This window comes from Citromicrobium sp. JLT1363, assembly GCF_000186705.1.
GTDB lineage: Bacteria > Pseudomonadota > Alphaproteobacteria > Sphingomonadales > Sphingomonadaceae > Alteriqipengyuania.
In genome coordinates this window covers 1-56,276 of record NZ_AEUE01000004.1, presented here as the reverse complement: position 1 = coordinate 56,276, position 56,276 = coordinate 1, and the positions used below count along the sequence as shown (strand labels likewise).

At 65.1% G+C, this 56,276-nt stretch carries 52 protein-coding genes (1 of these 52 running past the window's edge); 23 read left to right on the top strand and 29 right to left on the bottom strand.

Annotated features, from left to right (window positions below):
• Positions 1–1,401, bottom strand: partial view of an arginine--tRNA ligase gene (gene argS, locus ADAD_RS0107115; RefSeq protein WP_010411721.1) — the 5' portion only. It extends 360 nt beyond the left edge of the window; 1,401 of the gene's 1,761 nt are visible here — the first part of the coding sequence; the start codon lies at positions 1,399–1,401; its stop codon lies off the left edge, out of view.
• Positions 1,402–1,470: 69 nt separating this feature from the next.
• Entirely contained in the window at positions 1,471–2,121 is a 651-nt protein-coding gene (locus ADAD_RS0107110) for a hypothetical protein (RefSeq protein WP_010411719.1), read from the bottom strand.
• An 85-nt stretch (positions 2,122–2,206) separates the two neighbouring features.
• Between ADAD_RS0107110 and ispH the strand changes: the two genes are divergently transcribed.
• From ispH to rnhA, 3 genes are read left to right on the top strand one after another with little or no spacing between them, the layout of a single operon-like run.
• Positions 2,207–3,193: a 4-hydroxy-3-methylbut-2-enyl diphosphate reductase gene (gene ispH, locus ADAD_RS0107105; protein WP_010411716.1), complete on the top strand. Its 987-nt coding sequence runs from the start codon at positions 2,207–2,209 to the stop codon at positions 3,191–3,193.
• Positions 3,194–3,213: 20 nt separating this feature from the next.
• Positions 3,214–4,185, top strand: a complete 972-nt coding sequence (gene thrB, locus ADAD_RS0107100; protein ID WP_010411715.1) for a homoserine kinase — start codon at positions 3,214–3,216, stop codon at positions 4,183–4,185.
• A gap of 11 nt (positions 4,186–4,196) precedes the next feature.
• Positions 4,197–4,631 (top strand): ribonuclease HI, encoded by a 435-nt coding sequence (rnhA, locus tag ADAD_RS0107095; RefSeq protein ID WP_010411714.1) that lies wholly within the window; start codon positions 4,197–4,199, stop codon positions 4,629–4,631.
• A 10-nt stretch (positions 4,632–4,641) separates the two neighbouring features.
• Here rnhA and ADAD_RS16625 read toward each other — a convergent pair whose 3' ends face one another.
• The 3 genes from ADAD_RS16625 to ADAD_RS0107080 form a co-directional block, all read right to left on the bottom strand.
• Positions 4,642–4,818, bottom strand: a complete 177-nt coding sequence (locus tag ADAD_RS16625) for a YegP family protein (RefSeq protein ID WP_010411712.1) — start codon at positions 4,816–4,818, stop codon at positions 4,642–4,644.
• 74 nt (positions 4,819–4,892) lie between these two features.
• Positions 4,893–5,990, bottom strand: a complete 1,098-nt coding sequence (locus tag ADAD_RS0107085; protein ID WP_010411710.1) for an NAD(P)/FAD-dependent oxidoreductase — start codon at positions 5,988–5,990, stop codon at positions 4,893–4,895.
• A 9-nt stretch (positions 5,991–5,999) separates the two neighbouring features.
• On the bottom strand, positions 6,000–6,983 hold the full coding sequence (locus ADAD_RS0107080; RefSeq protein WP_029139972.1) for an alpha/beta fold hydrolase: 984 nt from the start codon (positions 6,981–6,983) through the stop codon (positions 6,000–6,002).
• A 98-nt stretch (positions 6,984–7,081) separates the two neighbouring features.
• Between ADAD_RS0107080 and ADAD_RS0107075 the strand changes: the two genes are divergently transcribed.
• The 7 genes from ADAD_RS0107075 to ADAD_RS0107045 all read left to right on the top strand — a co-directional run bounded on the left by ADAD_RS0107075 (position 7,082) and on the right by ADAD_RS0107045 (position 14,458).
• Positions 7,082–7,573 carry an A24 family peptidase gene (locus tag ADAD_RS0107075; protein ID WP_010411707.1) on the top strand — a complete coding sequence of 164 codons (492 nt, stop codon included), beginning with the start codon at positions 7,082–7,084 and terminating at the stop codon, positions 7,571–7,573.
• Between the two features lie 101 nt (positions 7,574–7,674).
• Entirely contained in the window at positions 7,675–8,769 is a 1,095-nt protein-coding gene (gene cpaB, locus ADAD_RS0107070) for a Flp pilus assembly protein CpaB (protein ID WP_010411705.1), read from the top strand.
• Positions 8,770–8,771: 2 nt separating this feature from the next.
• Positions 8,772–10,397: a type II and III secretion system protein family protein gene (locus ADAD_RS0107065; RefSeq protein WP_010411703.1), complete on the top strand. Its 1,626-nt coding sequence runs from the start codon at positions 8,772–8,774 to the stop codon at positions 10,395–10,397.
• A gap of 14 nt (positions 10,398–10,411) precedes the next feature.
• Positions 10,412–11,041: a CpaD family pilus assembly protein gene (locus ADAD_RS0107060; protein ID WP_010411700.1), complete on the top strand. Its 630-nt coding sequence runs from the start codon at positions 10,412–10,414 to the stop codon at positions 11,039–11,041.
• Positions 11,042–11,066: 25 nt separating this feature from the next.
• The gene (locus ADAD_RS0107055) at positions 11,067–12,386 is read left to right on the top strand and encodes a pilus assembly protein CpaE (RefSeq protein ID WP_050803719.1); all 1,320 of its coding nucleotides are present in this window, start codon (positions 11,067–11,069) and stop codon (positions 12,384–12,386) included.
• A gap of 72 nt (positions 12,387–12,458) precedes the next feature.
• On the top strand, positions 12,459–13,430 hold the full coding sequence (locus ADAD_RS0107050; protein WP_010411693.1) for a type II secretion system F family protein: 972 nt from the start codon (positions 12,459–12,461) through the stop codon (positions 13,428–13,430).
• Entirely contained in the window at positions 13,430–14,458 is a 1,029-nt protein-coding gene (locus tag ADAD_RS0107045; protein ID WP_010411691.1) for a type II secretion system F family protein, read from the top strand. The genes ADAD_RS0107050 and ADAD_RS0107045 overlap by 1 nt, the downstream gene beginning before the upstream one ends.
• Positions 14,459–14,515: 57 nt before the next feature.
• Here ADAD_RS0107045 and mtnP read toward each other — a convergent pair whose 3' ends face one another.
• From mtnP to ADAD_RS0107015, 6 genes are all read right to left on the bottom strand, one after another.
• Positions 14,516–15,388: an S-methyl-5'-thioadenosine phosphorylase gene (mtnP, locus tag ADAD_RS0107040; protein WP_033193256.1), complete on the bottom strand. Its 873-nt coding sequence runs from the start codon at positions 15,386–15,388 to the stop codon at positions 14,516–14,518.
• The gene (locus ADAD_RS0107035) at positions 15,385–16,257 is read right to left on the bottom strand and encodes a crotonase/enoyl-CoA hydratase family protein (RefSeq protein ID WP_010411684.1); all 873 of its coding nucleotides are present in this window, start codon (positions 16,255–16,257) and stop codon (positions 15,385–15,387) included. Before ADAD_RS0107035 ends, mtnP begins: the two co-directional genes overlap by 4 nt.
• 249 nt (positions 16,258–16,506) lie before the next feature.
• Positions 16,507–17,316, bottom strand: coding sequence for a hypothetical protein (locus ADAD_RS0107030; RefSeq protein ID WP_010411681.1), 810 nt, complete (start codon positions 17,314–17,316; stop codon positions 16,507–16,509).
• A gap of 85 nt (positions 17,317–17,401) precedes the next feature.
• On the bottom strand, positions 17,402–18,457 hold the full coding sequence (locus tag ADAD_RS0107025; RefSeq protein ID WP_010411676.1) for an amidoligase family protein: 1,056 nt from the start codon (positions 18,455–18,457) through the stop codon (positions 17,402–17,404).
• A gap of 71 nt (positions 18,458–18,528) precedes the next feature.
• A complete protein-coding gene (locus tag ADAD_RS0107020; protein ID WP_010411673.1) occupies positions 18,529–19,314 on the bottom strand; it encodes an SDR family NAD(P)-dependent oxidoreductase in 786 nt (261 codons plus the stop codon).
• 127 nt (positions 19,315–19,441) lie between these two features.
• Positions 19,442–20,614 (bottom strand): acetyl-CoA C-acetyltransferase, encoded by a 1,173-nt coding sequence (locus ADAD_RS0107015; RefSeq protein WP_010411669.1) that lies wholly within the window; start codon positions 20,612–20,614, stop codon positions 19,442–19,444.
• A gap of 508 nt (positions 20,615–21,122) precedes the next feature.
• Here ADAD_RS0107015 and ADAD_RS15695 point away from each other — a divergent pair.
• Positions 21,123–24,227 (top strand): TonB-dependent receptor domain-containing protein, encoded by a 3,105-nt coding sequence (locus ADAD_RS15695; RefSeq protein ID WP_010411665.1) that lies wholly within the window; start codon positions 21,123–21,125, stop codon positions 24,225–24,227.
• 169 nt (positions 24,228–24,396) lie between these two features.
• On the opposite strand, the gene clpB is transcribed toward ADAD_RS15695, so the two are convergent.
• Together clpB and ADAD_RS0107000 are read right to left on the bottom strand one after the other, a co-directional pair.
• Positions 24,397–26,976: an ATP-dependent chaperone ClpB gene (gene clpB, locus ADAD_RS0107005; protein WP_010411664.1), complete on the bottom strand. Its 2,580-nt coding sequence runs from the start codon at positions 26,974–26,976 to the stop codon at positions 24,397–24,399.
• A gap of 73 nt (positions 26,977–27,049) precedes the next feature.
• The gene (locus ADAD_RS0107000; RefSeq protein WP_010411662.1) at positions 27,050–28,108 is read right to left on the bottom strand and encodes a glycosyltransferase; all 1,059 of its coding nucleotides are present in this window, start codon (positions 28,106–28,108) and stop codon (positions 27,050–27,052) included.
• A 192-nt stretch (positions 28,109–28,300) separates the two neighbouring features.
• On the opposite strand from ADAD_RS0107000, the gene ADAD_RS0106995 reads away from it, so the two are divergent.
• The 4 genes from ADAD_RS0106995 (at position 28,301) to ADAD_RS0106980 (ending at position 34,721) form a co-directional block, all read left to right on the top strand.
• A complete protein-coding gene (locus ADAD_RS0106995; protein ID WP_010411658.1) occupies positions 28,301–29,236 on the top strand; it encodes a hypothetical protein in 936 nt (311 codons plus the stop codon).
• Entirely contained in the window at positions 29,233–31,452 is a 2,220-nt protein-coding gene (locus ADAD_RS0106990; RefSeq protein ID WP_010411656.1) for an acylase, read from the top strand. Before ADAD_RS0106995 ends, ADAD_RS0106990 begins: the two co-directional genes overlap by 4 nt.
• A gap of 50 nt (positions 31,453–31,502) precedes the next feature.
• On the top strand, positions 31,503–34,343 hold the full coding sequence (locus ADAD_RS0106985) for a M16 family metallopeptidase (RefSeq protein ID WP_010411655.1): 2,841 nt from the start codon (positions 31,503–31,505) through the stop codon (positions 34,341–34,343).
• A 72-nt stretch (positions 34,344–34,415) separates the two neighbouring features.
• On the top strand, positions 34,416–34,721 hold the full coding sequence (locus ADAD_RS0106980; RefSeq protein ID WP_010411654.1) for a hypothetical protein: 306 nt from the start codon (positions 34,416–34,418) through the stop codon (positions 34,719–34,721).
• A gap of 84 nt (positions 34,722–34,805) precedes the next feature.
• Here the strand turns inward: ADAD_RS0106980 and ADAD_RS0106975 are convergent, their stop codons facing one another.
• The gene (locus ADAD_RS0106975; RefSeq protein ID WP_010411649.1) at positions 34,806–35,840 is read right to left on the bottom strand and encodes a hypothetical protein; all 1,035 of its coding nucleotides are present in this window, start codon (positions 35,838–35,840) and stop codon (positions 34,806–34,808) included.
• Complete coding sequence (locus ADAD_RS15690) at positions 35,837–36,427, bottom strand: hypothetical protein (protein ID WP_139020382.1); 591 nt, start codon at positions 36,425–36,427, stop codon at positions 35,837–35,839. The genes ADAD_RS0106975 and ADAD_RS15690 overlap by 4 nt, the downstream gene beginning before the upstream one ends.
• Before the next feature lie 225 nt (positions 36,428–36,652).
• Between ADAD_RS15690 and ADAD_RS0106965 the strand changes: the two genes are divergently transcribed.
• Positions 36,653–37,426, top strand: a complete 774-nt coding sequence (locus ADAD_RS0106965; protein ID WP_010411644.1) for a hypothetical protein — start codon at positions 36,653–36,655, stop codon at positions 37,424–37,426.
• Here ADAD_RS0106965 and ADAD_RS0106960 read toward each other — a convergent pair.
• From ADAD_RS0106960 to rpsU, 10 genes are all read right to left on the bottom strand, one after another.
• On the bottom strand, positions 37,416–37,871 hold the full coding sequence (locus ADAD_RS0106960; RefSeq protein ID WP_010411640.1) for a tRNA (cytidine(34)-2'-O)-methyltransferase: 456 nt from the start codon (positions 37,869–37,871) through the stop codon (positions 37,416–37,418). The two genes, ADAD_RS0106965 and ADAD_RS0106960, sit on opposite strands and share 11 nt — an antisense overlap.
• A gap of 7 nt (positions 37,872–37,878) precedes the next feature.
• Positions 37,879–38,949, bottom strand: coding sequence for an FG-GAP repeat domain-containing protein (locus ADAD_RS0106955; RefSeq protein ID WP_158005186.1), 1,071 nt, complete (start codon positions 38,947–38,949; stop codon positions 37,879–37,881).
• Positions 38,950–39,070: 121 nt separating this feature from the next.
• Positions 39,071–39,784, bottom strand: a complete 714-nt coding sequence (locus ADAD_RS0106950) for a GDSL-type esterase/lipase family protein (RefSeq protein ID WP_033193255.1) — start codon at positions 39,782–39,784, stop codon at positions 39,071–39,073.
• A gap of 53 nt (positions 39,785–39,837) precedes the next feature.
• Positions 39,838–41,334, bottom strand: coding sequence for an Asp-tRNA(Asn)/Glu-tRNA(Gln) amidotransferase subunit GatB (gatB, locus tag ADAD_RS0106945; protein WP_010411631.1), 1,497 nt, complete (start codon positions 41,332–41,334; stop codon positions 39,838–39,840).
• Positions 41,327–41,668 (bottom strand): colicin immunity protein, encoded by a 342-nt coding sequence (locus tag ADAD_RS15685; protein ID WP_139020381.1) that lies wholly within the window; start codon positions 41,666–41,668, stop codon positions 41,327–41,329. The genes gatB and ADAD_RS15685 overlap by 8 nt, the downstream gene beginning before the upstream one ends.
• The gene (gene gatA / locus ADAD_RS0106935) at positions 41,665–43,146 is read right to left on the bottom strand and encodes an Asp-tRNA(Asn)/Glu-tRNA(Gln) amidotransferase subunit GatA (RefSeq protein ID WP_010411625.1); all 1,482 of its coding nucleotides are present in this window, start codon (positions 43,144–43,146) and stop codon (positions 41,665–41,667) included. Before gatA ends, ADAD_RS15685 begins: the two co-directional genes overlap by 4 nt.
• Before the next feature lie 122 nt (positions 43,147–43,268).
• Complete coding sequence (gene gatC / locus ADAD_RS0106930) at positions 43,269–43,571, bottom strand: Asp-tRNA(Asn)/Glu-tRNA(Gln) amidotransferase subunit GatC (RefSeq protein ID WP_010411622.1); 303 nt, start codon at positions 43,569–43,571, stop codon at positions 43,269–43,271.
• Positions 43,572–43,615: 44 nt separating this feature from the next.
• Positions 43,616–45,358, bottom strand: coding sequence for a DUF4153 domain-containing protein (locus ADAD_RS0106925; protein ID WP_010411620.1), 1,743 nt, complete (start codon positions 45,356–45,358; stop codon positions 43,616–43,618).
• Between the two features lie 38 nt (positions 45,359–45,396).
• Positions 45,397–45,987 (bottom strand): FKBP-type peptidyl-prolyl cis-trans isomerase, encoded by a 591-nt coding sequence (locus ADAD_RS0106920; protein WP_010411617.1) that lies wholly within the window; start codon positions 45,985–45,987, stop codon positions 45,397–45,399.
• Positions 45,988–46,130: 143 nt separating this feature from the next.
• The gene (rpsU, locus tag ADAD_RS0106915) at positions 46,131–46,334 is read right to left on the bottom strand and encodes a 30S ribosomal protein S21 (RefSeq protein WP_010239009.1); all 204 of its coding nucleotides are present in this window, start codon (positions 46,332–46,334) and stop codon (positions 46,131–46,133) included.
• Positions 46,335–46,586: 252 nt separating this feature from the next.
• Between rpsU and crcB the strand changes: the two genes are divergently transcribed.
• From crcB to ADAD_RS0106885, 6 genes are read left to right on the top strand one after another with little or no spacing between them, the layout of a single operon-like run.
• On the top strand, positions 46,587–46,997 hold the full coding sequence (crcB, locus tag ADAD_RS0106910; protein ID WP_010411614.1) for a fluoride efflux transporter CrcB: 411 nt from the start codon (positions 46,587–46,589) through the stop codon (positions 46,995–46,997).
• Positions 46,998–47,000: 3 nt separating this feature from the next.
• The gene (locus tag ADAD_RS0106905) at positions 47,001–48,197 is read left to right on the top strand and encodes an RluA family pseudouridine synthase (protein WP_010411611.1); all 1,197 of its coding nucleotides are present in this window, start codon (positions 47,001–47,003) and stop codon (positions 48,195–48,197) included.
• Positions 48,197–48,796, top strand: coding sequence for an FMN-binding negative transcriptional regulator (locus tag ADAD_RS0106900; protein ID WP_010411609.1), 600 nt, complete (start codon positions 48,197–48,199; stop codon positions 48,794–48,796). The genes ADAD_RS0106905 and ADAD_RS0106900 overlap by 1 nt, the downstream gene beginning before the upstream one ends.
• Complete coding sequence (locus ADAD_RS0106895; RefSeq protein ID WP_010411606.1) at positions 48,793–49,452, top strand: HAD-IA family hydrolase; 660 nt, start codon at positions 48,793–48,795, stop codon at positions 49,450–49,452. The genes ADAD_RS0106900 and ADAD_RS0106895 overlap by 4 nt, the downstream gene beginning before the upstream one ends.
• On the top strand, positions 49,442–49,675 hold the full coding sequence (locus tag ADAD_RS0106890) for a hypothetical protein (RefSeq protein ID WP_010411603.1): 234 nt from the start codon (positions 49,442–49,444) through the stop codon (positions 49,673–49,675). The genes ADAD_RS0106895 and ADAD_RS0106890 overlap by 11 nt, the downstream gene beginning before the upstream one ends.
• A complete protein-coding gene (locus ADAD_RS0106885) occupies positions 49,672–50,373 on the top strand; it encodes an ATP12 family protein (RefSeq protein ID WP_010411598.1) in 702 nt (233 codons plus the stop codon). Before ADAD_RS0106890 ends, ADAD_RS0106885 begins: the two co-directional genes overlap by 4 nt.
• On the opposite strand, the gene ADAD_RS0106880 is transcribed toward ADAD_RS0106885, so the two are convergent.
• Genes ADAD_RS0106880 through ADAD_RS0106865 form a run of 4 tightly spaced genes read right to left on the bottom strand, consistent with a single transcriptional unit; the run spans position 50,370 to position 54,055 of the window.
• The gene (locus ADAD_RS0106880; RefSeq protein ID WP_010411595.1) at positions 50,370–50,975 is read right to left on the bottom strand and encodes an ABC-type transport auxiliary lipoprotein family protein; all 606 of its coding nucleotides are present in this window, start codon (positions 50,973–50,975) and stop codon (positions 50,370–50,372) included. The genes ADAD_RS0106885 and ADAD_RS0106880 overlap by 4 nt on opposite strands.
• A 5-nt stretch (positions 50,976–50,980) precedes the next feature.
• Entirely contained in the window at positions 50,981–52,021 is a 1,041-nt protein-coding gene (locus tag ADAD_RS0106875; protein WP_010411592.1) for an MlaD family protein, read from the bottom strand.
• A gap of 10 nt (positions 52,022–52,031) precedes the next feature.
• Positions 52,032–52,946 carry an ABC transporter ATP-binding protein gene (locus tag ADAD_RS15680; RefSeq protein ID WP_010411589.1) on the bottom strand — a complete coding sequence of 305 codons (915 nt, stop codon included), beginning with the start codon at positions 52,944–52,946 and terminating at the stop codon, positions 52,032–52,034.
• The gene (locus tag ADAD_RS0106865) at positions 52,943–54,055 is read right to left on the bottom strand and encodes an ABC transporter permease (RefSeq protein ID WP_010411586.1); all 1,113 of its coding nucleotides are present in this window, start codon (positions 54,053–54,055) and stop codon (positions 52,943–52,945) included. The genes ADAD_RS15680 and ADAD_RS0106865 overlap by 4 nt, the downstream gene beginning before the upstream one ends.
• Before the next feature lie 82 nt (positions 54,056–54,137).
• Between ADAD_RS0106865 and ADAD_RS0106860 the strand changes: the two genes are divergently transcribed.
• Positions 54,138–56,276 (top strand): valine--tRNA ligase (locus ADAD_RS0106860; RefSeq protein WP_029139965.1); only part of this gene is annotated, 2,139 nt, incomplete at its 3' end.

Here is a 56,276-nt window from a genome sequence, read left to right as displayed (position 1 = left end):
ATGCGCGTATTGCACGTAGAAGACCGGGTTATCCTTCGATGCCTCGACCACCTTGGCGAAGTCGAAGTCCATCTGCGCCTCGGGCTTGCGGGTCAGCATGGTGAAGCGCACGACATCCTTGCCGACTTCGTCCACCACATCCGCCAGCGTCACGAAATTGCCCGAACGCTTGGACATCTTCACCGGCTCGCCGTCGCGCATCAGCTGGACCATCTGGACCAGCTTGACGTCGAATGGGATCGGCTTGCCCTGCCCTTGCGAGAGCGCGGCGACAGCGGCCTTGATCCGCTTGACCGTGCCCGCATGGTCGGCACCCCAGATGTCGATCAGCGCATCGGCATTCTCGGCCTTCTGCATGTGATAGGCGAGATCGGCGCCGAAATAGGTCCAGCTGCCGTCCGACTTCCTGATCGGGCGATCCTGATCGTCGCCGAACTGGGTGGAACGGAACAGCGGCAGCTCGACCGGCTCCCAGTCGTCGGGCGTCTTGCCCTTGGGCTTCTCCAGCTCGCCATCATAGACGAGGCCCTGTTCGCGCAGCCATTTCTCAGCCTCGGCGGGCTTTCCGGCGGCCTGCAGCTCGGCCTCCGAGGCAAACACGTCGTGCGCGATGCCGAGCTTGGCGAGATCGGCGCGGATCAGGTCCATCATCGCCGCGACCGCGCGGGGGCGGAACAGCGCCAGCCATTCGCTCTCCGGCGCAGCGGCATATTTATCCCCGAATTCCTCGGCCAGCGCCTTGCCGACCGGGATCAGATATTCGCCGGGATAGAGCCCTTCTGGAATCTCGCCCACGCTTTCGCCCAGCGCCTCGCGGTACCGCACGTGGGCCGAGCGCGCGAGCACATCGACCTGCCCGCCCGCATCGTTGACGTAATATTCGCGCGTGACCTGATGGCCCGTCGCATCGAGCAGGCTCGCCAGCGCATCGCCCACCACCGCGCCGCGGCAGTGGCCCATGTGCATCGGGCCGGTGGGGTTGGCGGAGACATACTCCACGTTCACCCGGCTGCCCGCGCCCATCGCGGAGCGTCCGTAACCCTCACCCAGCGCGCCGATCGCGCGCACTTCGTCGACCCAGGCGCGATCCGCGATGCGCAGGTTGATGAAGCCCGGGCCCGCGATTTCGGCGGCCTCGATATCGGGCTCCCGATTGAGATGCTCGACGATCTGCTCCGCCAGCGCGCGCGGATTGGTCTTCGCGGGCTTGGCGAGCACCATCGCCGCGTTCGTCGCGATATCGCCGTGTGAGGGATCGCGCGGGGGCTCCACGGCGACATTGGCGCGCGAAACGCCGGGCGGAAGCGCGCCCTCCATCTCGAGCGCGGAGAGCACGGCATCGATCCGCTCGGCATAGGCGGCGTAGATCGTCTGGGTATCGGGGGTTTTCGTCTGGGCCATGGCGCGCCCGCTTAACCGGTTTGGCGGCGCGAGCAAGGCTTCGCGCCCGCCCACACCCCATTCGTGCGATCAGCGGGTGGCGTTGTAGGCCAGCTGCTCTTCGGACAGCTGGAAGCCGACCAGCAGTTCGAAGCTCGCGGCCTGCACCGCCGCACGCACCTGCGGGTCCGCCAGCGGATCGAGCGCGGCGTCTGCGTCGCCCGCCGTGCGCTTGCGGGTAATCCGGTCGCGCACGTCCTCGGGAAGGGTCGCATCGGCGCGGTTGATGAAGGCACCCGCCTGCCCCTGGCCCACGGCGCGGTCCTGACCGTCGGCAAAGGTCACGCTGACCGTCCCGACGCGCTTGGTGACGACGGAGCTGCCACCGCGCAGCACGACCGCGAAATAGGGCAGTTCGACCGTGCGGGCGCCGCGCGTATCGGCGCGGCTTGCATAAACATCGAACGTGGCGTTGGTGTAGATGCGATCGCCCTGCTCGTCGCAGGTCGTGCGAACATTGGTGATGTTCGCCTCTATATCCAGATCGCTGGCAAGACGGCTGTTCGGAGACCGGAAGGTAGTAATATCGCCGGTATAGTCCGGTACGCCGACAGCGGGGCACAGGCTGCGCAGGGCCGTCACACCCACCCCCTGGTTCACCACGAGGTCCCCCTCGCTGGAACAGGCAGCAAGGGTCAGCCCGGCAGCGGCAGGCAGGAGGAAGCGGGCGGCAGAATGCATCTTCGGTCTTTCCCTGATCGGTCTTCTCGTCAAACTCGCTCCGGCCACCTAGCGGCGCGGGAGCATAATGGCTAGATAGAGGCGCATGAACGCCGCCTTTCCCGCCACGCATCCGGCCACCGACGCAAAGTCGGATCGCCCGGGCCTGACCATCCTGATCGCCGCGCCCCGGGGTTTTTGCGCCGGTGTGGACCGTGCGATCGAGATCGTGGAGCGCGCTCTCGAGAAATACGGCAAGCCGGTCTATGTCAGGCACGAGATCGTGCACAACCGCTTCGTGGTGGACAGCCTGAAGGAAAAGGGCGCCATTTTCGTCGAAGAGCTGGACGAGGTGCCCGACGATGCGCCGGTCGTCTTCAGCGCCCATGGCGTACCCAAATCCGTGCCCGCCGAGGCGGAACGGCGCAAGCTGATGTATGTCGATGCCACGTGCCCGCTGGTCAGCAAGGTGCACCGCCAGGCGGAGCGCCAGCTGGAAAAGGACCGCCACATCATCTTCATCGGCCATGAAGGCCACCCGGAGGTGATCGGCACCATGGGCCAGGTGCCCGAGGGCCGCATGACCCTGGTGGAAACGGTGGAGGATGTGGCAACTCTGCCCTTCACCGAGGATGACGAGCTGTCCTTCCTCACCCAGACCACGCTTTCGGTCGACGATACGCATCACATCATCGAGGCGCTGGAAGCCCGCTATCCGCAGATCGTCGGGCCGAAGGCGGAAGACATCTGCTACGCAACCTCCAACCGGCAGGCCGCGGTCAAGGAACTCGCCCCCGGCAGCGATCTGGTGCTGGTGATCGGCGCGCCCAATTCGTCCAACTCGCTGCGGCTGGTCGAGGTGGCAGAGCGCTGCGGCACCACCGCGAAACTGATCCAGCGCGCCAGCGAGATACAGCCTGAATGGCTGGAAGGAGTCGGCACGGTCGGGCTGACGGCCGGGGCTTCGGCGCCTGAGATGCTGGTACGCGAAGTCGTCGACAAGCTGGCCGAGTGGCGGACGATTGACGAGCGCCCGATCCTCGTCACCGAAGAGAAGATGACCTTCAAGCTGCCGCGCCAGCTGGCCGACTAGGCCCGCCGGAGGACCCGGCCATGGCGGTCTATACCCACCTCAGCTCCTCCGAGATCACGGAGATCCTGTCTGCCTACGACGTGGGCAGCCTGCGTTCGGCCAAGGGCATTGCGGAAGGCGTTTCCAACAGCAACTGGCTGGTGGAAACCGTGCAGGATACCGCCGCGCGGCATTTCATCCTGACCGTGTTCGAAGCGCGCACCGAGGCGGAGGAACTGCCCTTCTTCCTCTCCCTGCTCGATCACCTTTCAGCACGCGGCCAGCCGGTGCCGCGCACGATCCACACGCGCGACGATGCGCGGATGATTACCATTCGCGGAAAGCCGGCGGCGCTGATCGAATTTTTACCGGGGATTTCCATCGACGAGCCCTCGCCGATCGAGGCCGGAGCTGTCGGGTCCGCGCTGGCGGGCCTGCACCGCGCGACCGGCGATTTCCCGGGCACACGGCGGTCCTCGCTGCCGCTGCGGACCTGTATGGATATGCTTCGCGCCCATGCGGACCGGTTCGACGAAATCGACCCCGAGCTATCGCGCCTGCTGCCCGATTGCGGAGCCAGCCTGCTGCGCGACTGGCCCTCTGGCCTGCCCGAAGGCATCATCCACGCCGATCTGTTTCCCGATAACGTGCTGTTCGTGAATGGCGCGGTGACGGGGCTGATCGATTTCTATTTCGCCTGCACCGGAATGCTTGCCTTCGATCTGGCGGTGACGCACGCCGCGTGGAGCTTCACCGCGAAAGATAATGCCTTCCGCCCGCAGATCGGTACGGCGCTGATGCAGGGTTACGAAGCATCGCGCGCGCTCTCGCCAGCCGAGCGACAGGCGCTGCCGATCCTTGCACAGGCCGCGTGCCTGCGGTTCGTCGCCACCCGCGTGGAAGACTGGTTCGCCACGCCCGCGGACGGACTGGTGCGCCGCAAGGACCCGATGCAATTCGTGCGCAGGCTTGCATTCTACCGGGAGCAGGGCGAAGCCGCGTTCCGGACCTAGATGGGCATTTCATGAGCGACGTACAGATTTTTACCGACGGGGCCTGCAAGGGCAATCCCGGCCCGGGCGGCTGGGGTGTTCTGCTGCGCAGGGGCGATACCGAGAAGGAATTGTCGGGCGCCGAAGGCAATACCACCAATAACCGGATGGAGATGACCGCCGCGATAGAGGGGCTGTCGGCGCTGAAACGCACCTGCGCGGTCGATCTCTATACCGACAGCAAGTACCTGATCGACGGTATCACCAAGTGGCTGCCCGGCTGGCAGAAACGCGGCTGGAAAACCGCGAGCAAGAAGCCCGTGAAAAACGAGGATCTGTGGCGCCGGCTGGCCGATCTGAACGCCCGCCACCGGGTAACCTGGCACTGGGTGAAGGGCCATTCGGGGCACGCCGAGAACGAGCGGGCAGACCAGCTCGCCAGCGACGCGGCCGACAGCATCCGCTAGCTACCCAAGGCTAGCTGTTGTCGACAACCTCGGCCGAAGGACCATTCGACTTGATCGAATCGATCGCATTCTGCGCACTGGCCTTGCTGGAATAGCCCTCGGTCGAAAACATGATCTCGGAATTGTACTTGAAGCGGACCCGATACTCGTCGGCCTTGTCACGGTAGATTTCGAAAGTGTGAGCCATCGCGCTTGTCCCCTTTGTTGCAATTGGCGGGTTGGAATCGGACAGCCCGGCTTAACAAATGCTAGCGCTCCCCTCTAGCCGAAACGCGCAGGCGAAAACCGCCCCGCATCGAGCGCAAGCGTCATCTCGTCGCGCTGAGCATCGCGCAGCACCTGCCCGGCAAGCCGCGCGGCAGCGGGCGCGGTCTGTATGCCGAAGCCGCCCTGCCCGGCGAACCAGAAGAAACCGGGTGCGCGGGCATCCCACCCGATCACCGGCTTGCGATCGGGCGCAAAGCTTCTCAGGCCTGCCCAGGTCCGTTCCAGCTTGACCGGTTCGGCGTCGAGCACCCGTGCGAAGATATCGAGCGCTTGCGCCACCGCCAGTTCCTCGGGCGCGGCGTCGGATGGCGGAACGGGCGTTTCATCGTGCGGGCTGAACCACATCGCGTTTGCGCTTTCCGGCTTGAAATAGAACGCGCCCGAAATGTCGAGCGTCAGCGGCCCGGTGCGCGGCAGGGGCGGATCGGCACGGACCTGCAGCATGGTGCGCTGGAGCGGCTGGATGGAGAGTGGGCGCGCCCCGGCAAGCTTCGCAACTTCGTCCGCCCAGGCCCCCGACGCATTGGCAAGCGCACCCACGCGCCATTCGCGGCCGTCTGCAGAGCGCAGCCGCCAACCGCCTCCCTCACGCTCGATGCTCTCGATCCGTGCGCGCGTGACCAGTTCCACACCGGCGGCGCTGGCGGCCTTCAGGTAATGCTGGTGGAGCCCGGCGACATCGATGTCCGCACAATGCGGCTGCCAGATCGCCTCGCTCCATTCCGCGTGAAGGCTGGGCACATGGGCCTGCGCCGCGGCTGAGGGCAAGCGCTCGAACCGCGCGCCGCTATCCGCGAACCGTGCCTCGAACGCATCGAGTTTCGCGCGGTCTTCGCTGCGCCCGATATAAAGCGCCCCGCGCGGGCTCAGGAAACCGCCATCGCGCAGGTAAGCCTCCGACGCGCGGCTCAGCGGCACGATTTCGGGACCGCCGTAGCATTCCTCCCAGAAAGCCGCAGAACGCCCGGTGGTATGATAACCCGGCATCTCCTCCGCTTCGAGGAGGAGGACACGCAGGTGACCGCCCACCTCGGCCGCAAGGCTCGCGCCTGCCATCCCGGCACCGATAATCGCTAGGTCGAAATTCGCCATTGCTGCAAGCTAGGTGCTTCGCGGCGCTTTGCGATCGAGGAAGTCGGCAATTCCGTCCATCGCGCGGGTGCGCACGCGGTCTTCTTCGCGGAAAATCTCGTGATGCGCTTCATCGCCGAATTGCAGCACCTCGCCATAGGGAAGCCGTTGGCCTGCACGCTCGATAGCGTCCCATGCCACCAGCTGATCGTTGGTGGTGCCGAACAGCAGCACCGGCGTCTCGACCGCCTCCAGCGCGCCCTTCGCCTCGATTATGCGCATCGATTCAATGGCGGCGGCGACCCAGCCCCAGCTGGCCGGACCCATGGCCACCTCGGGCCGTTCGTCGCGCCACCACAGCTCGTCCTCGTAGCGGTCGGGATCGTGCGTCAGCAGCGCGCCGCGATCTTCGGGCAGGGCGCCGGGCTTCTCGCTCGATTTCCAGGCGGGACGGCGCGGATCGCCCAACCGTGCGATACCCTTGGAAAGCGGTCCGAGCAGCCACAGCGGCCCCGGTGTGCCCACCAGGCCGAGCATCGGTGCCGAAAGCACCACCGCATCGGGATCGACCCGCTTTTCCACCAGCGCGCGCAGGACCAGATGCCCACCCATCGAATGGCCGATCAGGACATGCGGCCCCGGCGTTTCGGCCCGCCACGTGTTCCACAGGGTCGACAGATCGCGGGTCCAGATACCGAAATCCTCGATGTGGCCGGTATGCGGATCGCGCCCCAGCCGCTGCGAGGTGCCCTGCCCGCGCCAGTCGCTCGCCGTGACATGCCAGCCCTCACGCGACCATTGGTCCAGCGTTTCGAGGTACTTCTCGTAATGGTCGCCGCGCCCCGGAAGAAACAGGATCGACCCGCGCGGCCGCTCCTCCACGCCATCGCCTTTCCCCTCGGGCTGCCAGTCGATCCGCCTCAGCCTGGTGCCATCCGCTGCCTCCCAATGCCGCTCAACCGCAGCGGCGGGGATGGCGCGGCGATCGAACTGGGCGGCGGTATCCACTGGCATAGTCTGTCACTCCGGCGATCACAGTGGCTTGGTTACTTTTTGGTAAGCGCGAGCGCGTAGCAGGGGACCTCGAAGAGTAAAACCGGGGCCCAATCAATATGATCGATTACCTGCAATATGCACTGCTGATCGGGCTGGCAATCGCGCTGCTGATCGCGGCCATTACCGACATCAGGGCCCGCCGGATCGACAACTGGCTGACCGGCGCCGTGGCGCTGGGGGCGCCGCTGTTCTGGTGGGCAAGCGGCCTGTCCGTGTGGCCCGGCATTGCGCTTCAGTTCGGTGTCGCGCTGATCGCCTTCGCGATTCTGGCCGTCCTGTTCGCCATGCGGGCGATGGGGGGGGGCGACGTGAAGCTGCTGACCGCGCTCGCCCTGTGGATCGAGCCTGTTCTGTTCATGCAGCTGATCGTGCTGATGGCCCTGCTGGGCGGCGTGCTGACCCTGGTTCTGGGCTCGTGGCACATCATGCGGCGGCGCAAGGATCGGCTCGCCATTCCCTATGGCGTGGCGATCTCCGCCGCTGGCCTGTGGGTGCTGGCCGCGCACTACTTCCCTGCCGCAGGCGATGCCATCGGGCTCGCAGCGTGAACGGTCTGGGTGAACTCCATTTTAACCAATGATGCCATATCAGCGGCAACCATGCTGGCCGAAGGACGGCTTGCGAGCGATTTCTGGGGGACTGTTTAGTCATGGATAGGAAGAAGCTGGTTCTGTTGCTGGCTGCATTGGTCATTGCGGCAGGAACGGCCTTTATCGCCCGCAGCATGTTTGTCGGCTCCTCCGCACCGCAGGCTTCCGCCGCCGCCGCGCCCGCCGAGCCTACCGGCCCGCGCGTGCTGGTCGCCAACCGCAGCCTGCCCGTCGGCACGATCATCACCCAGGATGCGATCGCCTATCAGGCCTGGCCGACAGAGCTGGTGCAGGACGCCTATTTCATCGACGGAGAAGCGGACGTAGCCCAGCTTCTGGGCACCGTCGTGCGCTATCCCATCACCGCCGGAGAGCCGGTGACCCAGGGCGGCCTCGTCGCCCCGGGCGACCGCGGCTTTCTGGCCGCCGCGCTCGGCCCCGGCATGCGGGCCGTCACCGTGCCGGTCAACGCCAATACCGCCGTCGCCGGGTTCGTTTTCCCGGGCGACCGGATCGACCTGATGATGACCCACGATGCGGGCGGCCTGAAGGCCACCGAAACGATTTTGCGCAACCTGCGCGTGCTCGCCACCGATCAGTCGACCTCGCAGGCGACCGTCGACGGGCAGACCGCCGTGCGCACCTTCAGCACGGTCACGCTGGAAGTGACGCCCAAGATCGCCGAGAAGATCGCGGTCGCCCAGACGGTCGGCACGCTCAGCCTTTCGCTGCGTTCCATCGCGGACAACGCGAGCGACCTGGAACGTGCGCTGGCTTCCGGCGAAATCGCCATTCCCGACAATGCCACGCCCGAGGAGGAAGAGCGTCTGCTCGCCCGCGCGCGTGCCATGCCGAGCGACACCGTATCTTCCTACGTCACGGGCGCGGATGTTTCCCGCTTTGCGACCCGCACACGGCAGTCGCAGCAGCCCCCGCAGCAAAGCCAGCCCCAGCAGAGCGGCGACAACGCCCCGCCGGTACGGCTGCCGCCGGGCGTGTCCCTGCAGCCCGATGGGAGCGTGAAGATCGAAGCCGCGCAGTCCGGCCCCACCGTCCGCGTGATGCGGGGCCAGGACAGCACCAGCGTTGCCGCCGGCAAGACGGGGGGCGTGCGCACGGACACGGCACGCACAACCCAGATCGGGCGGGACTGAGCATGAAAAAGGCCAATATGATGAACGCCAAAGACAGTAACGCCACGCCAGGACGGAGCGTTCGCGCGCACCGCCGGCTGCGCCCGATGCTGCTCGGCGCCGCACTTCTGGGCACGCCGCTCGCCACGATACCCACGATGGCCGATGCACAATCCGTGGTTCGGCCCACGCAGGACATCGTCCTGTCGATCGGCAAGGGCGAACTCATCAACGTGCCCGGCTCGATGAGCGATGTGTTCATCGCGAACGACGCGATTGCGGACATTCAGATCAAATCGCAGCGCCAGCTCTACCTATTCGGCAAGTCCGGCGGGGAAACCACGGTCTACGCCAGCAATTCGGCTGGCGACGTGATCTGGGCGGCCAACATCCGCGTGGGATCGAACATCGGCAGCATCGACCAGATGCTGGCGCTTGCCATGCCGCAGGCGAAGGTTTCGGTTGCCACGATGGGCAGCAACACCGTGCTGCTGACCGGCACGGTCGCCAATCCGGAGGATGCATCAGAGGCAGAGCGCCTCGTGCAGGCCTTCCTGGGCGAGGAAACCAATGTGATCGCGCGGCTCACCACGGCGACCCCGCTGCAGGTCAACCTGCAGGTGCGCTTTGCCGAGGTCAGCCGCTCGCTCGTCCGTGCAATCGGCAGCAACATCTCCACCATCGACGGCAGCAATGGCTTCCAGTTCGGTGTCGGCACCGGTCGTCAGGTTGCAAGCAATGAATACGCCGTTGGTGGCCCGCTCGCCGTGGGCAACGGCGCGAGCGAAGTCGTGCGCGTGCTGCCCGACGGCACCGAGGTTCCCGGTCCGGCCGTCGGCACCGTGGGCAATGGAACCACGCTCGGTGCGTTCGGCAACCTGTTCGGCCTGAATATCCTGGGCGCGCTCGACCTTGCCGAGACAAACGGCCTCGTCACCACGCTTTCGGAGTTCAATCTCGCCGCGCTTTCGGGCGAAACCGCCGATTTCCTCGCCGGTGGCGAGTTTCCGGTCCCCATCAGCCAGGGCCTTGGCGCCACTTCGGTCGAATATCGCAATTACGGCGTGAAGCTGATCTACACGCCCACCGTGCTGGCCGACGGACGGATTTCGATCCGCGTCGCGCCGGAAGTGTCGGAATTGTCCTCGCAGGGGGCCGTCACGCTGAACGGTTTCCAGATTCCCGCCGTCACGGTCCGCAAGGCATCCACGACGCTGGAGCTGGGTTCGGGCCAGAGCTTCATGATCGCCGGCTTGATGACCAACAACGCCCAGAACTCGATCGACAAGGCCCCTGGCCTCGGCGACGTGCCGATCCTGGGCAACCTGTTCCGCTCGAGCAATTTCCGCAAGGGCGAGACCGAACTGGTCATCGTCATCACCCCATACCTGGTGAAGCCGGTCAACGGGAACGACATTCGCCTGCCGACCGACGGGTACAACAGCCCCAACGTCCTCAGCCAACAGTTCGGCTTCCAGGAAAATGCACGCGGCGACGGGCCCGACCGCCCCGTGCCCCGCGCCAGCGATCGCCAGTCCGCCGGACCGGCCATCTCGCAGGGCGATCAGGAGCGCACGCGCAGGGCTGGCAAGCCCGGCCGCAAGCAGCGCAGCGCCTCCGCCGCCCCCGGCTTCAGCATCAACAAGTGAGGGATCACCCCGCCATGACCAAGACGAAACGCATTCTTGCCGGTCTGTGTGCAAGCGCCCTCGCAGTATCGCTCGGCGCGTGCAGCGGCGAGATGAACCAGAGCCTCTACAGCACCAAGCAGCCGGTGGTGGAGCGCACGCACTATACGCTCGATCTTGCAGGGGGCCCCGGTGGTCTGCCCATTTCCGAACAGCGCAGGCTGGCGGGCTGGTTCGAAGCGCTCGACCTGGGATACGGCGACCGCGTCGCCATCGAGGAGGACACCGCCAGCGCCGCCACGATCGACAATGTCGGCGCCATCGTAGAACGCTACGGCATCATGCTGAGCGATCTGGCGCCGGTGACGGAAGGCTTCATCGAACCGGGCCGGACGCGCGTTATCGTCACCCGCTCGGTCGCAAGCGTACCCGGTTGCCCCGACTGGAGCGATACGTCCGACGCCAACTTCGCCAATGCGACCAGCCGCAATTACGGCTGCGCGACCAACAGTAATGTCGCCGCCATGGTCGCCAACCCGGAAGATCTGATCCGCGGCCAGGAAAGCACGGGCAACCCGGTCATCACCAGCTCCAACCGCGCGATCGACGCATATCGTGAAGGCAACCTTCCCGAAATCGCCACCGCCGGCGGTGGGCCGAACTAGGCGCGACAGGAAACGAGGACACACGATGAACGCACCTTGGAATTCCAGCATGCCGGGCAATCGCGATCCCTTCGCCGCATTCATCTGCGACGATAACGCGCTCGATACGCTGCGCCCGGTCGTGGCCGAGCTCGGCTGGGCGCCGGAAAAATGCGCCAAGGGTGGCCTGCGCAACGCGATCCAGAGCCTCTCCGTCTCTGCCAGCCCCAATATCCTGGTGGTCGACCTGTCCGAGTGCAGCGACCCCCTGACCGAGATCAACGGCCTTGCCGAAGTCTGCGAACCCGGCACGGTGGTGATTGCCGTGGGCCAGGTGAACGACGTACGGCTCTATCGCGATCTGCTTGCCAGCGGCATTCACGACTATCTGCTCAAACCGCTGGCTTCGGGCCAGTTGCGCGATGCGCTGAACGAAGCGCAGGCCGTGTTCTCCACGCCCAAGACGGCCGACGCGGCGACGGCGAAGCGCCATGTCTCCACCGCGGTCGTCGGCACGCGCGGCGGGGCCGGTGCCTCGACCGTGGCGACCTCGCTCGCATGGATTTTCAGCGACGAACACAAGCTGCCGACCGCGCTGCTCGATCTGGACGTGCATTTCGGTACCGGCGCGCTGACGCTGGATCTCGAACCGGGCCGCGGGCTGACCGACGCGATCGACAATCCCAGCCGGATCGACGGCCTGTTCATCGAACGCGCGATGATCCGCGCGAACGACAATCTGGCGGTCCTTTCCGCCGAAGCCCCGATCAGCGCGCCGCTGATGACCGACGGTGCCGCCTTCGTGCAGCTGGAAGAGGAATTCCGGCAGGCCTTCGAAGTGACGGTAATCGATCTGCCGCGCAACATGCTGATCAATTTCCCGCAGCTGCTCGCGGATGTGAACATCGTGACGCTGGTGTGCGAATTCACGCTCGCCTCCGCGCGCGATGCGATCCGCATCCTCAGCTGGCTCAAGACCTACGCGCCCCATGCCCAGCCGCTGCTGGTGGCCAACAAGGCGAAGAGCGGCCTGGCGGAAATCAGCCGCGCCGATTTCGAAGCCTCGGTCGAACGCAAGGTTGATTTCGTGCTGCCCGAGGATGCCAAGGCGGCCACCAATGCCGCCAAGCTCGGCCAAGCTTTCGTGGAAGCCAACAAGTCCAGCAAGGTGACGGCACAGCTGCGCAAGGTGGTGGAACACATCGGTTCGGCGGGTGACGAAGAGCTGGTGAACGAAGAGGAATCGAGCAAGAAATCCCTGCTCGGCTCGCTCGATCTCAAGGGCCTGCTGACACCTTCGAAGAAAGAGAAGTCGCGCAGCGAAAAGAAGCCCAAGACCAAGGGGGCAGCGAAAGCCGACGCATAGGGCCAACGGGCACGCGCCGATCCATGGACGGCGCTGCGCCCGGTTCCGCGCATCGGTGAAAAGAACGCACAGATGGACTTCATCCAGCTCCTCCCCCTTCTGATCGGCATGGCTGCGGCCGTGGGCCTCGTGATGGCCGCCTTCATCGGCCCGTCGACCCGCAAGCAGGTACAACGCCGGCTCAGCGGCGTGCGCTACCGCCACTCGGAAAGTTCCGAGGCGAAGGTCGAATCGCAGATGAAGAAGGCGATGGCCGCGCGCAAACCCAAGGTCCACAAGGTGGCCGGATCGGGTTCGCGTACCGAAGCGCTGGCCATCCGGCTGCAGCGTACCGGCCGCAGCTGGACGGTCTCGCAGTACATCTATGTCAGCCTCGGCCTGTCGATCGTTCTCGGGCTGATTCTCTATCTTCAGACCGGCGTGCCGTTGCTCTCGCTGGTCGGCGGGCTGTTCATCGGTGCGGGCCTGCCGCATCTGGTGGTGAACTTCTTCATCAAGCGCCGCACCACGCAATTCATCACGAAATTCCCCGACGCGATCGACCTGCTTGTCCGCGGGCTGCGCTCCGGCCTGCCGGTTACCGAGACGCTGGCCGTGGTCGCCCAGGAAATTTCCGGGCCCGTGGGGATCGAGTTCAAGGGCATCATCGAACGGATCAAGATCGGCCGATCGATGGAAGATGCCATGCAGGTCAGTGCCGACCGGCTCAACGTGCCCGAATTCAACTTCTTCACGATCACGCTGGCGATCCAGCGCGAGACCGGCGGCAACCTGGCCGAAACGCTGTCGAACCTGTCCGACGTGCTTCGCAAGCGCTCGCAGATGAAGCTCAAGATCAAGGCCATGAGCTCGGAATCGAAGGCCTCTGCCTATATCGTCGGTTCCCTGCCCTTCCTCGTCTTTGCGATGATCTGGTGGATCAACCCGAACTATCTCGGCGCGTTCTTCGTCGATGAACGCCTGATGGTGATCGGCCTTGGCGGGCTCGTGTGGATGGGCCTGGGCGTGTTCATCATGGCCAAGATGGTGAGCTTCGAGATCTGATGGACTTCGCGCCCGCCCTCCCTGTCGGCCTGCTGGCCGGATCGCCTTCCGGCCCCACCCTGCTGGGCGTCGACGTGATCCTGGTGGCGACCGTCCTGGCCGGTGTCGCCGCGATGGCGGTGATGCTTGCGATCTATGCCGCGATCACCGTGCGCGATCCCATGGCCAAGCGCGTGAAGGCGCTGAACGCCCGGCGCGACGAGCTGAAGGCGGGCATCGTCAAGGAGCATGGCCGCAAGCGCAAGAGCCTGGTGCGGCGGACCGAGAAGACCGACAAGGTCAAGGACACGCTCAACAATTTCAACGTCCTGCAGCCCAGCCAGGTGGCGCAGGTGCAGCAGAAGCTGGCCCATGCCGGCATCCGCAACAAGGAATACGCGGTCTACGTCATCCTGGCGCGCGCCATCGCGCCGGTCGTGCTGGGCCTCATCGCGTTCTACGTGCTCTACCTTTCGGGCATCTACGAGGACATGGGTTCGTTCAAGAAGCTCGGCGCGCTCTCTGTCGTGGTGTTCCTGGGCTACAAGGGGCCCGAACTCTACATCGGCAACAAGGCCAAGAAGCGCACCGATGCGATCCGCAAGGGCCTGCCCGACGCGCTCGACCTGCTGGTGATCTGCGCCGAGGCCGGCCTGACGGTGGACGCCGCGTTCAACCGCGTGGCCAAGGAACTGGGCCGCGCCTATCCCGAACTGGGCGACGAATTCCTGCTGACGGCCATCGAACTGTCATTCCTGAACGAGCGCAAGAAGGCGTTCGACAACCTCGCCTACCGCGTCGATCTGGAAGCCATCCAGGGCGTCGTCACCACGATGATCCAGACCGAACGCTACGGCACTCCGCTGGCATCGGCGCTGCGCGTCCTCTCGGCCGAATTCCGTAACGAGCGGATGATGCGTGCCGAGGAGAAGGCCGCACGCCTGCCCGCGATCATGACCGTGCCGCTGATCCTGTTCATCCTGCCCACGCTGTTCATCGTCATTCTGGGCCCGGCAGGCTGTTCCATCGCGGACGCATTCAGCAACTGAGTGCGGGTTCGCCTGGCGCGAACCCCACCCTTTCCGCCCGCTCGGGAGGTCTAAGCTCTACCCAAGCACCCGCCCGGCGACCGCATCCAGCTTCGCCATCAGCGCCTTGTCGCGCATTTCGGGTGCGGTGATGATCGCGTGTTCCAGCGCGGTGTCGACGGGACTGGCCCCGCGCGTTTCGGGCAGCGTCGCCACCAGTTCGTCCAGCATGGCGCGCGCGCGGTCCGCATTGCCCTTCAGGACGCTGAGAATGTCGAACGCCTCGACACCCGCTTCCTCGTCGCGCCAGCTGTCGTAGTCGGTCACCATGCCCAGCATCGCGTAAGGCAGCTCGGCTTCGCGGGCGAGGCGTGCTTCGGGCATGCCCGTCATCCCGATTACGTCGCCGCCCCAGCCGCGATACATGCGGCTTTCCGCGCGGGTGGAGAACTGGGGCCCTTCCATGGCGATGTAGGTGCCGCCGCGATGCACGGTCGATCCGCTCGCCTCGGCAGCGCCCGCCACCAGTGCCATCAGACGCGGGCAGACCGGGTCCGCCAGAGAGACATGCGCCACCAGCCCTTCCCCGAAGAAGCTGTGCGCGCGCCCGCTGGTCCGGTCGATGAACTGGTCCACCGCCACGAAGTGCGTCGGCGCCATCTCCTCGCGCAGGGAGCCGATGGCGCTGATGGCGACCAGATCGGTCACGCCGCAGCGCTTCATCACGTCGATATTGGCGCGGTAGTTGACCGTATCGGGCGACTTCGCATGCCCCGCCCCGTGGCGTGCCATGAAGGTGAGGCGCACGTTGCCGACCGTGCCCGTCGTCACCGGTCCGGAAGGATCGCCGAAGGGCGAGGAAACCTCGATCTGCTGCTGGTCTTCCAGCTCGATACCCTCGTACAACCCCGATCCGCCGAGGACGCCGATATGCCAACCATTACCGTTCATTTGTATTCGGGCTCCTGCCACCAGGGATAGAAATCGGGCATGTCGGTGGTGACATGGCCGGGAAAATCGGGCGCGCGCTTCTCAAGGAAGCTGGCGATGCCTTCCTTGGCATCCTGTCCGCGCGAAAGGCGATAGATCGCACGGCTGTCGATCCGGTGCGCCATCATCGGGTGTTCGGCGGCAGACAGCCGCCACAGCATCGCGCGGGTCATGGCAACCGAGAGCGCGGAGGTGTTTTCGGCAATCTCGTGCGCCAGGCCGCGCGCTGCATCCATCAGCTCGCCCTGAGGATGGACCGAGCGGACCAGCCCCGCCGCCAGCGCCTCGTCCGCACCGAAGATGCGCCCCGTCATGCACCATTCGAGCGCGGTCTGCATGCCGACGAGGCGCGGGAGGAACCAGCTCGACGCGGCTTCGGGGGTGATCCCCCGGCGCGCAAAGACGAAGCCGAAGCGCGCATTCTCGCTTGCCAGTCGCATGTCGAACGGCAGCTGCATGGTCGCGCCAACACCGACGGCGACGCCGTTGCACGCGCCGATCAGCGGCTTCTTGGAGTTGAACAGCCGCATCACCAGCCGGCCGCCACCATCGCGCACGACGGGATCGGAGAGGTCGTCCACCTCCTCGTCCGCAGAGAAAGGACCCTTTCCGCTATCGGGCGTCAGATCGGCCCCGGCGCAGAACGCCCGCTCCCCCTCGCCCGTCACGATCACTGCGCGCACCGCATCGTCCGCATCGGTGAGGTCGATCGCCTCGATCAGCTCGTCGCGCATCGCGTTGGTGAAGGCGTTCATCTTCTCCGGACGATGCAGCGTGATCGTGGCGATTGCGCCGTCGATATCGAGCTTGATCTGGGTGAAGTCAGGCATGCCGTTATCCTCCTGCCTGACACACCTGACACAGTGTCCTGGTGCAGAAAACCGCCTTGGGCCTCGCAGTGCCCGGATCGACATGTTTTCGGAAAGTTGCGGTGGCCATCTGCGAGGTGCGATAGAGCACCGCCGCCGCGGTAGGAAAGACCGAAGTGATGCAGTCCAAGCAGGCAATATCAGGCGTAAACGGCCGGTCGCCGCATTCCTGCGACCACCGGCCCTGAAAGCTGTCGAATTTTCAGGCGATCAATGCGTTTCGTGGCCCAGCGCCGCCGCAATCACGTCGATCCGCCCCCAGGTCGCCAGGTCGCCGGCAGCCGCCTTCGCACTGGCAACATCCATGCCCCAAGCAGCGGCGAGCACTTGCGCATTGCTGTAACCATAGGGCAGGTCGGCCCAATCGCAGCTGGCACCGCGTTCGCGGCTTTCGTTCAGCACCAGCGGAATGTTCGCAACCAGACCCGCACCGATCTTGTTGCCGATCTCGATCTTGCCCTGATAGGTGTCGGTTCCATAGAGTTCGCCGATCATCTTGGCATCGCAATAGGAATAGCCCGAGGCCCAGAAGCGATCGAGTGCGGTCTGCTCCATGTCGGGGTCGTGGCCGTCGCTTTCCCCGCCACCCAGTACGCCATAGACCTCGCCGCTATTGCCCATGGTGAACATGCGCGCGGCACGAGCCTTCGCGTCCCACGGCTCAACGCCCCACAGCTCACCCAGCTGTTCCGCGTCGTTGTACGAAAGGCCGGTATCCGCCCATTCGCACGCGAAGCCCCGGTTGCGGCTGGTCTGAAGCAGCGGGCCGAGATTTTCCGCATACCCGCCAAGGATCTTCATCCCGATCTGGATCTTGCCCTCGTAAGGGTCCATCCCCCACACCGCGCCGACCAGCTTGGCATCGCAATAGGTATAGGCGGAATTGCCGAAAGCGCGCACATAGTCGCTTTCCGATTGCGCCACGACCGGCTGATAGGCAATCAGCCCCGCCGCCGAGGTGGTCAGCATCAGGGCCAGCGCCACGCGCAGGCCGCGGCGGCGTTTATCCGGGTGTCTCATCGAATCCCTCCCAAAGGTTTTGCGACCCTTCAGGCACGACCCGGCCACACCCTATCACACTGCGCGGCATATACGCGCGAGGGTCTCACATCGGGGTAAGCTGCGGGATCACCTGTGACAGATCGGCACCGGCGGGCGGTATCGGCGGCGCATCGGGATCGAGGCAGAAACGCAGCACCGCTTCGCATCCCCGCGCCCAGCGCATGATCTGCGCGGCATCCAGCGTGGCGGGAAAGATGCGGAATTCGACCGTATCCTTGTCCTCGGGCGCGTTGACCAGATTGGCGAGATTGATGTCGCACCATTTCCTGAGACCCGCTTTGGCGAGCTGCCCGCGCGCAGCTTCCCAGTCGAGCGACTGGAACGCAAAACTGCCGGTCAGCTCGCCCAGACCAGGGGGCCAGCCGCCGGTACGCACGCATGCCGGGTTGCTCCGGGCAAAGGCGCGCAGGGCCGCGTGGTGCGCGGTGCAGAAGGCGATCAGGCGCGCGACCGCCCTTGCGCTGCGCATCGGTGCGGCATCGAAATGCAGGTGCGTCGCCCCCTCGTGCGGGATGGTGAAACCCAGCGCCCGCGCATCGCCGAGCAGATCGTCCAGCACCGCCAGATGATCCGCTTCGATCGGCGCGGTGACGATTTCGCACGGGCGTTCCCGCTCGCCGGGCAGCGGGGCACCGATGGCAATGGACGAGCCGTTCCTGTCGATCACCCGCACCATGCCGCCATCGTGACGCTCTGGTTCTGTCCCGAAGAGCGCTGCGAACGGCGTGAGCACCCGCTCCAGCGGCGCCTGCGCATCGCAATGCCTTGCGGCGAGCCGCAGCAGGCGCGCATCGTCGGCCACCAGCCGGTACCAGCCGGGTTGCGGGGCATGGCGCTTGTCGAGATCGCGCTGCAGCGTCAGGTCGTCGACGAAGCTGGCGACCCAGTTTCCCCGCGCGTCGGCAACCCTGAAACCCAGCGTCAGGTTCTCGAACACCGGCTGGCCGGGCAATGCGCTGGTCTCGCTTTCGGGGTGGAAGATACGGGTGACGGTGCCGCCCACACGCTCCGCCACGCGCTTCGCCAGGGTTTCGCGGCTCGCGCCCTTCGGAGCGAGCAATTCGATCTCGACCCCGATCTTCCAGTCGATGTCGCTCATCCCCTCCCCCCAAACAAAAATGGGCCCCTGCGTTCGGCAGGAGCCCATCGATTAGCACGGTTTGGCGATGTTTACCGCGGAGCCATGCGGATCGCACCGTCGAGGCGTACGTCCTCGCCGTTGAAGTAGGTGTTCTCCAGCATGACCATCGCCAGCTTGGCGTATTCCTCGGGCTTGCCGAGGCGCTTGGGGAACGGGACCGAGGCGTTGAGCGCTTCGATCGCCTTTTCGGGCAGGCCCATCAGCAGCGGGGTGTGGAAGATGCCGGGCAGGATCGTGTTCACCCGGATGCCCTCGCCCATCAGGTCGCGCGCGATAGGCAGGGTCATGCCGACGACGCCGCCCTTGGAGGCCGAGTAGGCCGCCTGACCGATCTGGCCGTCTTCGGCGGCGACCGATGCGGTGTTGACGATCGCGCCACGCTCCCCATCCTCGTTCAGCGGGTCGAGCGTCAGCATGCCCGCCGCCGAATGCGCGATGCAGCGGAAGGTGCCGACCAGATTGACCTGGATCACGAAATCGAACGCGGCCAGCGGGAAGTGCTTGATGCTGCCGTCTTCCTTGGAGCGGCTGGCGGTCTTGATCGCATTGCCGATGCCCGCGCAGTTCACGAGGATACGCTCCTGACCATGGGCTTCGCGCGCCTTGGCGAAAGCGGCTGCAACTTCTTCCTCGCTGGTCACGTTGACCTTGCAGAAGGTGCCGCCGAGTTCCTTGGCGACCTTCTCGCCCTCGTCTTCCTTCATGTCGAAGATCGCGACCTTGGCGCCCTTCGCGGCGATGGCGCGTGCAGTGGCAAGGCCGAGGCCCGATGCGCCGCCGGTGACGACTGCGGGGGTGTTTGCGGAAATGTCCATTCTGTCTCTCCTGATCTCTTTGCCCGCTCGCCCTGAGCTTGTCGAAGGGCCGCGCTTCCTCGTGCGCTAGGTCAAACGAAAGTGCGGTGCTTCGACGGGCTCAGCACGGGCGGGGTGTGTGGTCTGGTTAAAGTGCCTCGATAATGGTCACGTTGGCGACGCCGCCGCCTTCGCACATCGTCTGCAACCCGTATTTCTTGCCGCGCGCGTGGAGCGCGTGGACCAGCGTCGCCATCAGCTTGGTGCCGCTGGCGCCGAGCGGGTGGCCCAGCGCAATCGCACCGCCATTGACGTTGAGCTTCTCCGGGTCCGCACCCGTATGCTTCAGCCATGCCATAGGCACCGGCGCGAAAGCCTCGTTGACCTCGTACAGGTCGATATCGTCGATGGAGAGGCCTGCCTTCTTGAGCGCCTTGTCGGTTGCGAACAGCGGCTCTTCCAGCATGATCACCGGGTCGCCTGCAGTCACGGTAAGGTCGACGATCCGCGCCAGCGGGGTCAGTCCGTGTTCCTTCAGCATGGCCTCGGAAACGATCAGCGCCGCGCTCGATCCGTCGCAGATCTGGCTGGCCAGCGCGGCCGAGATGCGGCCGTCGGGGCTGAGCAGCTTGACGCCGGCAATCCCTTCGAGTGTGGCGTCGAAGCGGATGCCCTCGTCCACCGTGTGCATCTGCTCGCCATCCTCGGTCTGGATCGGGATCGGCACGATTTCCTTGTCGAAGGCGCCCGCCTTTGTCGCGGCGGCGGCTTTCTGGTGACTGGCAAGTGCGAAGCGGTCCATCTCGTCCTTCGAGATGTCGTGCTTCTTCGCCATCATCTCGGCGCCCATGAACTGGCTCCACTGGACGCCGGGATATTTCTCCTCGAGCCCGGGCGACTTATAATTGCCCAGACCTTCCTTCATGTGGAACATCGCGGAGCTGCCCATCGGCACGCGCGTCATGCTCTCCACGCCGCTCGCGATCACGACGTCCTGCGTCCCGCTCATCACCGCCTGCGCGGCGAACTGGATCGCCTGCTGCGAGCTGCCGCACTGCCGGTCGATCGTCACCGCGGGCGTGCTTTCCGGCAGATGCTTCGTCGCGAGAACTGCATTGCGCCCCACCTGCATCGCCTGCTGGCCCGCCTGGCTGACGCAGCCCATGATCACATCGTCGACCGCCTTGGGGTCAATCCCGGTGCGCTCCACCAGCGCGTCCAGCGTCTGCGCGGCGAGGTCCACCGGGTGCACATCGGCCAGCCTGCCGCCGCGCTTGCCCCCTGCGGTCCGCACTGCATCCACAATATAGGCGTCTGCCATCTGTCTCTCTCCCCAGTCTCTTGAATCGGCTGTTCACAACCCGAGTTTCGTTTCGAAACCGAAGTGACGGGGCCCCGCGAGCCTGTCAAGCGGCTGCGCCGGGTCGCCCTTCGGACCCACGCCGAGCCGTGCGGGGAGAACCGCAGCCGGAACGCGCCGACAAGGAAGCGTCACGCGGGGCCAGCCGGTCCGCCAGTCTGGCGCGATACTTCCTGCACTTTCCCACTCGATGCGATCGGGCAATGCCGCTCGATCCTGCGCCCGCCCGCGAGAAGGGCAAAGACGCCGGGCGGGCGTGACGGCATTGTCGTCGATCCGACTTGCGAATGTTGCGGAAGTGCAACAATCGGGTGGAAAGCCCCACGCAGCGGACGGTTTTCAATTGCTCGATCGTCACACCTCGCGCAGACAGCACGCGTGCCAAATCGGGGTGAAGCCTCGATTCTGCTCAGCTTGCGTTTTTTCCGTGCCGGGTCGCAGCCGGCTCTTTCTTGGGGGAAAGATCACAATGAAGACCTTATTTACCAACGCCGCTCGGCGCCGTGGTGTGCTTTATGCCACCGCGGGTGTAGCGGCACTCGCGTTTGCCTCGCCAGTACTGGCGCAGGATTCGGATGAAGGGGAAGAAGAATTCCCGACCACTCCGATTCCCGACACCACGGCGCCTGCGGCCGGCGATGTCATTACGGTGACGGGCTCGCGTATTCGCCGCCCCGAAATCGTTGGCACCGAGCCGACGACGTCGATTTCCGACGACTATTACGAAGATCGCAACATCACCAGCACGGCTGACGCCATCAACGAACTTCCCCAGTTCCGCGGCAGCGTCTCCCCCCGTGGCGACCAGGCGTCGTTCGGTGCGGGCGTCAACTTCGTCAACACCTTCGGCCTCGGTTCGAACCGGACCCTGAGCCTGGTCAACGGCCGTCGCGTCGTTTCCTCGAACCTGCCTTCGCTCTTCTCGGCCGGTGGCCCGGGTGTGCAGGTCGACCTTAACATCATCCCGACGATCCTGATCGAACGCATCGACAACGTCTTCGTCGGCGGTGCGCCGGTTTACGGTTCGGACGCCATCGCCGGGACCGTCAACATCATCCTTAAGGATCAGTACGAAGGTCTCGACCTGTCGGCGACCAGCGGGATCAGCGAGCGCGGCGACGCCTTCACCTACAACGTGTCGGGTGTCTTCGGTCAGAACTTCGCTGACGATCGCGGTAACGTCACCCTCGCCCTGTCGTACGACGATCAGGACGGTGTGCGCGGTTCCGAGCGCCAGCACGTGCGCGACAACGTCAGCAGCCTGAACAACAACTGCGCGCCCGGCACGAACCAGCCGGCGAATGACGGCCGCGTCAACCCGAACATCGGCTGTGACACTGGCCCGAACGACGGCGTTCCTGCCCGCGTTCTGTTCCCGAACACCAAGTCGCCCTACCTTTCGACGGGTGGCGTGATCGCGGACGCCGGTTTCGGTCTTGCGTTCAACCCCGATGGTACCCTGCGGGACAACATCTTCCCGGGCACGAACCTGACCGGCTTCTTCGGCACGGGCCTGAGCGATGGTGCCTATGACACCGCCGACCAGACCAACCTGACGGCGACGCTCGAGCGTTTCACCGCGAACCTCTTCCTGAGCTACGAAATCGTACCGGGCGTGGAAGCATACGGCGAAGGTCTCTACTACAAGAGCACCTCGATCGAAGAGGGCAACAACCCCTCGTTCAACACGTTCGTGTTCGATCCCGGCGTCAGCGGTGGCATCACCTACGACATCGCGACGAACCCGTTCCTGACCGACCAGGCACGCGCAACCCTGACGGGCCTCGGCCTGACGACGTTCAACGTTTCGCGTTCGAACGAAGATCTGTTCGACAACGGTACCATCACCGAAAGCGAACTGAAGCGTGGCGTTCTCGGTATTCGCGGTGACTTCGGTGGCCTGTTCGGCAACCGCTGGAACTACGACGTCAGCGTCAACTATGGTGAGAACGAGATCGAGAACTTCGGTACCGAGATCAACCAGCAGCGCTTCATCAACGCGGTCAACTACACCACCGATGGCAGCGGAAACGCCGTTTGTACGACGACCCCGCCCGCCGGTAACGCAACCGTCGTCGGCACGCCCATCGCAGATGCGAGCTGTGTGCCGCTGAACCTGCTGGGTGTCGGCGTCGCCAGCCAGGCCGCTCTCGACTACATCAGCGAAGATGTGCGCGAAGTTGCCAAGGTCAGCCAGGTCGTGGTCGGCGCCAACTTCGGTGGCGATTTGTTCGACACGTGGGCCGGCCCGGTCGGCTTCAACGTCGGTGCGGAATATCGTGAAGAAACCGCAAGCTTCACGCCGTCCGCCTTTACCATCAATGGTGAAGGCCGTGGTGCCGCGGTTGCCGCCATCAGCGGCAGCTACGATGTGAAGGAAGTGTTCGGCGAAGTCCTGGTGCCGCTTGCGAGCCCCTCGATGGATCTGCCGTTCCTTTACAGCGCAGAAGTGTTCGGTCGCGTTCGCTACGTCGACAACAGCGTGAACGGTGGCTTCACCGCCTACGCGGTTGGCGGCACGATCGCTCCGATCCAGGACATCACGTTCCGCGGTAACTTCACGCGTTCGTTCCGTGCGCCTGCGATTACCGAGCTGTTCCTGCCGCAGAGCCCCACGTTCGAGCGTCCGCCAGATCTTTGTACGGCTCAGGCACGCAACGCGGGTCCGGTTCCGGCAACGCGTTCGGCCAACTGTAATGCGTTCCTGGCGGCCACGGGCAACAACCCGGCCACCTACACGCTGCTTGCTGCGCAGGCTTCGGTTGCCGGCCTGAGCGGTGGTAATCCGAACCTCCAGAACGAAAAGGCTGACAGCTTCACCTTCGGTGTGATCGTCCGTCCGCGTTTCCTTCCGGGTCTCACGGTTACCGCCGACTACATCGACATCGAAATCGATGGTCCGATCGCTCAGCTCGACGCAAGCGATCTTGCCAGCGGCTGTTTCGACAACCCGAACTTCAACACCGCCGACCCGATCAACGGTAACGCGTTCTGTTCGGCTCTGGGCTTCGGCGCGAATGGCCAGATCCCGAACGATCCGTCGAACCCGGCGGTTGTTTCGGGCTTCGTCAACGGCCAGTCGGAGCTGTTCGAAGGCATCACCGGTGCCCTCGACTACGGCACGTCGCTGGGCGGCGTCGGGGTCCCCGGCGCACTGCGCATCGGCGGCGATCTGCTCTACGTGCAGCGTCGTATCGTGGACATCACCGGCGTTGCTCCGCAGCGTTCGGACGGTATCCGCGGTGACCCGCAGTTCTCGGGCCAGGCACGTCTGATCTACTCGCTCGACAACTTCGGTTTCGGCATCTACGCGAACTACATCGGCGAGCAGCTCTACTCTCGCTTCGATCGTGGTCCGAGCCCGAACGACACGCGCGAAATCGACGAGCTGGACGATTACGTGACGGTGAACCTGAACACGTTCTTCGAAACGGATGACGGTTTCCGCTTCAACGTCGGTGTCACCAACCTCTTCGACCGGATCGGCCAGGAATACTTCGGCTACATCATTCCGGGTTCGGAAAACGACGACATCGGCCGCCGCTACACGGTGAGCGTGTCCAAGTCCTTCTAATCTCCGGATTAGTCAGACAAAAAGAAAGGGCCCCGGGAAACCGGGGCCCTTTTTTGTTGTACCGCAAATTCAACGGTGACCGGCAAACGGACCGGCCGGACCCGGACACGCCGAGAGCGGTCGGCGACCCGCCCATGCGGATCGCCTGTCGCCCTCATCAGGGGGGAGGTCAGTCGACCGTGATGGAAAGCTGGCCGTCGCCCTCGTCGATCTTCACGGTGCTGCCATCGGGGACCTCGCCCTGCAGCAGGCGCTCGGCCAGCGGGTCCTGGACGTAGCGTTGCACAGCGCGCTTCAGCGGGCGCGCGCCATAGACCGGATCGTAGCCGACCCGCCCCAGCCAGCGCTTTGCCGCCTCGGTCAGCTCGAGCTCGATCTTGCGATCGCTGAGCAGCCTCTGCACGCGGTTCACCTGCAGTTCGACGATCGGCGCCATGTCTTCCTGGCTCAGGCGGTGGAACAGGATGATCTCGTCCAGCCGGTTGAGGAATTCGGGCCGGAAATGCCCGCGCACCACGTCCATCACCTGCGGCTCGACATCGCTGACCTGCTGATCGTCGCTCATGTTCGACAGGTACTGGCTGCCCAGGTTTGAGGTCAGGATAATCAGCGTGTTGGAGAAGTCCACCACCCTGCCCTGCCCGTCGGTCAGGCGGCCATCGTCGAGCACCTGCAGCAGCACGTTGAACACGTCGCTGTGGGCTTTCTCCACCTCATCAAACAGGACGACCTGATAGGGCCTGCGCCGCACGCTTTCGGTCAGCACGCCGCCTTCCTCGTAGCCGACATAGCCCGGAGGCGCGCCGATCAGGCGGGCGACCGCGTGCTTCTCCATGAATTCGCTCATGTCGATGCGGACCATGGCGTTGTCATCGTCGAACAGGAACTGCGCCAGCGCCTTGGTCAGCTCGGTCTTGCCGACGCCGGTCGGCCCGAGGAACAGGAAGGAGCCGAGCGGACGACCGGGGTCTTTCAAGCCGGCGCGCGCACGGCGCACCGCCTTGGACACGGCCTCGACCGCGTCTTTCTGCCCGATCACGCGCTTGCCCAGCGCCTCTTCCATGCGCAGCAGCTTGTCGCGCTCACCTTCGAGCATGCGGTCGACCGGAATGCCGGTCCAGCGCGCCACCACGCCTGCGATGTCTTCCTCGGTCACTTCCTCGCGCAGCAGCGCGTTGGAGGTGTGCCCTTCGGCTTCCTTCAGCTTGTTCTCAAGCTCCGGAATGCGCCCGTATTGCAGCTCCCCCGCCTTGGCGAGGTCGCCCGCACGCTGCGCCTGCTCCAGCTCGATCCGCGCCTGGTCGAGCTCTTCCTTGAGCCGCGATTCGGCGTGGATCTTGTCGCGCTCGCCCTGCCAGCGTGTGGTCAGTTCGGCACTGCGCTGTTCGAGATTGGCGAGGTCTTCCCGCAAGTCCTCCAGCCGCTGCGCGCTGGCATCGTCGCTTTCCTTGGCGAGTGCCTGCTCTTCGATCTTGAGCTGGATGATCCGGCGGTCGAGATTTTCGATCTCCTCGGGCTTGCTCTCCACCTCCATGCGGATGCGGCTGGCCGCTTCGTCCATCAGGTCGATCGCCTTGTCGGGCATGAAGCGGTTCTGGATGTAGCGGTTGGAAAGCTGCGCCGCGGCGACGATCGCACCGTCGGTGATCCGCACGCCGTGGTGCAGCTCGTACTTTTCCTTGATCCCGCGCAGGATGGAAATCGTGTCCTCCACGCTGGGCTCTTCGATATAGACCGGCTGGAAACGCCGCTGCAGCGCCGGGTCCTTCTCGACATACTTCTGATATTCGTCGAGCGTGGTGGCACCGATGCAGTGCAGCTCGCCCCGCGACAGCGCGGGCTTGAGCAGGTTGGACGCATCCATGCTGCCTTCGGAAGCCCCCGCCCCGATCAGCGTGTGCATCTCGTCGATGAACAGGATGATCTGCCCGTCCGAGCCCTTCACCTCGTCGAGGACGGCCTTCAAGCGTTCCTCGAACTCGCCGCGATATTTCGCGCCCGCGATCAGCGCGCCCATGTCGAGCGCCATCAGCGTGCGGTTCTTCAGACTGTCGGGCACGTCGCCATTGGCGATGCGCAGCGCGAGGCCTTCGGCAATCGCGGTCTTGCCGGTGCCGGGCTCGCCGATCAGCGCGGGGTTGTTCTTGGTCCGCCGGGCAAGGATCTGCACAGTGCGGCGGATTTCCTCGTCGCGGCCGATCACCGGGTCCAGCTTGCCGTCGCGCGCCGCCTGCGTCAGGTCACGGGCATATTTCTGCATCGCGTCGTAGGCCTGTTCGGCGTTGGCGGTGTCCGCCGTCTTGCCCTTGCGCAGTTCGCCAATGGCGCGCTCCAGCGCCTTCGCGTCGACGCCCGCCTCGGCCAGCGCGCTGCCGGCCTTGCTGTTGGACGCGAGCGCCAGGGCGACCAGCAACCGCTCCACCGTGACAAAGCTGTCGCCGGACTTTTCCGCGATCTGCTGCGCCTGGTCGAGCACGCGCACCGAGTCGTTATCGAGCCCGGGGCTCGCCTGCGCGCCGCTCCCGCTCACCGCAGGAATGCGCGCGAGTTCGTCGTCCACGCGCTGTTCCGCGCGTACGGGGTCGCCGCCCGCGCGCTGCACGAGCCCCGCGGCCATGCCTTCGGCATCGTCGAGCAACACCTTGAGGATGTGGAGCGGGGTGATCCGCTGGTGGTTCAGCCTGATGGCGGTGGTTTGCGCGGACTGTAGAAAACCTTTCGCGCGGTCGGTGAATTGTTCGAGGTTCATGCGGCCTCCTGGTCAGAACTTACTTTAAAAAGTAGGGCTGCAGGCGCGCAAGACAAGGAAGGGCAGCCGAATTTTACCGCCCTGCCCCGCGGCGGGAAACCGCCTTGTCGAAGGTCTCGATATAGGCGCGCGCACTGGCGAGAGCATCGACGGTGGTCTGCGTCGGCTCCGGGCGCGGCGCCGCGAGCACGCCTTCTATGGCGCGTGCGACCGCCTCAGGCTCACGCACCGTCAGGAGGCGTCCCGAGGCCGGCTCGCTCAGCAATTCGCGCATCGCCACGCTGCTTTCGGTGGCGACCACCGGGCTGCCCGCCGCCAGGGCCTCGACCACCACATTGGGCCGCCCCTCGTAGCGCGAGGTGAGCAGTAGCAGGTCGGCCTGCTCGATCACCTTCTCCATCCCTTCGACAAAGCCGGGCAGGTGCACCCGGCCCACCAGCCCCAGCCGCTCGATCAGCGCGGTCAGCCGGGCACGCTCGCTCCCCTCGCCATAAATGAACAGTTCGCGCCCCTCGGTCTGTGCCTTGGCGAAGGCACGGATCGCCAGCCCCCAGTCCTTCTGCGGTTCGAGGCGACCGATCCCCAGCAGGTAGCGCCCGGACGGCGGCGTTGCGACCTGTCCGCCGCCCACCGCGAGGTGCGGATTCTCGATGATGTCTATCCGCTCGCGAGGAATGCCGGCGCGGCGCACCGCATCTTCGGCCATGGCGCGCGACATCGCCACCACCCGGTCGATAAAACGATGGTGCTGGCGGACCCACAGCCCATTCGCCGTTCGCATCGGCCAAGCGAAATCGCGGCGGGCGAGATCGTTCGATATCTTCCACACGATAGGCGGGCTGCGCTCGCCCAGATGCATGCGGATGCGCGCGGCGGCCGAGGTATAGTGGTTGCCGGGGCAGAAGAATACGTCCGGCGCCACCGCGCCTATTGCGGGCGGCGCAGTCTTGCGGCCTCCGAAGTGCGGGACCCAGTCCACCTCTGGCGGCATGCTTGCTCGCAAGCGCTCCTCGACCGGAGATGCGAGAATCGCGACCTCGTGGCCAAGCTCCACCCAGTCCCGTGCGAGCCGCATGGCGACCCGCTCGACCCCGCCGCCCGAATAATGCTCCAGCCAGGTCGCAATCTTCATGGGCGCGCTTGCGAATCTGGGAGAATACGATCGCGCAGGAAGGCCCGCGAACCCCGCCTCACGCGGGAAAAACGGACCGCATGGTCCAGCACAAAAAAGGCGTTGGGCACGATCCGCATAGCAAGGCGAGCGGCTTTAACCACCTGCAGCAATAATTGACAGTCTTGTAAAAGCGTCCATAGCGTGCCCCCCATGGTGGAGAGGCCCGAGGGCGATAAGGAGTTTGTTGCCCGGGCTTTGCCGTGGGTGCGGCGTGCGTTCACCATCGGGATCGTCGCGTTCATCCTGTGGCGACTGACGCAGTTCGGCTGGGCCGAATTGCTTGCCAACCTTCCGCAAAACCCCGTTTTCTACATCGTCCAGATCATCGCCTATTCGGTGCTGCCGATCAGCGAAGTGGTGATCTTCGGCCGCCTGTTCGGTCAGCGTCTGTGGCGCGAATGGCCGGTCATGCTGCGCAAGCGTGCGCTGAACAATTCGGTGCTGGGCTATTCGGGAGAGGCCTATCTGGTCTTCTGGGTGAAGGAGCGCCTGGGCCTGCCGCGTCGCAAGGCGCTGTCCGCGATCAAGGACAATGTCCTGCTGTCCGGCTTCACCACCGCCGCCTTTGCCATCGCCGCCGCAGGCTTGCTGATCCTGATCCACCCTGCACTGCTGGACAAGAACGAACTCGCGCAATCGGGAGAGCGCAGTTTCCTGCTGTTCGCGGCGCTGTTCGGGCTGGCGCTCGCGATCGGCCACCGGTTTCGCAACCGCCTGTTCGGCATCGGATCGAAGCTGATCCTGTTCATTATTGCGATCCACGCCGCGCGCCTTGTGGCGACCTATTCGCTCCAGATGCTGCAATGGGACATCGGCATACCCGAAGGCACGATGATGCTGTGGTTCACCCTCATTGTGGTGCAGCTGCTCATCTCGCAATTGCCGCTGCTGCCCAATCGCGATCTGCTGTTCGTCGCCTTCATCCTCGAATTCGCGCCCGCGAGCGGCGTCGATCCTGCGGCGCTCAGGGCAATGATCCTGACGATCTATCTGATATATCAGCTGTTCAACTATTTCGCGCTGCTGGCCACGACGGCCATGCCCACCGCCCACGCCTATAACGAAGAAGCAAGAGAGCCGACATGATCCGCATTGTGAAATGGGGCGGCGCGCTCGTCTTGCTGCTGCTGCTCGTCACCGCAATCGCCCTGATGACGTGGGAGCCGTTCTTCGCCCGCGACGGCGTGGCCCCCGGGGGCGAACGGACTTACACGGCAGAAATCATCCGCGACGAATTCGGCGTGCCGCATATCTACGGCGATACCGACCCGGACGTCGCCTATGGCGTTGCCATCGCGCATAGCGAGGACGATTTCACCACCCTGCAGGATGTCATCGCGATGAGCCGGGGGCGCTACGGCGCGATTGCCGGTGAGGATGGCGCGGCGGTGGACTACGTCTATCACCTGCTCGACGCGCGCGGCACGGCGGAGCGCGAATGGGCCAGCCTGCCGCAGGATACGCGCGACCTGATCGATGCCTACGCCGTCGGCATGAACGATTACGCGAAGGCGCATCCGGACGAGGTGAAGCTGGGCAATCTGTTCCCCGTCAACGGGATCGACGTTGCCGCCGGTTTCGCGCTGCGCCAGCCGTTTTTCTTCGGGCTCGACCGGTTCCTCGGCCCGCTGGCCGCGGGCGAGCCGCTGCCGCCCGAATACGGGCCACGCATTCCGCAAGAGGGCGAAGCCGCCACCTTCCCGATCGACGATGCGCCGCGCATCATGGACGATCGGGCCAGCGCCGACTTCACCTCCATCGGCACCTATGGCGAGGATTTCCGCCAGGCCGGGTCCAATGCCTTCGCGGTCGCGCCGGAGAAATCGGGCGGGCCGACGATCCTGGTCTCCAACGCCCACCAGCCGTGGCGCGGCCCTGTCGCATGGTACGAAATGGTGGTGGAAAGCGGCGAAGGCTGGCACTTCGCGGGTGCGAACTTCCCGGGCAGCCCCTTCCCCTTCCTCGGCCATAACGAGAATCTGGGCTGGACCAACACGGTCAACACGCCCGACATGGTCGATATCTACAAGCTGGTGCTGGACGACAGCGGCACGCGCTATCGCTTCGATGGCGAATGGCGCGATCTGGAACACAAGCGCGTGCGGCTGGCCGCGCGGGTCGGCCCCTTCACCATTCCGGTGCGGCGCGATGTGTATCGCAGCGTCCACGGCCCGGTCATCAAAAACGACGACGGCGCCTTTGCGGTGCGCTTCGCCTCGCTGGGCAGCATCGACCAGCTCGATGCCTATTACCGCCTGAACAAGGCGCAGGATTTCGCCGAATGGCGCGAGATCATGGCGCGCGGTCAGGTGCCCTCCACCAACTTCATCTATGGCGATGCCGAGGGCAACATCGCCTATATCTACAACGCCGCCATCCCCGACCGGCCCGAGGGCTTCGACTGGCGCGTCGTGCTCCCGGGAGACACCAGCGCGGCCTTGTGGACCGACAAAGTCGCCTACGAAAGCCTGCCGCAATATTACAACCCGGCCAGCGGCTGGGTGATGAATGCCAACAACACGCCCTTCCTCGCCGCAGGCGAAGGCAGCGACCTGTCGCCGGAGGACTTCGCCCCGGAGATGGGCGTGGAGCTGAAGATGACCAATCGCGGCCGCCGGGCGTGGCTGCTGATGAACGAGGCAGAGCAGCTCGACCGCGAGACGCTGGAGGCGATCAAGTACGATACCGGCTACGAGAATGCGGGCTACGTGCGCCGCATGATGCGCGACATCGCCGCGATCGACGTTGATGAGCACCCCGAACTGGCCGACGCGCGCGCGCTGATGCTGGAATGGGATTTCACGGCAGACAATGTGGGCCGGGCCGATGCCATCGCGCTGCTCATGATCCGCGACTTCATGTCCTCCAGCTATCAGAAGACGCCCTGGCCCGACGCCGTTGAGGAACTGACGGCGGCGAAGGACCATCTGGAGACGCATTTCGGCCGTCTGACCCCGCCGATGGGCGAACTGCTGCGCTTGCGACAGGGCGACGTGGACCTTCCGCTGGACGGCGGATCGGACACGTTGCGCGCATCGACCACCTGGGATGTGGAGGAGGACGGCAGGCTGGCCGTGCGCCACGGAGACAGTTTCGTGATGTGGATCGAATGGCTGGAAGGGGAGCCGGTCTCCTCACGCTCGATCCAGCCATTCGGTGCGGCAACCACCCGGCCCCAAAGCCCGCATTTCGCAGATCAGTCTACGCTGTTTATCCAGCATCGCTTGAAGCCGGTACATTTCTGGCGCGACAATGTGTTAAGGTACGCCGTCACGCGAAACACGGTATCCAGCCAGCGCTGAACGTGCTTTTAGTCACGCAATTTCAATTCGTTGAATCGATAGGGGACTCAATGCTCAAGACCACCAAGACCAGCCTCGCGGCGCTCGCCGTAGCGCTCGCCGCCCCGGCGGTTATCGCCGTCCCGGCCCAGGCACAGGAAGCTGCCGCGCAGGACGTGGCTCCGCTGCAGAACCTCGTCGACGAGGTCGCCATTCCCTACGAGGAATTCCAGCTCGAAAACGGGCTGACCGTGATCGTTCACGAAGACCGCAAGGCCCCCATCGTGGGCGTGGCCGTGTGGTACAATGTCGGCTCCAAGGACGAGCCCAAGGGCCAGACCGGCTTCGCGCACCTGTTCGAACACCTGATGTTCAACGGGTCGGAAAACGCGCCCAACGACTATTTCCAGTACCTGCAGGAAATGGGCGCGACCGATTACAACGGCACCACCAATTTCGACCGCACCAACTACTTCCAGACCGTGCCTACCGGCGCGCTGGAACGCGCCCTGTGGCTGGAAAGCGACCGCATGGGTTACCTGCTGGGCGCGGTGACGCAGGAAAAGCTCGATAACCAGCGCGGCGTCGTCCAGAACGAAAAGCGCCAGGGCGACAACCAGCCCGGCGGCCTCGTGTTCTACGAAATCGTCAAGACGCTCTACCCCGAAGGCCACCCCTACGATCACACCCCGATCGGCTCGATGGCCGATCTGGATGCGGCCAGCCTCGAGGATGTGCGCAACTGGTTCCGCGACAATTACGGACCCAACAACGCCACGCTCGTGCTCGCGGGCGATATCTCGCCTGCCGAAGCGCGCCCGCTGGTGGAAAAGTACTTCGGCCCGATCGCGCGCGGCCCGGTGAACGAACCGGCGCAGGCCAAGGTGACCGAACTGACTGAAGACGTCCGCGTCGTCATGCAGGATCAGGTCGCTGCGGCGAACATCGCCAAGTACTGGTCCGTCCCCGGCATCACCGACCGCGATCTGACCGCGCTCACCGTGGGCGCCAACATCCTCGGCGGCCTCGCATCGAGCCGGCTGGACAACATGCTGGTGCGCGACGAACAGATCGCCGTGGGCGTCAGCGCAGGCAACTTCGCCTTCCAGCGTGTCGGCATCCTCAACCTGGGCGCGACCGTGCGCCCCGGCGTGGAAATCGAGACGGTCGAGAAGCGGCTGGACGAGATCATCGCGCAGTACATTGCCGAAGGCCCGACCGAAGACGAAGTGCGCCGTTCGGCCACCGCCAACCTTGCGAGCACGATCCGCGGGCTTGAGCAGGTGGGCGGCTTCGGCGGCAAGGCGGTGACGCTGGCGCAGGGCGAAGTGCTCGCCGGCGATCCCGGCTTCTTCGAACGCCAGCTTGAAATCCTCGCCACGCTGACCCCGGCCGAAGTGCAGGCCGCGATGAAGAAGTGGATGACCAAGCCCAGCCTCACGCTGGTGCTGCAGCCGGGCGAACGCACCGGCGAGTACGAGGAAGCGGCCTCGGTTGCCGCCAGCGATGCGGACGAGGCCGAAGCGGCCCCGGGCGCGAACGAGATCACCGTGACCAAGGAACGCCCTGCCCCGCCGATCAGCGAGCTGAGCGATCTGGAATTCCCCGATGTGACGGAGACGACGCTCTCCAACGGGATCACCGTCTACTACGCGCAGCGCGATGCGGTGCCGGTCACGCGGGTGGCGCTTTCCTTCGATGCCGGTTCGGCAGCCGACCCGCTCGAAAAGCGTGGCCTCGAAGGCCTGACGCTCGGCCTGATGGACGAAGGCACCACCACCCGCACCTCGCAGGAGCTCGCCGAAGCCAAGGAACGCCTCGGCGCGGTCATTTCCTTCGGTGGCGGTTCGGACCGCTCCACGGTGACGCTGTCCTCGCTCAGTGCAAATCTCGCGCCCTCGCTCGAACTGATGACCGATATCGTTCGCAACCCGGCTTTCGACCAGGATGAGCTGGAGCGGGTGCGGACGCAGACCGTCACCGGCATCCAGCAGTCGCTCAAGTCGCCCGAAGGGCTTGCGTTCTTCACGATCTCTCCGCTGATCTACGGCAGCAACAATGCCTATGGCGCGCCGGAGACGGTGGAGACCGTGCAGGCGATCACCCGTGAGGACCTGATCGATTTCAAGCAGCGCTGGCTGCGCCCCGACAATGCGGACATCTTCGTGGTGTCCGACATGGCGCTGTCCGAAGTGATGCCCGGCCTCGAAGCCGCTTTCGGCAACTGGCAGGCGCCCTCCGTGCCCAAGGGAACCAAGGCGTTCGACAATATCGCCAAGGCGCCCGAAAGCTCGCGGATCGTGCTCGTCAACCGGCCCAACTCGCCGCAGAGCTACATCATTGGCGGGCAGATCACCGATGTGGACGCCAAGGACCCGGCGATCATCGATCTGTACAATGCCAATAACGCACTCGGCGGCAACTTCCTCGCCCGGCTCAACATGAACCTGCGCGAGACCAAGGGCTGGAGCTACGGCGTGCGCGGCAGCGTGAACCGGCAGGAAAACGCGGTCTCCTACTTCGTGTCCGCGCCGGTCCAGGCAGACCGGACGGGCGATGCCATGGCCGAGCTGATCCGCGAGGTGGACGAATTCGTCACCACGCGCGGCGTCACCGACGAAGAGCTGACCCGGATCGTCAACAACGAGATCCTGCAGCTGCCCGGCCAGTACGAAACCGCCGGTGCGGTGCTCAGCGCGATCCAGGGCAACGTGATGTACGATCGCCCGATGGATTATCAGGAGACGCTGGCCGAGAGCTATCGCGCCCAGACGCGCGAGAGCCTGGACGCTGCCGCCCGCGCCGCGATCGATCCCGATCGCTTCACCTGGGTGATCGTGGGCGATGCCGAACAGGTCCGTCCGCAGCTGGAATCTCTCGGTCTGCCGGTGGAAACCGTCCAGCCCGAGTAACGTTATTGACATCAGTGTAGGTGCGGGCGATGGCCCGCCCTACCCAGCACCAACGCGAGAGGAGTACCGCTTATGTCCGTAGCCGGAACCTACGAAACCGTCGTGAAGAGCCCGATGGGCGACCAGAAGGGCACCTTTACCGTCGTCCCCGGCGACGATGGCAACACCTTCACCGGCTCCATGGCCGGCGGCATGGGCTCGATGGACGTCAAGGATGGCACCATCGATGGCAACACGCTGCGCTGGAAGATGGATATGACCGTCCCCATGCCGATGGAACTCAACTGCGAAGCCACGGTCGACGGCGACCAGCTGACCGGCAAGGTGAACGCAGGCGCCTTCGGCGACATGCCGCTGACCGGCGAACGCCAGGGCTGAGGCCAGCCTTCATACACAAATCGAAAGGGCCGCCGGATCGCTCCGACGGCCCTTTTTCTTTGTGCCCGGCCGAGTGGCCCCGTGTCAGTTCGCGGCCGGTTCCTGCTCGCTCGCGGTTGCCGTTTCGGAACTGGCGTTCGTATCGCCGTCTTCCTGCGCTGCCGCCTGGGCCGGAGCGGTAGAGGGGGTCGATACCGCAATCGGGCTCGGCCTTGCCGCCGCCTGCGCCTGCATCCGGCTCTTTTCCTTCACGTCCACGATCCGGTCGCGCTCGTAGGCGAGGACGCCGTCCACCGGGGGCAGGCGCGAGATCATGATCCCGTACCAGTTGTCCACCTTGCCGGCCGCCCGCAGGTCCGCGCGCACGACTTCGTAGTCCGCCAGTGCCGCAGGCACGCTGTAATCCACCGGACGCGCGGGATCGCGCTTGTCGGCAAGCTCGTCCCAGTTGACGTCGACCTGGCGCCCGGCCTCGTCATCGACCCAGCGCAGGGTCGTGAAATCGCCTAGATTGGTCACCACGCCCGCCTTCGCTTCGAACTTGACGCTGCCCATGCACATGCACGTGCCCATTGCCGAACCGTTGGGGTTCATGAAGATCGCCCCGTAATAGGTATATTCGCCCGGATCGACTTCCATCAGGTACGAGAAGGTCTTCTCGCCACTCTCGTCCTTGTCCTTGTCGAACACGTACATCGGGCCCCAGCCCACGGTCAGACGGCGTTCGACCGGCCCGATCGAGAAGGTTTCCCGGGTCACCTCGTCCGGCTTCTCCAGCTGGCGCGTTCCGGGGGGCATGCGGCCCTCGCTGAGGTCCTTCTGCTGCCTGAGATAGTCCTCCAGCTTGCGCTCGTACTTCTTGCGCGCGTCGGCGTATTCCTCTTCCCATTCCTCCTGGAACAGGGCGAGATCCTCTTCGGTCGGCGTCTTGTAGAACAGCCCGTTGGAGCGGGCAGGCCCACTTATGAAGATGTAGGCGCGCTCGGCGGAAATGCTCTGCTTGCCCTTTTCGAGGTTCTTCGCCTCGATGGCATCCTTCTCGACTTCCTGGGCAATCGCAGGCGCTGCACCCAGCAGAAGGGCCGAGACGGCGGCGGCGGTCATCATGCGTGCGATCATGGCTGAAGTGCCTCCTGCTCGGGCTTGGGGCCAGATGCGACGCGGGCCTGCATCATCAGCTTTTGTGCGCGGCTTTCCGCTTCCTCGCGGCTGTTGCCTTCTTCGAAGTTGAACTCCTGCCACAGGTCCTTTTCCAGCCCGTAGCGATCGTAACCCTTGTAATACATGCAGTTGCGCATGTTGATGCGGCGCTGCTTGCGGCGTTCGCCGGACCCGAAGATCGCATCGGCGAGCACCGATCCGATCGCCCCGCCGATCGCGCCGGCCATGCCGTATTGAAATATCTGCTGGTTGATCATCGACTGGGATGCGCCGCCATAGAAGGTCAGGCCGCTGGTCAGCGCGTCGCATTCGGTGATATCCAGGAAGGCGACATCGAAGGTGGTGTCGGGCCGGTGGAAGTAGAAATACTTCTCGAAATCGTCCTGCGCGACCTGGCTTGCATCGAATGCGAGCTCAGGCATCGGCACGGCTTCGATCTCGGCGGCGGAGAAATGGTGCACCGGTGGTGCGTTGGATTCGACATATTGCGCTTGCGCCGCGCTGGCCAATGGCAGCGCGAGCAAGGCGAAACACAGATGTTTCACGAAGAATGGCCCCTCAAGTTTTTGATCCCGCCGGTAAACTAAGCCGAATGGTCGCGTCGGAATAGCGAAATTCACGCACGGGTATTTCTACGCAGTGTCTTGCGATAGCGCTCCGACACACAGCCTTTCGACGCAGTATCCGGCCTTTTTCGATCTTCCCGTGAATCGCATTTCGTGGCTTAGGATGCGCCACGGGAGAACGGCGCGGCGCGCGCGGAGGACACGATGCAGATCAACCGAACGATGCTGGTTCTCGGCGCGATTATCGTGTTTCTGGTCGCAGCGGTGGCGTTCCTGCTCGGCCAGCGCAGTTCGAGCGACGGGGAGCCGGCCCCTGCGGCCGATGTGTCGTCCATCATCTCGTCCAGCGAAATCGACGATGCGGAAACGCCCGAGCCGATCTCCGTCACCGAGCAGCGGGCGCTGGCCGTCAGGATCGGGCGCGACGGGCCGCAAGAAAGCGCCTGCGAACGTATTGGCCGCGTGGCCAACCTGCCCGGCGGCGAAGACGATTTCCTGTCCGTACGCGATGCACCGACGAGCGATGCAAGCCAGATCGACCAGCTGGAGGACGATACGCCCTTCTATGTCTGCGATCGGCAGGGCGACTGGTTCGGCATCGTCTATCTGTCCGACGGGACGCTGGGTGATGCCGACGAATGCGGGCTGGCGGATCCGGTCGGCTCGCCCCGCGCCTATTCGGGTACATGCCCCACCGGCTGGGTCTATTCGCGCTATGTCGATGCCAGCGGCGCGCAGGATTCGGACGAACCCTACGTGGAAGACGATACCGGAGACGCCCCGCAAGCCCGCACGGTGCAGGTCAGCGCGACTGGGCCCTCGCAGGTGGTCGCATCCATGCGCATGTCGGTGAAGGCAGAGAACGAATACGACAAGCCCGTCGGCCAGCGGCCCGATGGCAACCGCGTGGCATGCCGCGAAACCGGCACGGGCGACGCGGCGTGGACCTGCACCGCAACCTATACTCTCACGAACTAGGGCGGATTGCCTGATAGGCCGCCGCGGCCACGGTGTTCGCCAGATTGAGCGAGCGGACCTTGTCGCTGCGCATCGGCAGGCACACCATGCGATCACGGTGCGCCTCGACGATCGGCTGCGGCAGGCCCTTCGTCTCCTTCCCGAAGACGAGGTAGGCATCGTCTGGATAAACGGGCTCGTAGAAGCTTCGCGGAGCATATTCCTCGAACAGGAACATCTGGTCGGCGCGCGGCGCCCGCTCGGCAAGGAAAGCCTCCCAGCTGGCGAACTCGGCCAGCCGGATGTGCTGCCAGTAATCGAGCCCGGATCGCTTCAGCCGGGTATCGGTGATGACGAAGCCGAGCGGGTGGATCAGCACCAGCTCCATGTCGAGCGCGACGCAGGTGCGCCCGACCGCGCCGGTATTGCCGGGGATTTCCGGGTGAACCAGGACAATGGAGGTCATCGGATAATCAGTCGCCCGCCGGTGCGACACCCAGCAGGACGGCATTGGGTGCGTCGGAATTGGCGAAGACGATATCGGGAAGACCGTCGCCATTCATGTCGCCCACCGCCACGCCGTAGGTATCCGCAGGATCGCCGGGCAGTTCCTCGGCTGCAAAGCGCCCATCGCCCGCGTTGCGCAGGACGAGGTTCGCGCCGTCGACACCGGCAACCAGATCGATATCGCCATCCCCATCGAGGTCCGCGGCCGCGATGGACTGGATTCCCGCTCTCCCCTCGCCGAACGGACGCGGCGATCCGAAGGAGCCGTCGGCCTTTTGCAGGTAGAGCTTGTGTGGCCCCTGTGTCGAGACGAGCACGATATCGGGCCGCCCATCGCCATCGAAATCGCCCGTCGCAGCTTTGCGATGATCGCCCCTGCTCCCCGCCAGCGGCCGCGGTTCGAACGCGCGGGCGCCCTGGTTCACGAACACCACGCTGGGGGCTCCGTCACGCCGGGCCATCACGAGGTCCGTATCCCCGTCCCCATCCAGATCGGCAGGTGCCAGGCCGGTCGAACCGAAACCTTCGTCCGGCAGGCCGACCGGCTGTGCGAAGGCGCCCCCGCCCAGCCCGTAATGGACCGGATCGACGCCCCTGCGCGCCGCGACGACGAGATCGAGAGCCCCGTCGCCGTCGAGGTCGATCAGACTGGCCGAGCGCGCGGGAATGGCACTGTCCGGCACGGCAGAGTGCAACACAAAACGGGCGTTTCCATCATTGAGATAGACGAGCGCGGGCAGCGTATCGCGCACCACAACGGCATCGAGATCGCCGTCCGCGTCCAGATCGCCCAGACGGATGGTGTAGCTGGTGGAGCGCACCTCGCCCAGCGGCACGGCTTCCAGCAGGCGGCCGTTCCCGGCGTTCAGAAACAGCCAGTCCTGCTGCGGCCAGTGCCGGCCATTGGCGGCGGCCACATCGAGGTCGCCGTCGCCGTCCAGATCGCCAAGCGACACATCCGCCGTCCGGCTGTCGGCCTCGTCGAACAGGAGGAAGGGATGATCGCGGAAAGCGGCTTCGGAATCCTGCGCACTCACCGGACCGGGCACGAACAAGGCACATGCTGCGCCCAGAGCGGGCCCTGTGATGCGAACGACAGTCCTCGGTATCATTGCCGTTCCATGGCCGATCTGCGCGGCTGGGGCCAGCACAGGCTGCTCAGGATGCCTCGGGGCCAGGGGATTGCGAGGCAGCCCCAATCGCCCCGGCGATGACCTCGATCCCCTCCAGGTTGAGGTGTACGCCATCGTCCGAATAGCGATCAAGCAAGGCGCCCTGGGGCGCGAGCGTGCCGCGAACGTCAAGATACCGCGCGCCATGGTCGCGATTCTCCGCAAGGAGTCGGTTCAGCTCCCGGATGGTCTGCGCCGCCTCTCCGCAATGCGTGGCCGCCGCGCCGCAGGGCAGCGGTGACAGTATGGTCACCCCCATGCCGGCACGCCGAAGCACCGCAGCCGTGCGCGCAATATCGCCGTGAATTTCCTGCGCCGACCGCCCTGCCACCGCATCGTTGATCCCGATCAGGATAAAGGCCTCGTCCGCGCCGGTTTCGATGATCGGTTCCAGCCTGCGCGGCAACCAGGCGGCGTAATCGCCAGCGATGGCGCGGTTGGCGACCTCCACCTGGGGCAGCAGGTCCCGCCATTCCACGCGCGCGAGGATCGAATCACCCACAATCACGAGGTCCGCTGGCTTTGCATGATGCGCGAACAGGGTCGCGCGTTCGACATTGGCCAGCGGTGGATCGCGTTCGTAAGCCGGTCGCTCGTCGATTGTCTCGCCCGATGCGGCCGCCCGGATGGCCGCGATCTGCGGATAGGGAAACATGTCGCGCGTGACTGCGAGATGCCCCCATACGTATCCGGTGACCAAAATCGCGCCAGCTCCCGCGAGCAGGCGCCAATTCCGAAATACCGGGGGCAACCTCACCCGAGCTTGTCCTTCAGCAGCTGGTTGACCACTGCGGGGTTGGCCTTGCCCTGCATCGCCTTCATGGTCTGACCGACGAAGAAGCCGAACAGCTTGTCCTTGCCGCCCTTGTACTGTTCCACCTTGTCCTGATTATTGGCCAGGATCTCGTCGATCGCGGCCTCGATCGCGCCGGTATCGCTGACCTGCTTGAGGCCTTCTGTATCGGCGATCTCTTCGGGGTCGCGGCCGGTCTTGAGGACGATCTCGTAGATTTCCTTGGCCTGTCCGCCCGAAATCTCGCCCTTGTCCTGCATGGCGAGGATGCTGGCCTGCGCGCCCGAGCTGGCGTGTGCCGGATCGGCCTCGTCACCGAGCGACTTGATCACGCCCGGCGCGACGGAAAGCGCCCAGTTGGCGACCTGCGTAGCCACCTGCTTCTCGGGCTTGCCGATGCGGGTGGCGGTCGCGGAGAGCAGCGTTTCGAAGCGGCCGAAGGTCTCGACCTCGGCGGTGAGTTCGCGCGCATTGTAGGGCGTGAGACCAAGCTCGTTCTCGTACCGCGCACGCTTGGCGTCGGGCAGTTCGGGCAGGCTTTCGCGGCATTCGCTCAGGAAGGCATCGTCCAGTTCGACCGGCAGCAGGTCGGGATCGGGGAAGTAGCGGTAATCGTGCGCGTCTTCCTTGCTGCGCATCGTGCGGGTGGTGCCGCTCGCGACGTCGAACAGGCGCGTTTCCTGGTCGACGGTGCCGCCATTTTCCAGCACATCGACCTGCCGGTTGGCTTCGTATTCGATGACCTGCATGACGAAGCGTACCGAGTTGACGTTCTTCGTCTCGGTCCGCGTGCCGAATTCCTCGCCCGGCTTGCGCACGGAGACGTTGACGTCCGCGCGCATCGAGCCTTCTTCCATGTTCCCGTCGCACGAGCCGACATAGCGCAGGATCGACCTGAGCTTGCGGACGTAAGCGCCTGCTTCGGCAGGAGAACGCATATCCGGCTTGCTGACGATTTCCATCAACGCGATGCCGACGCGGTTGAGATCGACGTAGCTCATCGTCGGGTGCTGATCGTGCATCAGCTTGCCCGCGTCCTGCTCCACATGGATGCGCTCGATCCCGATGATCTTGTCTTCGGGGATGCCCGCCTTCTCGTCCGCCTCGATCAGGAGCTGCCCCTCGCCCACGATGGGGTGGTAGAGCTGGCTGATCTGGTAGCCCTGCGGCAGGTCGGCGTAGAAGTAGTTCTTGCGGTCGAACCGGCTCCACGCGTTGATCTGCGCTTCGATCGCCATGCCGGTGCGCACCGCCTGCCGGATGCACTCGCGGTTGGGCACGGGCAGCATGCCCGGCATCGCGGCGTCGATCAGGCTGACCTGCGTATTGGGCTCCGCGCCGAACTCGGTCGACGCGCCGCTGAACAGCTTGGCGTTGGAGGTGACCTGCGCGTGGACTTCGAGGCCGATCACGACCTCCCATTCGCCGGTGGCGCCCTGGATGCGGTAGTTACTCATGCTCGTTCTCGAATGTAGAAATGATTACGGTGTCAATCTCGGTTGGTAGCTTATTGCGAATGAAAGCCAGCGCCTTTGAATTGTTTGATTCAATCGCTGCAAGTTCCGGCTTAGTGTCGAAGTCACTATGCCAAATCGCATCGAGACGTGCTTCGAAACCCGGCTCACGCCAAATACCACCCTCAATGATCGAAACTGCGATGTCTTTCTGTGTACACTGATCGATCGTAACTGCTGCCGCATCCTTCGTCAGCTTCATCCAAACCGATCCGCGCTTCAGGAAAAACACCCCCGCATCGTCGAAACGCCGCGTTCTTTCCGCAAGGTCGCTCACCACCACCGCTCCGGCTTCGCGTCGAACCCGGACCGCTGCTCGATCGCCAGCCCGGCGTTGAGCACACCCTGCTCGTCGAAAGCCTTGCCGATAATCTGCAGGCCGAGCGGCAGGCCGTCGCCGTTGAGCATTGCGGGCACGCTCATCGCGGGCAAGCCTGCGAGCGAGGCGGGCACGGCGAACACGTCGTTGAGGTACATCGCCAGCGGATCGCCGTCGAAACCGCCCAGCGGGAAGGCCGCGTTGGGGGTGGTCGGCGCGAGGATGAGGTCGCACTCGCCCCATGCTTTCTCAAAGTCCTGCGCCACCAGCGTGCGGATCTTCTGCGCCTGCGTGTAATAGGCGTCGTAGAAGCCCGCGCTGAGCACATAGGTGCCGATCAGGATGCGGCGCTTGACCTCGTCGCCGAAGCCCGCCGCGCGGGTCGCGGCGTACATGTCCTGCAGGCCCGCCCCCTCGGGCAGATCGCGCAGGCCGTAGCGCACGCCGTCATAGCGCGCGAGGTTGGAGGAGGCTTCTGCCGGGGCGATGATGTAATAGGCGGGCAGCGCGTATTTGGTGTGCGGCAGCGAGATGTCGACGATCTCCGCGCCCGCATCGCGCAGCCATTCCTTGCCGCGCTCCCAGCTGTCGAGGATCGCCTGATCAGTCCCCTCCATGCGGTATTCGCGCGGAATGCCGACCTTCTTGCCGGTGAGATCGGCGTTCAGGCCCTTCTCCCACTCGGGCACGGGCATATCGAGCGAGGTCGAATCCTTCGGATCGAACCCGGCCATCGCTTCGAGCATGATCGCGCAATCGGTGACGTCGCGCGCCATCGGCCCCGCCTGGTCGAGGCTGGACGCAAAGGCGACCACGCCCCAGCGCGAGCAGCGTCCGTAGGTCGGCTTGATGCCGGTAATGCCGGTCACGGCGGCAGGCTGGCGGATCGAGCCGCCGGTGTCGGTGCCGGTGGCCGCAGGCGCCAGCCGCGCGGCGACTGCGGTGGACGAGCCACCCGAAGACCCGCCCGGGATCAGCGCGGCATTGCTGCCGTCTTTCTTCCACGGCGAGAGGACATTGCCGAAATAGCTCGTCTCGTTCGACGAGCCCATCGCGAACTGGTCCATGTTGAGCTTGCCCAGCATCCCCGCGCCCGCCTTCCACAGGTTGGCCGACACGGTGCTTTCGTACTGCGGGACGAAGCCTTCGAGGATGTGGCTGGCAGCCGTGGTCTGCACGCCGTCGGTGCAGAACAGGTCCTTCATGCCGATCGGCACGCCGCCCATTGTGCCCAGATCCTCGCCCTTGGCGCGCTTCGCGTCGATCGCATCGGCGGCTTCGAGTGCCTTTTCAGGCGTGGCAACGATGAAGGCGTTCAGGTCTTTCGCGGCGGCGACATTGGCGTTGAAGGCTTCGGCCACTTCGCGCGCGGTGAAATCGCCAGCGGCGACCCCGTCACGAATGGCCTTTACGCCGAGATTGGTAAGATCGGACACTTAAAACTCCGCTCGTGCTGAGCTTGTCGAAGCACCGCATTTTCTGTCGACGCGGCACAAGAAGGAAGAACGACCCTTCGAGAGGCTCAGGATGAGCGATGAAGGGAGGTGGGGCGCAGGCGTCACTCGATAACCTTCGGCACGCCGAAGAACCCGTGCTCGGCAGCGGGAGCATTGGCGAGGATATCCTCGCGCCGCCCGCCAGCGGTCAGCGGGTCGGCGTCGACCACGTCGTCGCGCAGGCGCATGGCCTGCGGAATCACGGCGGTCATCGGCTCGACGGCAGAGGTATCGACCTCGCCCAGCTGCTCGACCCAGTTGAGAATATTGTTGAGTTCGGGGACCATCGAATCGAGCGCCGCGTCATCCATCTGGATGCGCGCGAGGCTGGCAATCTTGGCCACTTCTTCGCGGGTGACTGACATGCAACGGCGTTAGCCGCGCCGCAGCGCACCATCAAGCGGGCAGATTAGTCGAAAGGTTCGCCCACAGGCTTGCCATCGACATAGAGCTGGCGGCCTTCGAACGGGCGGAGTTCGATTGTCGGTTCTTCGCCAGGCTCGTCACCGAGCCCCGGATTGAGCCGCTCGCTTTGCGGCACCACGCGCCCCTGCATGACGTAATACTGCTCTATCTCGCCCTCCGCGTTCTCTCCATAATACTGGATGGTGTTGCCATCGGAGATCACGACCAGCGGGCCACCCTTGTCCACCTGCCCTGCCACCAGGGCGGCGCAGTTGCGGTCCGGCTCGCACAACGGGCTGTTGGCGGTCAGATATTCCTCGATCCTTTTCCGGAACGGCGCATCGCCGCCCTGCCAGTCTAGAGCGATATCTGCAGGCGCCTCGTCCTCGGCGGACATGCGATAGGGGCGCGTTTCCTGCAATCGGGCGAGCCGCGCACCCTTGCTGATCGCATCGCTATCCGACGTTTCCAGCTTGGCCAGAGCCTCGCGCCCCGGCTCGCCGAAGTCCCAGCGAAGCGCGGTGAAGTCGAACTCCTCAACCGAAATCGCACCGCTCTCCAGCCGCGCGAGCTGGTCCCGGGTCGAGATCGCTCCGAAATTGAGAAGCGGCAGCGCGAGAAACAGCGCAAAGACCGCCGTCGCCAGGCCGAGTCGCAGGTTGGAAGCGCGCAACCTCTCGCGCCACGAACCGCGCGCACCCAGCACCGCATCGACGAAATAGGCGAGCCCGAAGGCGACCGCGACGATGATCGAACACAGCGCCCACAGCCGCTCGGGCGAGAGGCCGTGCTGGTCGATCCGCAAGCCGGTGCTGATCGCGGCGAACACCGTCAGCGGCAGGATGCCGAGCGCCAGCGCGTAGCCCGACCATTTGAGCACCGGCCCACCCACCATGTCCGCATCCCGGTCGCGCAGCACGGCATTGGCGAGCACGTAGGCGCCGATCGCGATGGAGAGCAGCACCGGGGTTGCACTGTCGGTCGCGTTCCACAGCACGCTCGGCCCGGAGACGACGACCGCGCCCAGAAACACCGCAATTGCAACCGCCAGCGGCAGTGCGAGGATGGAGAGCACCAGCAGCACCACCGATTGCAGCGTGCCGATGACCTTCAGCTGGTTGCGCAGCGTGCCCAGCCCCGCCCCCAGCGTGAGGCCGATGAACACCGCCGCGAACCAGTCTTTCCGCAGAAGGTCCTCCAGCGGAATGCCCACGAGATCGAGCAGCGCCGAAACCAGCCAGATCAGCAGCCAGGCCAGCCCCATGAAGGCAAAGGCGCCGGCGCCGGTGATCGCGTCGGTCCAGACGAAGTAGTGAATGTCCTTGTAGTCGGTCTGCAGCCGGCGATGCAGGAAATCGGCCTGGAAGAGCGGTACCGCCAGCAGGCAGGCGAAAACGCCCGCCGCGACCGCGTAACCGCCGTCGGCCACGTCATTGCCTGCACCCACCGCGCGCCAGGTCAGCCCACCGACGACCAGCCCGGTGACGATGGAGAAGATCGCGGGCGCGACATATCGCCCGCGCTCCGCCGTGAAGACGAAGGCGCCGCTCGCAAAAGCCATGAAGGCGGCAGCCGCGATTCGCGGCCCGCTGTCGTTCGCATTGTCGGTGAGGAAATGGATCGCCAGACCCGCCAGCGCGAGCAGCGCGGCGAACATCCATGGGCGCAGCGGCCAATCGGCTTCGACGCGCTCTCGCGCCGGGTGCTGCTCCGGGGAGCCGTTATCCTCGATCTGCGCGTCGTTCATGGTCGCCTCCCCCAAAGAGTGAGGCGACTATAGGGCGTTTACTGCGGAGGGGCAGCCCCTTCGGGCTCGCCCATGGGTGCTTCGCCACCCGGCGCACCCATCATCGCGCCCTGCTGCTGCATCATCTGCGTGATGGTCTGTATGCGGCGGTCGAAATCGGCACGGGTCATGAAGTCGACGAGTTCGACCTCGAAGGTCAGGTCCGCATTGGGCGGGATCGGGCTGCCGGGCGGAACATCGGCACCATAGGCTTCCTCGGACGGTATCCGCAGTTCGTACCGGCCACCCGCCTGCATCTGCTTCAATCCATCCGCGAAGCCCGGCACCACTCCGTCGATCGGCAGCGGATTTCCTTCCGGGAAGATTCCTTCGACCGGGATGGGAAGCGGCTGCGATTCGTCGAATACGGTGCCATCGTCCAGGCGGCCGACATATTTGACGAAAGCGACATCCGTGTCGCCCGGCGTGGGCCCGGTGCCTTCCTCCAGCACGGTCAGGCCATAGCCCTGCGGGGCGAGGCTCCAGGCAAGCAGCACGGCCAGAGCGATGGCGACAATCACGCCGATCCACAGCTTGGTGAGCGAGCCCTTCGCAATGGGGCGGAGGGGAACGCGCGTGATTTCCGTCATCGATTGGGTCCTGAAAGGCTCTGGAGAAGAAGTTTCGTGTCGGCCTGATACGCCAAACGGCTCGCGCCCATCTGGCGCAAGCCGTTCGTCAGTTCAAGACTGGGGTTGAGCGGGCGCGTCGATAGCCCCCACCCGATCGCGTTCTAGCGGCCGTCGCGCTCTGCGCGCTTGCGCTCAAGCTTGCGGGCGCGGCGAACGGCGGCAGCCTTTTCACGGGCGCGCTTCTCGCTCGGCTTTTCGTAGTGGCGGCGCAGCTTCATCTCGCGATAGACGCCTTCACGCTGCAGCTTCTTCTTGAGGGCCCGCAGCGCCTGGTCAACATTATTATCGCGCACGATGATTTGCATACTGAGTAAACGCCTTTCAGTTCATGACCTTGCGATTCGCGAAAAACCTCTCGCAAAATCGTCGGAATTGTAACGTGGAAGAGGCCGGCAACGCCCCGAAAAACGGGAAGCGGCCAGCTCCATTGCGCGCTTTATACGGAAAACGAGCCCGGCGCGCAAGGGGAAGACGCCAGCGCATGCGGCCCGCGTCCGGCAGAAACGCGCTTCGCCGCTTGGCGCGGCACGCCAGCCACTATAGGTAGGCACGCGAAAATGACCAGTCTTTCCCCCATCAACGCATCGCTGTGCGTCGCATTCGGCGGCGGAATCGGCGCGCTGCTGCGCTATCAGCTCGGCCGCGCCGTGACAGCGTGGCTCCCGATCCAGCCGGTCGGCGGCTTTCCGTGGCCGACCTTCGCCGCCAACAGCCTGGGCGGGCTTGCCATGGGCGTGCTCGTGGGCTGCCTTGCGCGGGGGATGGCAGGCGATTTCGAAGAGCCGGTGCGGCTGATGCTGGGCGTCGGCCTGCTGGGCGGCTTCACCACCTTTTCGTCCTTCAGTGTCGAGACTTGGTTGCTGATCGAGGACGGCCAGGCAGGTATCGCACTGCTCTACGTGCTCGCGTCGGTTGCCGTGTCGATCGGCGCGCTGGTGTGCGGCCTCAGCCTGACGCGGATGTTCTGAACCATGGCCGATAACAATCCCACACCCGACCAGACCCCCACCCGGGCCCCCGAACGCGGCGAAGTGCGCCAGTACACTGTGGGCGCGGATGACGACGACATCCGGCTGGACCGCTGGTTCAAGCGCCACCTGCCGCAGGTTGGCTTCGCCACGGTGGCGCGCTGGGCGCGCACCGGGCAGATCCGGGTCGACGGCGCGCGGGCCAAGCCGGACGACCGGCTGAAGACCGGGCAGACGCTGCGCATCCCCCCGGGCAACCCGGCCAAGACCAAGGCCCCTCCCCGCCGCCGCGAGCTGACGGCGGACGAGCGCGCGCAGGCCCACGCGATGGTCATCAAGGAAACCAAGACCGCGATTGCGCTGAACAAGCCGCCCGGTCTCGCCACGCAGGGCGGCAGCAAGACCTACAGCCATGTCGACGGGCTGCTCGATGCGTTCGTCGAAGGCGACGAGCCACGCCCGCGCCTTGTTCACCGGCTGGACAAGGATACTTCGGGCGTCCTGCTGATCGCGCGCACGCCGGGCAGCGCGGCGGCCTTTTCCAAGCGTTTCTCAGGCCGCAGCGCCAAGAAGGTCTACTGGGCGCTGGTGGTCGGCGTGCCCGAACAGCACGTGGGCGAGATCGACGCCCCGCTCGCCAAGCAGCCCGGCACGGGCGGCGAGAAGATGCACGTCGACATGGAGGGCGGGCAGCCCGCCAAGACGCGCTACCGCGTGGTGGAGCGCGCGGGCAACAAGGCCGCCTGGCTGGAGCTTGAGCCGCTGACGGGCCGCACGCACCAGCTGCGCGTTCACCTCGCGGCGATCGGCCATCCCATTCTGGGCGACGGCAAATATGGCGGGCAGGATGCCTTCCTGACCGGCAGCGTCAGCCGCAAGATGCACCTGCACGCGCGCCGCCTCATCATCAGCCAGCCGGGCGGCGGGCAACTGGATGTGACGGCCGACCTGCCCGAACATTTCGCATCGACGATGGAGCACATGGGCTTCGACCTCTCGCTGAGCGATGCCGAGCCGCTGCGCGACGATCCCGGGCCCAAGTCCAAGGCGGAAAAGAAGCAGGACGCGAAGCAGCACGCCAAGCAGTATCGCAAGGCGCGCCGGGGGGAACGGCGTTCGCGCACCGTTTCCAAGCCTGCCGCCAAGAAGAAGGCGCGCGCGAAGGGCAAGCCGAAAGGAAAGCCGGGAGGCAAGCGCTGATGCACCCCAACCCGCTCTTTCGCAGCGAAGACCGGGAAGTGTTCGAGGCGCTGATCGACCAGATCGGCTTCGGCATGGTGTTCCTGACCACGCCCGATGGCCCGCGCGTGGCGCATACCCCGCTGATGTCGACCGGCGACGGCGCGGTGCAGTTCCACCTTGCGCGCGGCAATGCGCTGGCCCGCCATCTCGACGGCGCCACCGCGCTGGTGACGGTCAACGGCCCCGATGCCTACGTCTCGCCGCGCTGGTACGACAACCGCGATACGGTGCCTACGTGGGATTACGTCGCGCTGGAAATGGAAGGCCGCGTGCGGCGCATGGCGCCAGAGGGGCTCGAAGCGTTTCTCCATGCGATCATCGAAAAGCACGAGACGCGCATGGGCGGCGAGCCGTGGCAGGCCACGGAATCGAGCGAAACGACCTGGAGCAAGCTGTTCCGGGGGATCGTTGGTTTCGAGATGGAGGTGCAGGCGTGGCGCCCCACCTTCAAGCTGTCGCAGAAGAAGAGCGACGCGGAACGCGCCCGCATTGCCGATGGCCAGACGGCTGCAGGCCGACCCGCCATCGCAGCGATGATGGGGATGCCCGGGGTATGAGCGTGAAGCTGGCAGTGTTCGATTGCGACGGCACGCTGGTCGACGGGCAGGCGGCGGTGTGCGATTCGATGGAGGCCGCCTTTGCGCAAGGCGGTCTGCCCGCGCCCGACCGGAATGCGGTTCGCCGGATCGTGGGGCTGAGCCTGCCGCAGGCGGTGATGAAGCTGGCCCCCGATGCCACGCGCGATCAATCCGTCGCGGTGGTCGATGCGTACAAGGCGCATTTCCGCGCCACGCGCGAGAGCGGCGCGCTGCGCGAACCGCTCTACCCCGATATTCGCGAGATGCTGCTTTCCCTGCGCGATGCAGGCTGGGCGCTCGCCGTGGCGACGGGCAAGTCCGACCGGGGGCTGCGCGCGACCATCGAGACGCATGGGCTGGAGGGTGTGTTCGACAGCCTGCAGGCGGCGGACCGCCACCCTTCCAAACCGCATCCTGCGATGCTGGAAGCGGCGCTGGACGAGTGCCTCGCCACCCCCGTCGACGCGGTGATGATCGGCGATACCAGCTTCGATATCGAAATGGCCAAGGCCGCAGGCGTGAAGCCGATCGGCGTCGCTTGGGGCTACCACGAACCGGCAGAGCTGTTGCGTGCAGGGGCTGCGGCTGTCGCAGAGAAACCCGCGGACCTGAGGGAGATGCTCCTTGAAGGATGATGATCGCTCGCAAGCCGAAGTTACCATCGCCGCCCGGCGTTACTGGACGCTCCAGTTCATCCGGCTCGGCGGGATCTTCGTCACCTTCCTCGGCGCAATGATGGTCGTGGGGCGCACGGGCGACGATGGCTGGATCGGCCCGGTGCTGTTCGTCACCGGCCCGCTGCTGTTCTTCGTGGTGCCGATCATGCTGGCCAAACGCTGGAAGAGTGAGCGCCGGTGAAGCGGTTCTGGACGGAAGCGACGCTGCGGGAAGCAGACGGCGGCTGGCAGGTCTGGCTGGACGAGCGCGCCGTGAAGACGCGCTGCGGATCGCCCCAGGTGGTGCCCACGCAGGCGCTGGGCGAAGTGCTGCGCGCGGAATGGGCAGATGCGCCGGACGAGGTGCAGCCCGATCACTTCCCGATGCGCGACCTTGCCGACCGGGCGCTGGACACGCTCTCGAAAGAGCGGGAGAGCGTCGTTTCCCGCCTGCTCGGCTTCGCCGACGGCGACACGCTCTGCTATCGCGCGGAGCCCGATGAAGCGGTCGCGCGTCGTCAGGCGAAGATGTGGGAGCCGATCGTGACGGGGATCGAGGAAGACCTCGGCATTACGCTCAACCGCACGCATTCGATCACGCATCGTCCTCAGCCCGAAGCCAGCCATGCGGCGATCCGCACGCGGCTGGAAGCAGAGAATGCCTTCGTACTGGCGGGACTGGACGCGGCCGCATCGCTCGCGGCATCGCTGTGCGCGGCGCTGGCGGGGCTGAAGGACGATGCCGACGCGCAGGCATTATGGGCCGCGGCCAATCTGGAAGAGGATTTCCAGGCCGAACAATGGGGCACGGACGAAGAGGCGCTTGCCCGGCGCAACGCCCGCGAAGCCGAATTCACCCGCGCGCTGGCTTTCGCCCGCGCTGCGCGTTCAGCCGTTTAGGACGCGCCGCCGATCCATTCGGCCACATCCAGCGCAACCGCGTTGGCGGCGGTGTTGAGAGCATTGCCCACCGGGCTCGCCTCTGCCGGAACGCCCGATATGCGGGACGTGAAGCGCCGCGTTTCCAGCCGGCCGTTGCTTTCCCGGATCGCGTCGTAGGTGACGATAGCCGAGCCGCTGCTGGCGTCATAGCCGAAGTCGCGCAGGGTTCCGCGCAGGATCACGCCGGTTCCGGCGCGGCTTTCCACATCGTCCAGCACCAGCCGCCCGGTCCGCTCGCGGATGGTGGTCACCAGCAGGTTCTGGAACAGCTTGGCAGGCCGATCGACCCACACCGCATCCTTCAGATAGGCGATGGTCGACGCATCGACCTGCACCGGCACGCGCGTCACCGCGAGGCTGCCCGGCGTTTCGGGCCGCATTACGGTAAGCGCCGCGGTCGCGTTGCCGCTGGGTCCGGTGCCGGTTTCGATCTGCGCATCCGGCGTCAGCGTGAGCAAGGCGGGCGGCGGATCTTCGCCGAAGCTGATGCAGCCGGCCAGCAGCAGCGCGGCGGCCCCTGCAAACGGCAGGCGGAGGATCGTGGGGCGGAAAAGGGACATCGCGCTTAGTCCTCGGGTTCGTAATCGGGCAGCTTGGGAGAGGACAGCAGATCGGTCGCGCCCTTGTCCTCAAGCCGCTGGGTCAGATCGCGCAGCGATCGGCTGGTCGCCTGCAGGTCTTCCAGCGTGGCGTTGGCCGAAGGCAGCGTGCGATCGTTGAGCGTGCGCACCGCAGGCTGCGCCTGCTCCAGCGTCTGATTGAGCGTTTCGGCCGTCTCGTTCGCGGTCTTCAGCGTATTGCGCAGTTCATCCGCGAGCGATTCGCCCTCGCGGTTGAGCAGATCATTGGTCGAATTGGTCGCCTGTTCGAAAGCGTCCAGCGCCTCGCTCGCCTCGCGCAGGGTGATCTGCATTTCGGCAAGCGCGCCCTCGAGCTGCGGCGATGCATCGGCAACCTCGGCGGTGATCGCGTTGGTGTTGCGCAGGATTCCGCTCAGTTGCTCCTGGTTCTCCGGCGACATGACCTGGCTCAGCCGGTCGGTCAGGACGGAAATGCGTTCCAGCAGACGCGGTGCGTCGGCGATGATCGCGCCGAAACCACCCTGCTTGGGCTGGATCGCCGGCACCCCCTCCAGCGGACAGGGCGTGTTCTCGCACGACATCGTGGGCAATGCGCCTTCGAGATTGCGGGCGAGCCTGCTGCAATCCACCCGGCCTTCGATGCTGGTGGGGCCATCGCCGACCGGCTGGTTGTCCATCCCGCGCGGGCCTTCCAGCAGGATGGTCGAAACGCCGGTGAAGGAACTGAGCATGGTCGCGGTGGAGCAGACCGGCACGGGCACATCGTCCTTCACCGCGATGCGCACGCGCACTTTCTGGATGTCGGCATCCCAGATCGAAATGTCGCGCACTTCGCCTGCGGGCACGCCGTTGAACGTCACCTGCGATCCGTTGGACAGCCCTTCGACCGACTGTTCGAAGAACACATCGTACTCGGTACGGTCGTTTTCGCCCAGTCGCGCAATCCAGACAATGAACAGCGCCAGCGCGACGAGGATCGCCAGCGTGACCGCCCCCACCCAGACATGATTGGCTCTCGTTTCCATATGTTACGCCCTATGCCTCGCCCTCGTCGGACTTGTCCAACGCTTTGACCGTCTGCGCGGCGATCGGCAGGTCCATGTGTTTGCGCAATTCGTCGAGCGCCTGCGCGGTCAGCGCGGCGCGACCGCGCGGCCCGTTGAAATATTCCTGTATCCAGGGATGGTCGAGCTTCATCAGGTTGGGCACGGTATCGACCGCGATCACCTTGTTGTCCGCCAGCACCGCCACCCGGTCGCAGATCTCGTGCAGCGTATCGAGATCGTGGGTGATGAGGAACACGGTCAGGCCCAAAGTCTGCTTGAGGCTCTTGGTCAGCTGGTCGAACGCGGAGGCCCCGATGGGGTCGAGGCCGGCGGTGGGCTCGTCCAGAAACAGCAGTTCCGGGTCCAGCGCCAGCGCACGGGCGAGCCCGGCGCGCTTCTTCATCCCGCCCGAAAGCTCGGACGGATACTTGATCGTCGCCTCTTCCGGCAGACCGGACATGACGACCTTGTAACGCGCGATTTCCTGCGTCAGTTCGGGGTCCAGATCGGGGTAGAACTGCTTGATCGGCACTTCCACGTTCTCGCCCACGGTCAGGGTAGAGAACAGCGCCCCGCCCTGGAACAATACGCCCCAGCGGTTGCGCACGCCCAGCGCCTCGTCCGGCTCCGCGTCGGTCATCGACTGGCCGAACACCTCGATCTCGCCCTCGTTGGGCTGCTGCAGGCCGATGATCGATCGCATCAGGACCGACTTGCCCGTACCCGAGCCGCCGACCACGCCCAGGATTTCCCCGCGTTTCAGATCCAGATCGAGATCGTCGTGGATGGTCTGGTCGCCGAAGCGGTTGACGAGGCCACGCACACGCACCGGATATTCGCCGCGAAAACGCTCGTGGTGGGCGGGCTTGTTCCCGCCGAAGATTTCGTCGACCAGGTTGTTCATGCCCACCCCACATTGGTGAAGAAGACCGCGAAGAAGGCGTCCAGCACGATCACGGTGAAGATCGCCTGGACCACCGCCCTGGTCGTGCGCTTGCCGACCTCTTCGGAGTTACCGCGCACCTGCATGCCCTGGTAGCAGCCGGAGAGTGCGATGATCAGGCCGAAAACGGGCGCTTTGATCATGCCCACCCACACATCGTAGGTCGGCACCACTTCCTGGATGCGCATCAGGAAGGTCCAGAACGGGATGCCCAGCATGACGTCCGAAATCACGGCGCCGCCGATCACCGCCATGACCGAGGCATAGAAGCCCAGCAGCACCATCATGAAGACGCAGGCGAGGATGCGCGGGATGACCAGCGCCTCTATCGGCGAGATGCCGATGGTGCGCATCGCGTCGATTTCCTCGGTCAGCTTCATCGTGCCGATCTGCGCGGCGAAGGCGGAGCCGGAGCGGCCCGCGACCATGATCGCAGTCATCAGCACGCCCAGTTCGCGCAGGGTGATGCGCCCGACGAGGTTCACCGTCAGCGCCTCGGCCCCGAAATACTCCAGCTGCGCGGCGCCCTGCTGCGCGATGACGATCCCGATCAGGAAGCTCATCAGCCCGATGATCGGCAGGGCGTTGATCCCGACCGATTCGAACTGGGCCACCAGCGCGCGGTAACGGAACCGGCGCGGATGGCGTGCCAGCGCGCCGAACCCCGAAATGATCTGGCCGAGGAAGCCGAGAATATCCGTCACGCCGCGCCCGGCTTCGAACACCTTGTCGCCCATCGTTCCGGTTGCCCGCTCGAAGAGGGGCGGACGCGGTGCGGCCAGCGGCGTGCTGTTCTCACTCTCGCCCACGGCCGCGATCAGCCGCTGCGCGCGTTCGCTGGCATTGACGATCTCGGCCGAATGGTCGCGCGCCAGGCTGCACGCAAACCATGCGCCCACCGTGTCGATCTCCGTCACGTCGGACAGGTCCACCTCGGCGATCTGCGCGTCGAGCTTGCGCAGACCCTTATCGACCTCGCCCACGGTGGACAGCAGGTAAGGGCCTGAAAGCCGCAGGACCGCGCTGCCCTGCTCGCCCTGATCAAGCGTGTATTGCGCCTCGGTCGCCATCTCGCGCTGCTATGCGGGCAAAGTGCGGCTATCACAAGCCATTGGGTGACAAGCGGCGTTTGCGCTGCTTATGGGATTCGCCATGACGAACACGCTTTCGACCACCTTCGACCCCGCGCAAATCGAGGCGCGCTGGTATTCCCACTGGGAAGAGAACGGCTGTTTCCGGCCCGAGCGGCCCGATGCCGAGCCCTTCACCATCGTGAACCCGCCGCCCAACGTGACGGGATCGCTGCATATCGGCCACGCGCTGGACAACACGCTGCAGGACATCATCGTCCGTTACGAACGGCTGCGCGGCAAGGATGCGCTGTGGGTCGTGGGCATGGACCACGCCGGAATCGCCACGCAGATGGTGGTCGAGCGCCAGCTGGAAGCGAAGCAGGACAAGCGCACCAACTACAGCCGCGAGGAATTCATCGAGAAGGTCTGGGAATGGAAGGCCGAAAGCGGCGGCGCGATCACGCGCCAGCTGCGCCGGCTGGGCTGTTCGATGGACTGGAGCCGCGAACAGTTCACCATGGACGATCATTTCGTCCGCGCCGTCACCAAGACCTTCGTGGACATGTACAATGCCGGGCTGATCTACCGCGACAAGCGGCTGGTGAACTGGGATCCGAAACTGAAGACCGCGATTTCCGATCTGGAAGTCGAGCAGCAGACGATCCCGGGCGGCTTCTGGCACTTCAAGTATCCGCTGGAAGACGGCGTGACGCTGGATAGCGGTGCCGATTACATCGAGGTTGCGACCACCCGGCCCGAAACCATGCTCGCCGATATGGCGGTGGCGGTCCATCCGACGGACGAGCGCTACAGGTCCGTGATCGGCAAGCACGTGATCCTGCCGATCACCGGTCGCCGCATCCCCATCGTGGCGGACGAGCATGCCGATCCCGAGCTGGGATCGGGCGCGGTGAAGATCACGCCGGGGCACGATTTCAACGACTTCGAAGTGGGCAAACGCGCGGGGATTGCGCCCGCAGACATGCTCAACATGCTCGATGCCGAAGCGAACGTGTGCCAGACGGCGGACGGTCTGGTGCCCGAGGAGTTTCTCGGCCTGCACCGCTTCCGCCGCGACGAGCTGAACGGCGCGCGCGAAGCCGTGGTCGCGCGGATGAAAGCGGACGGCCTGCTGATCCCGCATGTGGCGAAGACCAAGAAGGGCGAAGAGATCGAGCATGACGCCGAACCGCGCCAGATCGCCACGCCCTTCGGCGATCGCGGCGGGGTGGTGATCGAACCGTGGCTGACCGACCAGTGGTATGTCGACGCCGAAAAGCTGGCGCAGAAGCCCATCGAGGCGGTGCGCTCCGGCGAGGTCGAGATCGTCCCCAAAACCTGGGAGAAGACCTTCTTCAACTGGATGGAGAACATCCAGCCGTGGTGCGTCTCTCGCCAGCTATGGTGGGGCCACCGCATTCCGGCCTGGTACGGGCCGGAAGGCCGCGTGATCGTGGCCGAGGATGCCGAGGCTGCACAAAGCCTGGCCGGGCCGGGCGTCGCTCTGGTGCAGGACGAGGACGTGCTCGACACGTGGTTCTCCTCCGCACTGTGGCCCTTCGCCACGCTCGGCTGGCCGGAAAAGACCGACCTGCTCGAAAAGCACTACCCCAACAACCTGCTGATCTCTGGCTTCGACATCCTGTTCTTCTGGGATGCCCGCATGCTGATGGCGGGCTATTTCAACACTGGCAGCAAGCCGTGGAAGAAGCTGTACCTGCACGGGCTGGTGCGGGCCGAGGACGGCTCGAAGATGAGCAAGTCCAAGGGCAACGTGGTCGATCCGCTGACGCTGGTGGACAAGTATGGCGCCGATGCGCTGCGCTTCTTCATGGCGGCAATGGAAAGCCAGGGCCGCGACATCAAGATGGATAAAAGCCGCGTCGAGGGATACCGCAACTTCGCCACCAAGCTGTGGAACGCGGTGCGCTTCTGCCAGACCAACGGCATCGGCGCATCGCAAAGCATCGCCGCACCGCCCGCGCGCCTCGCGGTCAATTCGTGGATCATCGGCGAGGTGATCGAAACGAAGGCGGAAATTGAGAAGGCGCTGGCGGACCTGCGCTTCGACGCCGCCGCGAGCGCGATCTACCACTTCGTGTGGGACCGCTTCTGCGACTGGTATCTCGAACTGATCAAGCCGGTCTTCGCTGAAAAGCCCTCTCCCCTTGAGGGGAGAGGGTTGGGAGAGGGGAATGGCGAAGCATCGCCTGGCCGC

What these genes read in the sequence shown, in the direction of transcription:
- ADAD_RS0107110 (WP_010411719.1), bottom strand. Translation starts at nt 2,121, where the DNA reads ATGCATTCTGCCGCCCGCTTCCTCCTGCCTGCCGCTGCCGGGCTGACC.
- ispH (WP_010411716.1), top strand. Translation starts at nt 2,207, where the DNA reads ATGAACGCCGCCTTTCCCGCCACGCATCCGGCCACCGACGCAAAGTCG.
- thrB (WP_010411715.1), top strand. Translation starts at nt 3,214, where the DNA reads ATGGCGGTCTATACCCACCTCAGCTCCTCCGAGATCACGGAGATCCTG.
- rnhA (WP_010411714.1), top strand. Translation starts at nt 4,197, where the DNA reads ATGAGCGACGTACAGATTTTTACCGACGGGGCCTGCAAGGGCAATCCC.
- ADAD_RS16625 (WP_010411712.1), bottom strand. Translation starts at nt 4,818, where the DNA reads ATGGCTCACACTTTCGAAATCTACCGTGACAAGGCCGACGAGTATCGG.
- ADAD_RS0107085 (WP_010411710.1), bottom strand. Translation starts at nt 5,990, where the DNA reads ATGGCGAATTTCGACCTAGCGATTATCGGTGCCGGGATGGCAGGCGCG.
- ADAD_RS0107080 (WP_029139972.1), bottom strand. Translation starts at nt 6,983, where the DNA reads ATGCCAGTGGATACCGCCGCCCAGTTCGATCGCCGCGCCATCCCCGCC.
- ADAD_RS0107075 (WP_010411707.1), top strand. Translation starts at nt 7,082, where the DNA reads ATGATCGATTACCTGCAATATGCACTGCTGATCGGGCTGGCAATCGCG.
- cpaB (WP_010411705.1), top strand. Translation starts at nt 7,675, where the DNA reads ATGGATAGGAAGAAGCTGGTTCTGTTGCTGGCTGCATTGGTCATTGCG.
- ADAD_RS0107065 (WP_010411703.1), top strand. Translation starts at nt 8,772, where the DNA reads ATGAAAAAGGCCAATATGATGAACGCCAAAGACAGTAACGCCACGCCA.
- ADAD_RS0107060 (WP_010411700.1), top strand. Translation starts at nt 10,412, where the DNA reads ATGACCAAGACGAAACGCATTCTTGCCGGTCTGTGTGCAAGCGCCCTC.
- ADAD_RS0107055 (WP_050803719.1), top strand. Translation starts at nt 11,067, where the DNA reads ATGAACGCACCTTGGAATTCCAGCATGCCGGGCAATCGCGATCCCTTC.
- ADAD_RS0107050 (WP_010411693.1), top strand. Translation starts at nt 12,459, where the DNA reads ATGGACTTCATCCAGCTCCTCCCCCTTCTGATCGGCATGGCTGCGGCC.
- ADAD_RS0107045 (WP_010411691.1), top strand. Translation starts at nt 13,430, where the DNA reads ATGGACTTCGCGCCCGCCCTCCCTGTCGGCCTGCTGGCCGGATCGCCT.
- mtnP (WP_033193256.1), bottom strand. Translation starts at nt 15,388, where the DNA reads ATGAACGGTAATGGTTGGCATATCGGCGTCCTCGGCGGATCGGGGTTG.
- ADAD_RS0107035 (WP_010411684.1), bottom strand. Translation starts at nt 16,257, where the DNA reads ATGCCTGACTTCACCCAGATCAAGCTCGATATCGACGGCGCAATCGCC.
- ADAD_RS0107030 (WP_010411681.1), bottom strand. Translation starts at nt 17,316, where the DNA reads ATGAGACACCCGGATAAACGCCGCCGCGGCCTGCGCGTGGCGCTGGCC.
- ADAD_RS0107025 (WP_010411676.1), bottom strand. Translation starts at nt 18,457, where the DNA reads ATGAGCGACATCGACTGGAAGATCGGGGTCGAGATCGAATTGCTCGCT.
- ADAD_RS0107020 (WP_010411673.1), bottom strand. Translation starts at nt 19,314, where the DNA reads ATGGACATTTCCGCAAACACCCCCGCAGTCGTCACCGGCGGCGCATCG.
- ADAD_RS0107015 (WP_010411669.1), bottom strand. Translation starts at nt 20,614, where the DNA reads ATGGCAGACGCCTATATTGTGGATGCAGTGCGGACCGCAGGGGGCAAG.
- ADAD_RS15695 (WP_010411665.1), top strand. Translation starts at nt 21,123, where the DNA reads ATGAAGACCTTATTTACCAACGCCGCTCGGCGCCGTGGTGTGCTTTAT.
- clpB (WP_010411664.1), bottom strand. Translation starts at nt 26,976, where the DNA reads ATGAACCTCGAACAATTCACCGACCGCGCGAAAGGTTTTCTACAGTCC.
- ADAD_RS0107000 (WP_010411662.1), bottom strand. Translation starts at nt 28,108, where the DNA reads ATGAAGATTGCGACCTGGCTGGAGCATTATTCGGGCGGCGGGGTCGAG.
- ADAD_RS0106995 (WP_010411658.1), top strand. Translation starts at nt 28,301, where the DNA reads ATGGTGGAGAGGCCCGAGGGCGATAAGGAGTTTGTTGCCCGGGCTTTG.
- ADAD_RS0106990 (WP_010411656.1), top strand. Translation starts at nt 29,233, where the DNA reads ATGATCCGCATTGTGAAATGGGGCGGCGCGCTCGTCTTGCTGCTGCTG.
- ADAD_RS0106985 (WP_010411655.1), top strand. Translation starts at nt 31,503, where the DNA reads ATGCTCAAGACCACCAAGACCAGCCTCGCGGCGCTCGCCGTAGCGCTC.
- ADAD_RS0106980 (WP_010411654.1), top strand. Translation starts at nt 34,416, where the DNA reads ATGTCCGTAGCCGGAACCTACGAAACCGTCGTGAAGAGCCCGATGGGC.
- ADAD_RS0106975 (WP_010411649.1), bottom strand. Translation starts at nt 35,840, where the DNA reads ATGATCGCACGCATGATGACCGCCGCCGCCGTCTCGGCCCTTCTGCTG.
- ADAD_RS0106965 (WP_010411644.1), top strand. Translation starts at nt 36,653, where the DNA reads ATGCAGATCAACCGAACGATGCTGGTTCTCGGCGCGATTATCGTGTTT.
- ADAD_RS0106960 (WP_010411640.1), bottom strand. Translation starts at nt 37,871, where the DNA reads ATGACCTCCATTGTCCTGGTTCACCCGGAAATCCCCGGCAATACCGGC.
- gatB (WP_010411631.1), bottom strand. Translation starts at nt 41,334, where the DNA reads ATGAGTAACTACCGCATCCAGGGCGCCACCGGCGAATGGGAGGTCGTG.
- gatC (WP_010411622.1), bottom strand. Translation starts at nt 43,571, where the DNA reads ATGTCAGTCACCCGCGAAGAAGTGGCCAAGATTGCCAGCCTCGCGCGC.
- ADAD_RS0106925 (WP_010411620.1), bottom strand. Translation starts at nt 45,358, where the DNA reads ATGAACGACGCGCAGATCGAGGATAACGGCTCCCCGGAGCAGCACCCG.
- ADAD_RS0106920 (WP_010411617.1), bottom strand. Translation starts at nt 45,987, where the DNA reads ATGACGGAAATCACGCGCGTTCCCCTCCGCCCCATTGCGAAGGGCTCG.
- rpsU (WP_010239009.1), bottom strand. Translation starts at nt 46,334, where the DNA reads ATGCAAATCATCGTGCGCGATAATAATGTTGACCAGGCGCTGCGGGCC.
- crcB (WP_010411614.1), top strand. Translation starts at nt 46,587, where the DNA reads ATGACCAGTCTTTCCCCCATCAACGCATCGCTGTGCGTCGCATTCGGC.
- ADAD_RS0106905 (WP_010411611.1), top strand. Translation starts at nt 47,001, where the DNA reads ATGGCCGATAACAATCCCACACCCGACCAGACCCCCACCCGGGCCCCC.
- ADAD_RS0106900 (WP_010411609.1), top strand. Translation starts at nt 48,197, where the DNA reads ATGCACCCCAACCCGCTCTTTCGCAGCGAAGACCGGGAAGTGTTCGAG.
- ADAD_RS0106895 (WP_010411606.1), top strand. Translation starts at nt 48,793, where the DNA reads ATGAGCGTGAAGCTGGCAGTGTTCGATTGCGACGGCACGCTGGTCGAC.
- ADAD_RS0106880 (WP_010411595.1), bottom strand. Translation starts at nt 50,975, where the DNA reads ATGTCCCTTTTCCGCCCCACGATCCTCCGCCTGCCGTTTGCAGGGGCC.
- ADAD_RS0106875 (WP_010411592.1), bottom strand. Translation starts at nt 52,021, where the DNA reads ATGGAAACGAGAGCCAATCATGTCTGGGTGGGGGCGGTCACGCTGGCG.
- ADAD_RS15680 (WP_010411589.1), bottom strand. Translation starts at nt 52,946, where the DNA reads ATGAACAACCTGGTCGACGAAATCTTCGGCGGGAACAAGCCCGCCCAC.
- ADAD_RS0106865 (WP_010411586.1), bottom strand. Translation starts at nt 54,055, where the DNA reads ATGGCGACCGAGGCGCAATACACGCTTGATCAGGGCGAGCAGGGCAGC.